This is a genomic window from Streptomyces sp. NPDC005202 (assembly GCF_040608235.1).
Classification (GTDB): domain Bacteria; phylum Actinomycetota; class Actinomycetes; order Streptomycetales; family Streptomycetaceae; genus Streptomyces.
Genome location: NZ_JBEXHW010000021.1, coordinates 55,447 through 112,983, shown reverse-complemented (window position 1 = coordinate 112,983; position 57,537 = coordinate 55,447). Strand labels below are relative to the sequence as shown.

43 protein-coding genes, 2 tRNA genes and 7 pseudogenes (1 of these 52 only partly in view) are annotated in these 57,537 nt (G+C 71.2%); 24 read left to right on the top strand and 28 right to left on the bottom strand.

The features are described 5' to 3' along the window. Positions 1-833: the 3' portion of a phosphomethylpyrimidine synthase ThiC gene (gene thiC, locus ABZV31_RS26065; protein ID WP_355898284.1), read on the top strand. Its footprint begins 970 nt before the window's first position; only the last 833 of its 1,803 coding nucleotides appear in the window; the start codon falls outside the window, past its left edge; its stop codon occupies positions 831-833. Positions 834-1,467: 634 nt separating this feature from the next. Continuing rightward, positions 1,468-1,596 (top strand): annotated as a pseudogene (locus tag ABZV31_RS26060) (thiamine biosynthesis protein ThiC); the annotation flags it as partial. A 329-nt stretch (positions 1,597-1,925) separates the two neighbouring features. Here the strand turns inward: ABZV31_RS26060 and ABZV31_RS26055 are convergent. The 3 genes from ABZV31_RS26055 to ABZV31_RS26045 form a co-directional block, all read right to left on the bottom strand. Continuing rightward, positions 1,926-2,792, bottom strand: a complete 867-nt coding sequence (locus ABZV31_RS26055; protein ID WP_355898281.1) for a hypothetical protein — start codon at positions 2,790-2,792, stop codon at positions 1,926-1,928. 179 nt (positions 2,793-2,971) lie between these two features. Further along, positions 2,972-4,063 (bottom strand): metallophosphoesterase, encoded by a 1,092-nt coding sequence (locus ABZV31_RS26050; protein WP_355898278.1) that lies wholly within the window; start codon positions 4,061-4,063, stop codon positions 2,972-2,974. 185 nt (positions 4,064-4,248) lie between these two features. Continuing rightward, positions 4,249-5,361, bottom strand: coding sequence for a LacI family DNA-binding transcriptional regulator (locus ABZV31_RS26045; RefSeq protein WP_355898275.1), 1,113 nt, complete (start codon positions 5,359-5,361; stop codon positions 4,249-4,251). Between the two features lie 423 nt (positions 5,362-5,784). Between ABZV31_RS26045 and hisC the strand changes: the two genes are divergently transcribed. Beyond that, positions 5,785-6,864, top strand: coding sequence for a histidinol-phosphate transaminase (gene hisC, locus ABZV31_RS26040; RefSeq protein WP_355898272.1), 1,080 nt, complete (start codon positions 5,785-5,787; stop codon positions 6,862-6,864). Positions 6,865-6,913: 49 nt separating this feature from the next. On the opposite strand, the pseudogene ABZV31_RS26035 reads toward hisC, so the two are convergent. After that, positions 6,914-7,322: pseudogene (locus ABZV31_RS26035) on the bottom strand (cyclophilin-like fold protein). A gap of 199 nt (positions 7,323-7,521) precedes the next feature. Between ABZV31_RS26035 and ABZV31_RS26030 the strand changes: the two are divergent. From ABZV31_RS26030 to cydD, 3 genes are read left to right on the top strand one after another with little or no spacing between them, the layout of a single operon-like run. Next, positions 7,522-9,030 carry a cytochrome ubiquinol oxidase subunit I gene (locus tag ABZV31_RS26030; RefSeq protein WP_355898269.1) on the top strand — a complete coding sequence of 503 codons (1,509 nt, stop codon included), beginning with the start codon at positions 7,522-7,524 and terminating at the stop codon, positions 9,028-9,030. A gap of 20 nt (positions 9,031-9,050) precedes the next feature. Beyond that, a complete protein-coding gene (gene cydB, locus ABZV31_RS26025; protein WP_355898267.1) occupies positions 9,051-10,055 on the top strand; it encodes a cytochrome d ubiquinol oxidase subunit II in 1,005 nt (334 codons plus the stop codon). Positions 10,056-10,107: 52 nt separating this feature from the next. Next, on the top strand, positions 10,108-13,701 hold the full coding sequence (cydD, locus tag ABZV31_RS26020; protein WP_355898264.1) for a thiol reductant ABC exporter subunit CydD: 3,594 nt from the start codon (positions 10,108-10,110) through the stop codon (positions 13,699-13,701). A gap of 306 nt (positions 13,702-14,007) precedes the next feature. Here cydD and ABZV31_RS26015 read toward each other — a convergent pair whose 3' ends face one another. The 5 genes and pseudogenes from ABZV31_RS26015 to ABZV31_RS25995 form a co-directional block, all read right to left on the bottom strand. Next, the gene (locus ABZV31_RS26015; protein ID WP_355898261.1) at positions 14,008-14,925 is read right to left on the bottom strand and encodes a Cof-type HAD-IIB family hydrolase; all 918 of its coding nucleotides are present in this window, start codon (positions 14,923-14,925) and stop codon (positions 14,008-14,010) included. A 10-nt stretch (positions 14,926-14,935) separates the two neighbouring features. Continuing rightward, positions 14,936-15,838, bottom strand: coding sequence for an LLM class flavin-dependent oxidoreductase (locus ABZV31_RS26010; protein WP_355898258.1), 903 nt, complete (start codon positions 15,836-15,838; stop codon positions 14,936-14,938). A gap of 159 nt (positions 15,839-15,997) precedes the next feature. Then, entirely contained in the window at positions 15,998-16,546 is a 549-nt protein-coding gene (locus ABZV31_RS26005) for an RNA 2'-phosphotransferase (protein ID WP_355898256.1), read from the bottom strand. A gap of 175 nt (positions 16,547-16,721) precedes the next feature. Next, the gene (locus tag ABZV31_RS26000) at positions 16,722-18,479 is read right to left on the bottom strand and encodes an SDR family oxidoreductase (protein ID WP_355898253.1); all 1,758 of its coding nucleotides are present in this window, start codon (positions 18,477-18,479) and stop codon (positions 16,722-16,724) included. Then, positions 18,476-18,676 (bottom strand): annotated as a pseudogene (locus ABZV31_RS25995) (hypothetical protein); the annotation flags it as partial. The pseudogene ABZV31_RS25995 and the gene ABZV31_RS26000, both read right to left, overlap by 4 nt. A 329-nt stretch (positions 18,677-19,005) precedes the next feature. Between ABZV31_RS25995 and ABZV31_RS25990 the strand changes: the two are divergent. The 6 genes from ABZV31_RS25990 to ABZV31_RS25965 all read left to right on the top strand — a co-directional run bounded on the left by ABZV31_RS25990 (position 19,006) and on the right by ABZV31_RS25965 (position 23,277). Next, positions 19,006-19,980 carry an ABC transporter ATP-binding protein gene (locus tag ABZV31_RS25990; RefSeq protein ID WP_355898308.1) on the top strand — a complete coding sequence of 325 codons (975 nt, stop codon included), beginning with the start codon at positions 19,006-19,008 and terminating at the stop codon, positions 19,978-19,980. Beyond that, positions 19,970-20,878: an ABC transporter permease gene (locus tag ABZV31_RS25985; RefSeq protein ID WP_355898250.1), complete on the top strand. Its 909-nt coding sequence runs from the start codon at positions 19,970-19,972 to the stop codon at positions 20,876-20,878. Before ABZV31_RS25990 ends, ABZV31_RS25985 begins: the two co-directional genes overlap by 11 nt. Positions 20,879-20,927: 49 nt before the next feature. After that, positions 20,928-21,839: an ABC transporter ATP-binding protein gene (locus ABZV31_RS25980; RefSeq protein WP_355898248.1), complete on the top strand. Its 912-nt coding sequence runs from the start codon at positions 20,928-20,930 to the stop codon at positions 21,837-21,839. Positions 21,840-21,849: 10 nt separating this feature from the next. Continuing rightward, a complete protein-coding gene (locus ABZV31_RS25975) occupies positions 21,850-22,569 on the top strand; it encodes an ABC transporter permease (protein WP_355898245.1) in 720 nt (239 codons plus the stop codon). Positions 22,570-22,670: 101 nt separating this feature from the next. Beyond that, positions 22,671-22,913, top strand: coding sequence for a hypothetical protein (locus ABZV31_RS25970; RefSeq protein WP_355898242.1), 243 nt, complete (start codon positions 22,671-22,673; stop codon positions 22,911-22,913). Positions 22,914-23,189: 276 nt separating this feature from the next. Beyond that, a tRNA-Ser gene (locus tag ABZV31_RS25965) sits at positions 23,190-23,277 on the top strand. 197 nt (positions 23,278-23,474) lie between these two features. Here the strand turns inward: ABZV31_RS25965 and ABZV31_RS25960 are convergent. From ABZV31_RS25960 to ABZV31_RS25920, 9 genes are all read right to left on the bottom strand, one after another. Beyond that, positions 23,475-24,287 (bottom strand): HAD family hydrolase, encoded by an 813-nt coding sequence (locus ABZV31_RS25960; RefSeq protein WP_355898239.1) that lies wholly within the window; start codon positions 24,285-24,287, stop codon positions 23,475-23,477. Then, positions 24,284-25,561: a serine--tRNA ligase gene (serS, locus tag ABZV31_RS25955; protein ID WP_355898236.1), complete on the bottom strand. Its 1,278-nt coding sequence runs from the start codon at positions 25,559-25,561 to the stop codon at positions 24,284-24,286. Before serS ends, ABZV31_RS25960 begins: the two co-directional genes overlap by 4 nt. 529 nt (positions 25,562-26,090) lie before the next feature. Continuing rightward, complete coding sequence (pheA, locus tag ABZV31_RS25950; protein ID WP_355898235.1) at positions 26,091-27,023, bottom strand: prephenate dehydratase; 933 nt, start codon at positions 27,021-27,023, stop codon at positions 26,091-26,093. Between the two features lie 78 nt (positions 27,024-27,101). Beyond that, positions 27,102-28,424 (bottom strand): iron uptake transporter deferrochelatase/peroxidase subunit, encoded by a 1,323-nt coding sequence (gene efeB, locus ABZV31_RS25945; protein ID WP_355898232.1) that lies wholly within the window; start codon positions 28,422-28,424, stop codon positions 27,102-27,104. A gap of 8 nt (positions 28,425-28,432) precedes the next feature. Then, positions 28,433-30,421 (bottom strand): copper resistance protein CopC, encoded by a 1,989-nt coding sequence (locus tag ABZV31_RS25940; protein WP_355898229.1) that lies wholly within the window; start codon positions 30,419-30,421, stop codon positions 28,433-28,435. 13 nt (positions 30,422-30,434) lie between these two features. Continuing rightward, positions 30,435-30,869: a copper chaperone PCu(A)C gene (locus ABZV31_RS25935; protein WP_355898305.1), complete on the bottom strand. Its 435-nt coding sequence runs from the start codon at positions 30,867-30,869 to the stop codon at positions 30,435-30,437. A 38-nt stretch (positions 30,870-30,907) separates the two neighbouring features. Beyond that, complete coding sequence (locus tag ABZV31_RS25930) at positions 30,908-31,558, bottom strand: SCO family protein (protein WP_355898226.1); 651 nt, start codon at positions 31,556-31,558, stop codon at positions 30,908-30,910. Positions 31,559-31,650: 92 nt separating this feature from the next. Next, on the bottom strand, positions 31,651-32,391 hold the full coding sequence (locus ABZV31_RS25925) for a YcnI family protein (protein ID WP_355898224.1): 741 nt from the start codon (positions 32,389-32,391) through the stop codon (positions 31,651-31,653). Positions 32,392-32,556: 165 nt separating this feature from the next. After that, positions 32,557-33,432: a hypothetical protein gene (locus tag ABZV31_RS25920; protein ID WP_355898221.1), complete on the bottom strand. Its 876-nt coding sequence runs from the start codon at positions 33,430-33,432 to the stop codon at positions 32,557-32,559. Between the two features lie 222 nt (positions 33,433-33,654). Here ABZV31_RS25920 and ABZV31_RS25915 point away from each other — a divergent pair, with 222 nt between their 5' ends. Then, positions 33,655-34,101 carry an ATP-binding protein gene (locus ABZV31_RS25915; RefSeq protein ID WP_355898218.1) on the top strand — a complete coding sequence of 149 codons (447 nt, stop codon included), beginning with the start codon at positions 33,655-33,657 and terminating at the stop codon, positions 34,099-34,101. A 249-nt stretch (positions 34,102-34,350) separates the two neighbouring features. On the opposite strand, the pseudogene ABZV31_RS25910 reads toward ABZV31_RS25915, so the two are convergent. The 4 genes and pseudogenes from ABZV31_RS25910 to ABZV31_RS25895 form a co-directional block, all read right to left on the bottom strand. Beyond that, positions 34,351-34,611 (bottom strand): annotated as a pseudogene (locus ABZV31_RS25910) (MFS transporter); the annotation flags it as partial. 66 nt (positions 34,612-34,677) lie between these two features. Continuing rightward, positions 34,678-36,045, bottom strand: coding sequence for a PLP-dependent aminotransferase family protein (locus ABZV31_RS25905; RefSeq protein ID WP_355898215.1), 1,368 nt, complete (start codon positions 36,043-36,045; stop codon positions 34,678-34,680). A 181-nt stretch (positions 36,046-36,226) separates the two neighbouring features. Next, positions 36,227-37,690, bottom strand: coding sequence for an aminopeptidase P family protein (locus ABZV31_RS25900; RefSeq protein WP_355898213.1), 1,464 nt, complete (start codon positions 37,688-37,690; stop codon positions 36,227-36,229). 84 nt (positions 37,691-37,774) lie between these two features. Continuing rightward, positions 37,775-39,325 carry a PP2C family protein-serine/threonine phosphatase gene (locus ABZV31_RS25895; protein WP_355898210.1) on the bottom strand — a complete coding sequence of 517 codons (1,551 nt, stop codon included), beginning with the start codon at positions 39,323-39,325 and terminating at the stop codon, positions 37,775-37,777. A gap of 503 nt (positions 39,326-39,828) precedes the next feature. Between ABZV31_RS25895 and ABZV31_RS25890 the strand changes: the two genes are divergently transcribed. Together ABZV31_RS25890 and ABZV31_RS25885 are read left to right on the top strand one after the other, a co-directional pair. Continuing rightward, positions 39,829-40,494, top strand: coding sequence for a bifunctional DNA primase/polymerase (locus ABZV31_RS25890; protein WP_355898208.1), 666 nt, complete (start codon positions 39,829-39,831; stop codon positions 40,492-40,494). 55 nt (positions 40,495-40,549) lie between these two features. Then, complete coding sequence (locus ABZV31_RS25885) at positions 40,550-41,107, top strand: hypothetical protein (protein ID WP_355898205.1); 558 nt, start codon at positions 40,550-40,552, stop codon at positions 41,105-41,107. A 254-nt stretch (positions 41,108-41,361) separates the two neighbouring features. Here ABZV31_RS25885 and ABZV31_RS25880 read toward each other — a convergent pair whose 3' ends face one another. The 3 genes from ABZV31_RS25880 to ABZV31_RS25870 all read right to left on the bottom strand — a co-directional run bounded on the left by ABZV31_RS25880 (position 41,362) and on the right by ABZV31_RS25870 (position 44,440). Then, a complete protein-coding gene (locus ABZV31_RS25880) occupies positions 41,362-42,327 on the bottom strand; it encodes a DUF5926 family protein (RefSeq protein ID WP_355898203.1) in 966 nt (321 codons plus the stop codon). Positions 42,328-42,847: 520 nt separating this feature from the next. Continuing rightward, the gene (locus ABZV31_RS25875; protein WP_355898302.1) at positions 42,848-43,486 is read right to left on the bottom strand and encodes an ATP-binding protein; all 639 of its coding nucleotides are present in this window, start codon (positions 43,484-43,486) and stop codon (positions 42,848-42,850) included. A gap of 126 nt (positions 43,487-43,612) precedes the next feature. Beyond that, positions 43,613-44,440: a glycerophosphodiester phosphodiesterase gene (locus ABZV31_RS25870; RefSeq protein WP_355898200.1), complete on the bottom strand. Its 828-nt coding sequence runs from the start codon at positions 44,438-44,440 to the stop codon at positions 43,613-43,615. Between the two features lie 269 nt (positions 44,441-44,709). On the opposite strand from ABZV31_RS25870, the gene ABZV31_RS25865 reads away from it, so the two are divergent. Both ABZV31_RS25865 and ABZV31_RS25860 read left to right on the top strand, forming a co-directional pair. Then, positions 44,710-46,110 carry a trypsin-like peptidase domain-containing protein gene (locus ABZV31_RS25865; RefSeq protein WP_355898197.1) on the top strand — a complete coding sequence of 467 codons (1,401 nt, stop codon included), beginning with the start codon at positions 44,710-44,712 and terminating at the stop codon, positions 46,108-46,110. Between the two features lie 63 nt (positions 46,111-46,173). Next, positions 46,174-46,260, top strand: a tRNA-Ser gene (locus ABZV31_RS25860). 140 nt (positions 46,261-46,400) lie between these two features. Here ABZV31_RS25860 and ABZV31_RS25855 read toward each other — a convergent pair. Both ABZV31_RS25855 and ABZV31_RS25850 read right to left on the bottom strand, forming a co-directional pair. Then, a pseudogene (locus tag ABZV31_RS25855) lies at positions 46,401-46,833 on the bottom strand (hypothetical protein). Positions 46,834-46,876: 43 nt separating this feature from the next. Beyond that, positions 46,877-47,749, bottom strand: a complete 873-nt coding sequence (locus ABZV31_RS25850; RefSeq protein WP_355898194.1) for a bifunctional DNA primase/polymerase — start codon at positions 47,747-47,749, stop codon at positions 46,877-46,879. 366 nt (positions 47,750-48,115) lie between these two features. Here ABZV31_RS25850 and ABZV31_RS25845 point away from each other — a divergent pair, with 366 nt between their 5' ends. From ABZV31_RS25845 to ABZV31_RS25815, 7 genes and pseudogenes are all read left to right on the top strand, one after another. Then, a complete protein-coding gene (locus ABZV31_RS25845; RefSeq protein WP_355898192.1) occupies positions 48,116-48,427 on the top strand; it encodes a hypothetical protein in 312 nt (103 codons plus the stop codon). 255 nt (positions 48,428-48,682) lie between these two features. Further along, positions 48,683-49,845: pseudogene (locus ABZV31_RS25840) on the top strand (acyl-CoA dehydrogenase family protein). Further along, positions 49,842-50,864 carry a bifunctional MaoC family dehydratase N-terminal/OB-fold nucleic acid binding domain-containing protein gene (locus tag ABZV31_RS25835; RefSeq protein WP_355898190.1) on the top strand — a complete coding sequence of 341 codons (1,023 nt, stop codon included), beginning with the start codon at positions 49,842-49,844 and terminating at the stop codon, positions 50,862-50,864. Before ABZV31_RS25840 ends, ABZV31_RS25835 begins: the two are co-directional and overlap by 4 nt. A gap of 1 nt (position 50,865) precedes the next feature. Then, positions 50,866-51,900, top strand: coding sequence for an acyl-CoA dehydrogenase family protein (locus tag ABZV31_RS25830; protein WP_355898187.1), 1,035 nt, complete (start codon positions 50,866-50,868; stop codon positions 51,898-51,900). 49 nt (positions 51,901-51,949) lie between these two features. Continuing rightward, positions 51,950-52,831, top strand: a pseudogene (locus tag ABZV31_RS25825) (lipid-transfer protein); the annotation flags it as partial. A 148-nt stretch (positions 52,832-52,979) separates the two neighbouring features. Further along, positions 52,980-53,537, top strand: coding sequence for a SigE family RNA polymerase sigma factor (locus tag ABZV31_RS25820; RefSeq protein WP_355898184.1), 558 nt, complete (start codon positions 52,980-52,982; stop codon positions 53,535-53,537). 156 nt (positions 53,538-53,693) lie between these two features. Beyond that, the gene (locus ABZV31_RS25815) at positions 53,694-55,337 is read left to right on the top strand and encodes a long-chain fatty acid--CoA ligase (RefSeq protein ID WP_355898299.1); all 1,644 of its coding nucleotides are present in this window, start codon (positions 53,694-53,696) and stop codon (positions 55,335-55,337) included. 316 nt (positions 55,338-55,653) lie between these two features. On the opposite strand, the gene ABZV31_RS25810 is transcribed toward ABZV31_RS25815, so the two are convergent. Then, positions 55,654-57,537, bottom strand: a 1,884-nt coding sequence (locus tag ABZV31_RS25810) for a response regulator (protein ID WP_355898181.1), incomplete at its 5' end; no start/stop codon positions are given.

Here is a 57,537-nt window from a genome sequence, read left to right as displayed (position 1 = left end):
GGTGCCTCGCGCACCACAAGGAGTCGTTCCTGTACGAGAACTTCGAGGAGCTCTGCGAGATCCTCGCCGCCTACGACGTCACCTACTCGCTGGGCGACGGCCTGCGGCCGGGCTCGATCGCGGACGCCAACGACGAGGCACAGCTCGCGGAGTTGCGTACGCTCGGGGAACTCGGGCGGATCGCCAGGCGTTTCCATGTGCAGACGATGATCGAGGGCCCCGGTCACGTCCCGATGCACAAGATCAAGGAGAACATCGACCTTCAGCAGGAGATCTGTGATGAAGCTCCGTTCTATACGCTCGGCCCGCTGACGACGGACATCGCGCCGGCGTACGACCACATCACCTCCGGCATCGGTGCCGCGATGATCGCCTGGTGGGGCACGGCCATGCTCTGCTACGTCACGCCCAAGGAGCACTTGGGCCTGCCCAACCGTGACGACGTGAAGACCGGCGTCATCACCTACAAGATCGCCGCGCACGCAGCCGACCTCGCCAAGGGGCACCCAGGTGCGCAGGAGTGGGACGACGCGCTGTCCGACGCCCGCTTCGAGTTCCGGTGGGAGGACCAGTTCAATCTCGCCCTCGACCCGGACACGGCACGGGAGTTCCACGACGAGACCCTCCCGGCGGAGCCGGCCAAGACGGCCCACTTCTGCTCGATGTGCGGGCCGAAGTTCTGCTCAATGAAGATTAGCCAAAGCATCACAGAGCGGTTCGGCGGCGACGTGGCTGAGGGGGCCACGGCCGAGGAGATCGCTGAGGGGATGCTGCAGAAGTCGAAGGAGTTCGCGGCGAGCGGGAACCGGGTGTATCTGCCGATCGCGGAGTGACGGCGAACACGTGAAGTGCGCCGGGGCTCTTGAGAAAGGCTCCGGCGCAGTCCCCATCACGGGGGATCACGGCGCTACGGTCCAACGGGTCAGTTGTTCTGCCTCCTCGTCGTACGTGATCCACGTTCCGTCGCCGAGCGGCTGGGCCGGCCCCCGTCACGGGAGCCGGGTAGTCGACCTGCGAGGTTGTCTTCGGCGAGGGCGTGCAGGGGCACACTGTCAGGTGCGGTCATCGTGCTGATCTCCTTCGTGACTTCGACATCTCGAAAGATCAGCCGGTGGCCGTTCTTCTATGCGGGCATCAGCCAGAAGCCGGAGCAAACCCCCGGATCAGGTCGAACCCATACACCACTTCCAGGGACGCGACCGTGCACGAGCAGAGTGCCGCCGTCCAGAACCAACCCAAGGGTGCACTCTGGTCTCCTTTCCAGGGCGCATCCCTTGATGAACGACTCGCCGTGCGGGAAGGCGATGGTGGCGACGGACCGAGCGGTGACGTGCATGGACTGACCTCAGAGGCGGCTGCGGCAGCGGGTGGAGGAACAGTAGCGGTCGGCCAGGGACTGGCGGATGCCCGGTCGTCGCGGCTCGGTGACGCTTGGTCTGCGTCACCGACTCCGGTCTGAAGTCATCCTCAATGAAGATCTCGCAGGACATCCGCGAACACGGCACCACTCAGACGGAGATCGAGGAAGGAATGGCCCAGAAGTCGAAGGAGTTCGCGGCCGCGGGCAACAGGGTGTATCTGCCGATCGCGGACTGACGAGCACCAAGTCGTCATCAGGGCATGGTTCGTCGGCGCTGTTCCGCGAGGTCCGACCCCACGAGGCGGCGCCGACGGGACACCGGCCTTCCGGGGCCGACCGTTCCCCAACTGGCCTCGCTGCCAAGCCTGTTCGGCGGATGATGACCGGGGTGGCGTCCGACCTGTCGCTCTCCAGGGCATACAGGTCGGCGAGGCCTCCGGGGCCGGCCCGTGGGGCGACGCCAGAGCGGGACGCTCGAGGCACGTGGGCGTCACAAGGCCCCCGGCCTGTCGTGCTCGGGGCCGGGTGTCCGGGCGGTGCCCCTGAAGGGGCCGCGGGGCCGGGGTCACTCCGGCTGGTGTTCCGGTCCTCCGAAGTCCGGGCTGGTGAAGTCGGGGCTGCTGAAGCTCGGGCGGGGGCTCGGGGCAGCCCCGTCGTCGGGGCTGCTGAAGCCGGGGCGGTCGTAGCCGAGCTGCGGGATGCGGCCGGTCGGCGCCGACGGGGTCGTACGGTGCAGCGCGGCGGAGCCGGGGTCGGCGAGCGCGTCGCGCAGGAACGGCAGGATGCCCCGCTCCAGCAGCGCCACGCGCCAGGCTTCCCTGGCCCGGACGACCTCTTCGCTGAGCTCACCGTACGGTCCGGCCTCGAGTGAGGGACGGTTGCGCAGGGCGGTGAGCAGCAGCCCGACGGCGGCGACGAGGATCGCGGCCGCGGTCATGGCGCCGAACACCCAGCCGGTGGTGATCATGGTCTTGGCGAACGCCGGCGCGGGGTCGAGCATCTTCAGGATGTAGCCGACGAGCAGGAAAATGGCCGCGGCGGTGCCGGCGAGGACCGGGGCGAGGACGGCGACGACGGCGACGGCGCCCGCGCCGGTGGTATCGGCGACCTCGCCCACGGTCGTGGCGAGTCCCGCCGCGGCTGCGCCCGGCTCGGCGGAGCCGGCCTCGCGGACGGCCGACGAGGTGGACGACGACGGCTGGCGCAGTTCCTCGCGGACCTTCACGTAGTGGTGGTACTCGGTCGCTGCGGCCGCCGTGATGAAAGCGGTGGCGTTGAGCGCCATGGTGCGCAGCTGTTCGGGGTTGAGCCGCTGTCCGACAGCGGCCAGTTCCGGTCGGTGTGGTGCGGAGCGCAGCGCCTCATCGAGGATCCGCTCGTATTCCTGGCGGTCCTCGCTCTGAAGGTGCTGCGGAACGCTGTTCATGTGCATCCCCCGATGCTCCGTAGGGCTTGGGGCTCGCACGTCGGCGAGCCGTCGGGCAGAAACGGAGGGGAGCCTGCTACGGATAAGCCGATGGTAGAGCCGCGACGGCGCGCGGTGACAGGGGGTTTCCACAAATTGGGTGCCCACCTGCACGGACGCCGTCAGGGCACCTGCCCGAGGAACGTTCAGATATCCAGGGGAAGTTGCTGGACCAGTAGCTTTCCGGCCATGGTCACTCCACCGTCCATCGCGATGGCGAGCCCGTCGGCGTAGACGTGCGGTCCCTCCACCAGGGGGCCCGCGCCTTCCTCGCCGTCCTCGGAGCCGACCTCGCCCAGCAGGTAGGGGATGGGGCTGTGGCCGTGAACGATGCGGGTGCCGCCGTACGTATCGAGCAGGGAGCGTACGGCGTCGGCGCCGCCCTCGTCGCGGAAGGAGAAGCGCTTGGTGAACTTGCGGAACAGGTCCCACACTTCGTCCGCGTCGTTGCGCGTGAGCGTCTCGCGGACGTTGTCGTTGACCTCTTCGATCGAGTCGCCGTAGTCGAGATAGGCGGTGGTGTCGGAGTGCACGAGCAGGTAGCCGTCGACCTCCTCGACGGCGTCCAGGCGGGCCATCCACTGCAGGTGGTGGTCCTGGAGGCGGTCCATGTCGGTCTTCTGGCCGCCGTTGAGCAGCCAGGCCGCCTGGAAGGTGGCGGTGCCCGCGCCGGAGTTGACGGGGGTGTCGCCGAACCGCTTGGCGCCGAGCAGCAGCAGCTCGTGGTTGCCCATGAGGGCCTTGCAGTAGCCGCCGGCCGCAGCGGCTTCGGCGGACAGCCGCATCACGAGGTCGATGACGCCGATACCGTCCGGGCCGCGGTCGGTGAAGTCGCCGAGGAACCACAGCCGCGCGGTGCCCGCGCACCAGTGGCCCGCGGAGTCGATGAGCCCCTTCTCCTGCAGGGCGGCGACCAGCTGGTCGAGATAGCCGTGCACGTCCCCGACGACGTACAGGGGACCGGGGCCGGTGGCGGACTGGGGGGCCGGTGCAGGGACCGGGTCGACGGTCACCTGAAGCGTGTCACCCCGGTTGATGACGGGCAGATCGCGCTGTGTGGGCGTGTACGCGTCCGGGTAGCCCCCCTCGACCGGTCGGACGGTCTCGGCGGGCTGCGTGCTGTGGGCGTACGGACCGGTCTCGTTGACGTACGCGGGTACCCGGAAGTCGCGCAGCGTCGCCGTCCGCTCCACCTCGGGTCCCTGACCGGCCCCCTGAGTCATCGACCCCTCCACCATCGCGCCGCATCTGCACCGCTTCGGACTGCCTGGTCGCAGCGGCCCGCGGTGTCGTGGGCCCATCATAGGAATGCGGATCGCGCCATGTGATGACCCAGGGGTGGTGAATCAGAACAGAACTCCGGTTCACCGCGGCTTTCGCCCCGATTGGGCGGGTCTTCGACGGTCCCGCGACCGGCTTCGCCCTACTGCTCCTCCGGTGCCCGTGGCGGGCTGACCGTCGTACGCGGCGGGCGCCGCTGGGACGAGGTGCGCACGATCAGCTCGGTCGGTATGACCTGCTCGACGGGCTGGTCCGACTCGACTCCCTCGATGGCGTCGATGAGGAGCTGGACCACCGCCGTGCCGATGCGGCGCGGCTTGAGGGAGAGCGTGGTGATGGGCGGCTCGGTGTTGGCGTACACCGTGGACTCGCTGCAGCACACCAGCAGCAGGTCGTCCGGGACGCGCAGGCCGTAGCGGCGGGCGGCGGCGAGCAGGTCGGTGCCGTTCGGGTCGAACAGTCCGTAGACGGCATCGGGCCGGTCGGGTCGCGCGAGCAGCCGGTCGGCGGCGACGGCGCCCGCGCACGGGTCGTGGGCCGGATAGGCCTCGTACACCGGGTCCTGGCCGACGCGCTCGCACCAGTGCAGGTAGGCGGTCGTCGACAGGTGGGTGTACGTGTCCGTCGTGGTGCCGGTGAGCAGGCCGATGCGGCGGGCGCCCGCCTCGGCGAGGTGGTCGAGGATGCCGAGGACGGCGGCTTCGTGGTCGTTGTCGACCCACGCCGTGACCGGGAGCGAGCCGGCCGGACGGCCGTCGCTGACGACCGGTAAACCCTGGCGGACCAGTTCGCTGACGACCGGGTCCTGGTCGGAGGGGTCGATGACGACCGTGCCGTCCAGGGCGACGTTCGACCAGACGTCGTGGCGTGAGGTCGCGGGCAGGATGACGAGGGCGTAGCCGCGGGCGAGCGCGGCCGAGGTGGCGGCCCGGGCCATTTCGGCGAAGTACGCGAACTCGGTGAAGGTGAAAGGTTCATCCCCGTACGTCGTCACGGTCAGACCGATGAGGCCCGACTTGCCGGTACGGAGGGTGCGGGCGGCGGCCGAGGGGCGGTACCCCAGCCGGTCGGCGACCTCACGGACATGGCGTCGGGTGGCGTCCGGGAGCCGGCCCTTGCCGTTGAGGGCGTCGGAGACGGTCGTGATGGAGACTCCGGCGGCGGCGGCCACGTCTCTGATGCCCGCCCGGCCCGGCCGACTGCCTCGACGTGAGGTTTCCGCGCGGCTCACCTGGTGCTTCCCTGCTGCTGTCATGGCGAGCCGATAGTAGGGCTCATGCGGTGGGGTAGGGCGGACGCATATGCGCGCGTTGACAGGCACGTTTCTGCATGATCATTGAGGCTCAACTACCTTAGAAAACAAGTCAGTTAAACGAACCAATAGCAGGACGTGGCGTGGTGGCGTGCATGGGCCTGCCGAGCTCCCGATGTCTCGAAGAGGTCTCAACTCACCTTCACGAGGGATGCGCGCCAGGGCGTGAGCTACCGGCGCATAGATATATGTGTGGCGCGCCCCCCACTTCGTACGCCTTCGTACGGCGATGCCCCTGATGCCAGTGGGACGAATGAGGTTTTCGACCGCGCGTGGGTGGTGGCCTCCGACCCATACGCAGCGGCGCCGAATCCTCATAAGGTGAGCAGTATTGGAAAGCCGGTGGTGGTCACGAGGAGGACTGCGGTGAGCGAGACGAGCCCGAAGCTGCGCGCCGAGCTGGAGGGTATCCCCACCTACAAGCCGGGCAAGCCCGCCGCGGCCGGCGGACCGGTGGCGTACAAGCTGTCCTCCAACGAGAACCCCTACCCGCCGCTGCCGGGTGTGATGGAGTCGGTGACGGCGGCCGCCGGCTCCTTCAACCGCTACCCGGACATGGCGTGCACGGCCCTGACGAACGAGCTGGCCGAACGCTTCGGGGTGCCTGCGTCCCACGTGGCGACGGGCACCGGTTCCGTCGGCGTCGCCCAGCAACTGGTCCAGGCCACCAGCGGCCCCGGTGACGAAGTCGTCTACGCCTGGCGGTCCTTCGAGGCGTACCCGATCATCACGCAGATCAGCGGTGCGACCTCGGTACAGGTGCCGCTGACGCCGGGGGATGTGCATGACCTGGACGCCATGGCGAACGCGATCACCGACCGCACCCGCCTGATCTTCGTCTGCAACCCGAACAACCCGACCGGCACGGTGGTGCGGCGCGCCGAGCTGGAACGCTTCCTCGACCGGGTGCCCGGCGATGTGCTGGTGGTGCTGGACGAGGCGTACCGCGAATTCATCCGCGACCCCGAGGTGCCGGACGGCGTGACGCTGTACCGCGAGCGGCCGAACGTCTGCGTCCTGCGCACATTCTCGAAGGCGTACGGCCTCGCCGGGCTGCGTGTCGGCTTCGCGATCGCCCACGAGCCGGTGGCGGCGGCGCTGCGCAAGACGGCGGTGCCGTTCGGGGTGAGCCAGCTGGCGCAGGAGGCGGCGATCGCCTCGCTGCGCGCCGAGGACGAACTGCTCGGCCGGGTCGGCTCGCTGGTCTGTCAGCGCATCCGCATGGTCGACGCGCTGCGCGCGCAGGGCTGGACGGTACCCGAGACCCAGGCCAACTTCGTGTGGTTGCGGCTGGGGGAGCGCACGGTCGCCTTCGCGACGGCGTGCGAGCAGGCGGGCGTGGTCGTCCGGCCGTTCCCGGGTGAGGGTGTGCGGGTGACGGTCGGGGAGGCCGAGGCGAACGACATCTTCCTGAAGGTGGCGGAAGCGTTCCGCAAGGAGGCCTGAGCGGAGGCCTCGGCGTAGGCCTGAGGGGGCGGGGCTCGGTGACGAGCGTCTAGTCCTCCATGAGTTCCACGCGCACCGGGTCGCCGTCGCGGACCGTTGCCAGGAGGCGGGGATCGCCGTCGAGCCGGCCCAGGACGTTGCACGGGCTCGCGAGGCGGCACTCGTCGCCTCGCGAGATCGGGGTGGGGCCATAGGGGAGCGCCAACGCGTCGCCGGCGGTCCAGAAACGCGACCGTGCCGGGGTCGACGACTTGCCGGGCGTCCGTTTCACGTGGAACGGAGACACCCGTGTCGAAGTAGACCTCCTCGCCCCAGGTGCGGGCGGTGGAGGCGAGTGGCAAGGCCTTGGCGAGGGCCTGGGTGGTCGGGGTGTCGTCGAGGGTCGCGGTGAGGTGCCCCGCGGTCCAGGAGATCCGTATCCGTATCCGTGCCTGTGTCCGGTTGCCCTGCGTCTGCATGCCGGATTCAACAAGCTGTTGAAGTTGTTGCCAAGGGGTTGACGTAAGAGGGGACCCCCTGCCGATGTCGAAAATCGATGCGCCATAATTGCTTGTGAATGTGAACGCGTTCACAAGCGTGGTCCGGTTGCTGCTGTTTGTGTGGGACATAAGGGGCATACTGCCGCTGTGACCACGGCGACGTAAGGAGAGTGACGACGTGGACCTGGCTTTGGCGCCGGAGACACTGGCGCGCTGGCAGTTCGGCATCACCACCGTCTACCATTTCCTGTTCGTCCCCCTGACGATCTCGCTGGCCGCCCTGACGGCCGTGCTACAGACGGCCTGGGTGCGCACGGAGAAGGAGAAGTACCTCAGGGCGACCAAGTTCTGGGGCAAGCTCTTCCTCATCAATATCGCGATGGGTGTGGTCACCGGCATCGTGCAGGAGTTCCAGTTCGGCATGAACTGGTCGGACTACTCCCGCTTCGTCGGTGACATCTTCGGCGCCCCGCTCGCCTTCGAGGCCCTGATCGCGTTCTTCTTCGAGTCCACGTTCATCGGTCTGTGGATCTTCGGCTGGGACAGGCTGCCCAAGAAGATCCACCTGGCCTGTATCTGGATGGTGTCGATCGGCACGATCCTGTCGGCGTTCTTCATCCTCGCGGCCAACTCCTGGATGCAGCACCCGGTCGGCTACCGGATCAACCAGCAGAAGGGGCGCGCCGAGCTCACCGACTTCTGGGCGGTGCTGACCCAGAACACCGCGCTCAGCCAGGTTTTCCACACCCTCTCCGCAGCCTTCCTGACCGGCGGGGCCTTTATGGTCGGCATCGCCGCCTACCATCTCGCCCGCAAGAAGCACGTGCGTGAGATGAAGACCTCGCTGCGGCTCGGCCTGGTCACGGTCGTCATCGCCGGCCTGCTCACCGCGGTCAGCGGCGATGTCCTCGGCAAGGTCATGTTCAAGCAGCAGCCGATGAAGATGGCGGCCGCCGAGGCGCTGTGGGACGGCCAGCAGCCGGCGCCGTTCTCGATCTTCGCCTACGGCGATGTGGAGAAGGGCCACAACACCGTCGCCATAGAGATACCGGGCCTGCTGTCCTTCCTCGCCAACGACGACTTCACGTCGTACGTGCCCGGCATCAACGACGTCAACAAGGCCGAGCAGCAGAAGTTCGGGCCCGGTGACTACCGGCCCAACATCCCCGTCGCCTACTGGGGCTTCCGCTGGATGATCGGCTTCGGCATGGCGTTCTTCGCCATCGGCCTGGCCGGACTGTGGCTGACCCGTAAGAAGTTCCTGCTGCCGAAGCATCTGCGGGTCGGTGAGGACGAGGTGCCGCATCTCGTCCTGCTCCCGAACAAGGCACTCGGCCCGAAGCTCACCACGTGGTACTGGCGCATCGCGGTATGGACCCTGGCCTTTCCGTTGATCGCCAACTCCTGGGGCTGGATCTTCACCGAGATGGGCCGCCAGCCGTGGGTCGTCTTCGGCGTGCTGCAGACCCGGCACGCGGTCTCCCCCGGCGTCTCCCAGGGCGAGGTCCTCACCTCGATGACCATCTTCACGCTGCTCTACGCCGTCCTCGCCGTCGTCGAGGTCAAGCTGCTCGCGAAGTATGTCAAGGCAGGCCCGCCCGAGCTCACCGAGGCCGATCTCAACCCGCCCACGAAGATCGGCGGCGACACCCGTGACGCCGACAAGCCGATGGCCTTCTCGTACTAGGCCGAGGGAGCTGCACAGTCATGGAACTGCACGACGTCTGGTTCGTCCTCATCGCCGTCCTGTGGACCGGCTACTTCTTCCTGGAGGGCTTCGACTTCGGAGTCGGCATCCTCACCAAGCTGCTGGCCCGCGAGCGGCCCGAGCGGCGGGTGCTGATCAACACCATCGGCCCCGTCTGGGACGGCAACGAGGTCTGGCTGCTCACCGCGGGCGGTGCGACCTTCGCCGCCTTCCCCGAGTGGTACGCCACGCTCTTCTCCGGCTTCTACCTGCCGCTGCTGATCATCCTGGTCTGCCTGATCGTGCGGGGCGTCGCCTTCGAGTACCGGGCCAAGCGGCCCGAGGAGAGCTGGCAGCGCAACTGGGAGACCGCGATCTTCTGGAGCTCGCTCGTCCCCGCGTTCCTGTGGGGCGTGGCCTTCGGCAACATCGTGCGGGGCGTGAAGATCGACCGGAACCTCGAGTACGTCGGGAACTTCTGGGACCTGCTCAACCCGTACGCGCTCCTCGGTGGGCTGGTGACTCTGACGCTGTTCACCTTCCACGGCGCGGTGTTCACGGCACTCAAGACCGTCGGCGACATCCGGGAGCGGGCACGGAAGCTGGCGTTGCGCGTGGGTCTGCTGACGGCCGCGCTGGCGCTGGTCTTCCTGCTGTGGACGCAGGTCGACACGGGCAACGGCAGGAGCCTGGTGGCGCTGGTCGTTGCGGTTGCCGCGCTGCTCGCTGCGCTCGCGGCGAACCAGGCGGGACGCGAGGGATGGTCGTTCGCGCTGTCCGGCGTCACCGTTGTGGCCGCCGTCGCGATGCTGTTCCTGTCGCTGTTCCCGAACGTCATGCCCTCCACGCTCAATCAGGACTGGAGCCTCACGGTCACCAACGCCTCATCGAGCCCCTACACCCTGAAGATCATGACCTGGTGCGCGGGGATCGCCACGCCGATCGTCCTGCTCTACCAGGGGTGGACCTACTGGGTGTTCCGCAAGCGGATCGGTACCCAGCACCTCTCCGAAGCCGCGCATTGAGTCCGACAGCGAGGTGTGTTTCACGTGAAATGTACCTCGCGGACCGAAGGGCATGTTTCACGTGAAACCGATCGATCCGCGTCTCCTCCGGTACGCCCGCGCGACCAGGCTCTTCCTGATGGCGGTCGTCGGCCTGGGCGCCATCGGTGCGGGGCTGGTCATCGCGCAGGCGATGCTCATCGCCGAGGTGGTGGTGGGCGCCTTCCAGCACGGCATGCCGGTCGCCGAACTCCACGCTCCCCTGCTGCTGTTGGTGGCCGTCGCCTGTGGTCGTGCGCTGGTCTCCTGGCTCACCGAGCTCGCCGCGCACCGGGCGAGCGCGGCGGTGAAGTCGGAGCTGCGCGGGCGGTTGCTGGAGCGTTCCGCGGCGCTCGGTCCCGGATGGCTCAGCGGGCAGCGGACCGGTTCGCTGGTCGCCCTCGCCACGCGGGGCGTCGACGCCCTTGACGACTACTTCTCGCGCTATTTGCCGCAGTTGGGGCTCGCGGTGGTCGTCCCGGTCGCGGTCCTGGCGCGGATCGTCACCGAGGACTGGGTTTCGGCGGCCATCATCGTCGGCACCCTGCCGCTCATCCCTGTCTTCATGATGCTGATCGGCTGGGCCACACAGTCCCGGATGGACCGTCAGTGGCGGCTGCTGTCCCGGCTGTCCGGGCACTTCCTGGACGTGGTCGCGGGGCTGCCGACCCTGAAGGTGTTCGGCCGGGCCAAGGCGCAGGCGGAGTCGATCCGGCGCATCACCGGCGAGTACCGGCGGGCGACCATGCGGACCCTGCGGATCGCCTTCCTCTCCTCCTTCGCACTGGAGCTGCTGGCCACGCTGTCCGTGGCCCTCGTCGCCGTGACGATCGGGATGCGGCTCGTGAACGGCGACATGGACCTGTACATCGGGCTGGTCATCCTCGTGCTTGCGCCTGAGGCGTACCTGCCGCTGCGTCAGGTGGGGGCGCAGTACCACGCGGCGGCGGAGGGGCTGGCGGCGGCCGAGGAGATCTTCGCCGTGCTGGAGACGCCGGTGCCGGAGTCGGGCACCGGGGCAGTCCCGTCCGGGGCGCTGACCTTCGAGAGCGTGACCGTCCGGTACCCGGGGCGGTCAGCGGACGCCGTGACGGACGTCTCCTTCGCGGTCGAGCCCGGGGAGACGGTCGCGCTCGTCGGGCCGAGCGGTGCGGGCAAGTCGACGCTGCTGCACGTGCTGCTGGGGTTCGTCCGGCCCACCGAGGGCCGGGTGCGGGTCGGAGGAGCCGCCCTCGCCGACGTCGACCTGGAGCAGTGGCGGTCGCGCATCGCGTGGGTCCCGCAGCGGCCGCACCTGTACGCCGGGACGATCGCCGAGAACGTACGGCTCGCGCGGCCCGACGCGGAGGCCGCCGCCGTACGACGGGCACTGGCCGACGCCGGGGCGCTGGAGTTCGTCGACGCGTTGCCCGAGGGAATGGACACCGTACTCGGCGAGGACGGCGCCGGGCTGTCCGCCGGTCAGCGGCAACGGCTCGCGCTCGCCCGGGCCTTCCTCGCGGACCGGCCCGTCCTGCTGCTCGACGAGCCGACGGCCGCGCTGGACGGGGCGACCGAGGCCGAGGTCGTGGAGGCGGTGCGGCGGCTGGCCGCCGGGCGGACGGTGCTGCTCGTGGTGCACCGGCCGGCGCTGCTGGAAGTGGCGGACCGGGTGGTGCGGCTGGAGCCGACCTCGACCGCCCACCCGGCCGCACCGAGGGACCCCGGCATCTCGGTGAGCGGAGAACCACGAGGCGCCGACGGTGAAGGATTCCCGGCCGGCGGCTCGGCCGCGGACAGTGGGGAAGGGGGCGTGCGGAGCCGGGCAACTGGAGAGGGTGGGGAAGGCGTGCGGAGCCGGGCAGCCGGAGACGCGTCTGCTGCGGCCGTCCGGCCGGCGCAGGACGTGCTCGCCCGGGTCCGTGCGATGTCCGGCCCCCGGCGCGGCCGCCTCGCCCTCGCGCTGCTGCTCGGCAGCCTCGCGCTCGGAAGTGCCGTAGGGCTGATGGCCACCTCCGGGTGGCTCATCTCGCGGGCTTCGCAGCAGCCGCCGGTGCTGTATCTGATGGTGGCCGTGACGGCGACGCGGGCCTTCGGGATCGGGCGGGCCGTCTTCCGATACACGGAGCGGCTGGTGTCGCACGACGCGGTGCTGCGCATGCTGGCCGACACCCGGGTGGCCGTCTACCGACGGCTGGAGCGGCTGGCGCCCGCCGGGCTGCGCAGGGCGCGCCGGGGTGACCTGCTGACGCGGCTCGTAGCGGACGTCGATGCGCTGCAGGACTACTGGCTGCGCTGGCTGCTGCCCGCCGGCGTGGCGCTGGCCGTGTCCGCCGCCTCCGTGGCCTTCACGGCCTGGCTGCTGCCCGAGGCCGGGGCGGTGCTCGCCGTCGGGCTGCTCGTGGCCGGGGTCGGCGTCCCGCTGGTCACCGGTGCCGTGGCGCGGCGCGCCGAGCACCGGCTCGCCCCCGCACGCGGGGTGCTCGCGACGCGCGTGACCGACGTGCTCACCGGGACCGCCGAGCTGACGGTCGCCGGCGCCGTGCCCGCCCGGACCGCCGAGGCGCGCCGGGCCGACACGGTGCTCACCCGGATCGCCTCGCGCGCCTCCGCCGCCACCGCGCTCGGCGCCGGGCTCACCGCGCTGGCCACGGGGCTGACCGTCGCGGCGGCGGCCCTCGTCGGTGCCCAGGCGGTCGCCGACGGGCGCCTGGACGGCGTCGCCCTGGCCGTCGTCGTCCTCACCCCGCTGGCCGCCTTCGAGGCCGTCCTGGGCATGCCCCTCGCCGTGCAGTACCGGCAGCGGGTGCGACGGAGCGCGGAACGCGTGTACGAGGTCCTGGACGCGCCGGAGCCCGTCCGCGAGCCGGAGCGGCCGCGGCAGGCACCCGCCTCGCCCTTCCCGCTCCTCGTCAGTGGCCTGACGGCCCGGTACGACGGGCAGCACCGGGATGCGCTCGCCGGGCTCGACCTGACGCTTCGGCAGGGCCGCCGGATCGCCGTGGTCGGGCCGTCCGGCTCCGGCAAGACGACGCTCGCGCAAGTGCTGCTGCGGTTCCTCGACGCGGAGTCCGGCTCGTACACGCTGGGCGGAGTCGACGCCTACGCCCTGGACGGCGACGACGTACGGCGGCTCGTCGGGCTGTGCGCCCAGGACGCGCACCTCTTCGACAGCTCCGTGCGGGAGAACCTGCTCCTTGCGAAGAAGGACGCGACCGAGGCCGAGCTGCGGGACGCGCTCGCGCGTGCCCGGCTGCTCGACTGGTCCGACACTCTGCCCGACGGGCTCGACACGCTCGTCGGCGAGCACGGAGCGTGGCTGTCCGGCGGGCAGCGGCAGCGGCTGGCGCTGGCCCGTGCGCTCCTGGCCGACTTCCCGGTCCTCGTGCTCGACGAGCCCGCCGAACACCTCGACCTGCCCACCGCCGACGCGCTCACCGCCGATCTGCTGGCCGCCACCGAGGGCCGTACGACGCTGCTCATCACGCACCGGCTTGCCGGGCTGGAGGCCGTCGACGAGGTGATCGTGCTGGACGAGGGGCGTGTGGTGCAGCGGGGGCCGTATGCGGAGCTGGCCTCCGTGCCCGGGCCGCTGCGGGGGATGGTCGAGCGTGAGGCGGCGGCGGAACTGCTCGTGGGGACGCGGTAGCCGCCCGCACCGCGGCCGATTCGGGCATGTGGGGGGATGAGGACCCATCGGCTCGGGGCCTGTCCGCGGTGCTGAGCCGTCCGGGGCGACCGATCCCCCGGCTGTATGTACGACGCGAAGATTCCCGGCAGTATGTAGGACGCGAATGGGACCGCCGCCCGGGAGGCGGGCCACGATCGCTGACATACGCTCACTGCGCCGTCGTCCGCTGCCGGCTGCCGCGCTGCAGTGAGCCTCACTGGTGAGGGGCGGCGTCCAACCGGAGCCGGGGTCGCCGGTAAGGGACGGAATCCTGGGAAACGCCTGTTACAGCCGCTCCGCCAGCATCCGCTCGATCACGATTGCGACGCCGTCCTCGTTGTTGGCGACCGTACGGCCGGAGGCGGCTGCGATGACGTCGGGATGGGCGTTGCCCATCGCGTACGACTGGCCGGCCCAGCTGAGCATCTCGACGTCGTTCGGCATGTCGCCGAAGGCGACCACCTCCTCGGGGGAGATGCCGCGCTCGGCGCAGCACAGGGCGAGGGTGCTGGCCTTGGAGACGCCCGGGCCGCTGATCTCGAGCAGGGCGCTGGGGCTGGAGCGGGTGATCGTGGCGCGGTCGCCGACGGCGAGGCGGGCGACGGTGAGGAAGGCGTCGGGGTCCAGCGTGGGGTGGTAGGCGAGGATCTTCAGGACCGGCTCGTCGGCGGCGGCGCCGCCCGGGGCGAGCAGGTCCTCGGCGGGCGCCAGGTTGTCGGGTATCTCCATGTGCAGCTTCGGATACGCCGGCTCCTGGTGGAAGCCGTATGTCTGCTCGACCGCGTACACCGTGCCCGGCGCCGCCTCGCGCACGAGCCGTACGGCGTCCAGCGCGTTGTCCCGTGCCAGTTCGCGCACCTTCACGAAGCGGTGGGCGCCGGGGCCGCCGTGCAGGTCGACCACGGCGGCGCCGTTGCCGCAGATCGCCAGGCCGTGGCCGTGCACGTGGTCGCTGACGACGTCCATCCAGCGGGCCGGGCGGCCGGTGACGAAGAAGACCTCGATGCCCGCCTCCTCGGCGGCGGCGAGGGCGGCGACCGTGCGGGGGGACACCGACTTGTCGTCGCGCAGCAGAGTGCCGTCGAGATCGGTGGCGATCAGCCGCGGCGGAACGGCGGCGGCCGGGGTCTCGGGCTGTCGAGTCGCTGAGGTCACCGCGTCATTGTCGCGCATATGCCCGCACGGTCGTGCGGGACTCCGCATCTGTGAGGGCTCACCTCAACTGGGCAGGTGCCTCCATGGCGATCTGCTCGAAGACCTTCTCGTCCGCCGCGAAGTCCGAGTCGGGGATCGGCCAGTGGATCACGATCTCGGTGAAGCCCAGCTCCTGGTGCTGGCCCGCGAAGTCCACGAACGCGTCGAGGGACTGAAGCGGACGCCCACGGTCCGGGGTGAAGCCGGTGAGCAGGATCCTGTCGAGCCCGGAGGCGTCCCTGCCGATCGCGGCACACGCGTCGGCCAGCTTCTCTGCCTGTCCGCGCAGGGCGTGGACCGACTGCTCGGGGGTGCCGTTTTCGTACAGTTTCGGGTCACCGGTGGTCACCCATGCCTGCCCGTACCGCGCGGCGAGCCTGAGCCCGCGCGGCCCGGTGGCGGCCACCGCGAACGGCAGCCGGGGCCGCTGCACACAGCCGGGGATGTTGCGCGCCTCGTGCGCGGAGTAGAAGTTGCCCTCGTACGACACCGCGTCCTCGGTCAGCAGCCGGTCGAGCAGCGGAACGAACTCGGCGAACCGGTCGGCCCGCTCGCGCGGGGCCCAGGGGTCCTGCCCGAGCGCGGTGGCGTCGAACCCGGTGCCGCCCGCGCCGATGCCGAGCGTGATTCGTCCGCCGGAGATGTCGTCGAGGGAGATCAGTTCCTTGGCGAGGGTGACCGGGTGCCGGAAGTTCGGCGAGGTCACCAGCGTGCCCAGGCGCAGCCGCTCGGTCACGGCCGCGGCGGCGGTCAGCGTGGGAACGGCACCGAACCACGGGCCGTCCCGGAAACTGCGCCAGGACAGGTGGTCGTAGGTGTAGGCGGTGTGGAAGCCGAGCTGCTCGGCACGCATCCATGCCGAACGGCCGCCCTCGTGCCAGCGGCGGTACGGGAGGATCACAGTGCTCAGACGCAGACTCATGGCCCCGAGCCTAAGCGTCCGCCCGCGTTTCACGTGAAACGGTCACCGTACGCGGCTGATCAACCACGACGTGAGGCGGCGGAAAGCGGCGCCTCGTGACGCGCCGGGCCGCCGAAAGCCTTGTGCGGGAGCCATCCCGCCGATCAGGCCGGACCGGCGTCAGTGCGTTTCGGGGAACCTCAGGTACTGCGGCGGTACGGCCTTCGTCAGCCACACCCCGTTCGCGCTGACGCGGAAGACGTGGCCGTCGCGGTGCATGGCGCCGGCGTCCACGGAGAGCACGACGGGGCGGCCGCGGCGGGCGCCGACGCGGGTCGCGGTCTCGCGGTCGGGTGAGAGGTGCACGTCGTGCCGGTTCATGGGCCGCAGCCCCTCGGCGCGGATCGCCTCCAGGTTGCGGACCACGGTCCCGTGGTAGAGGTACGGCGGCGGGGTCGCCGGCGGCAGTCCGAGGTCGACCTCGATGCTGTGGCCCTGGCTGGCGCGGATCCGGGTGCCCTCTGTCGCGAAGCGCTGCTTGTCGTTGGCGGCGACCACGTGGTCAAGTTCCTCGCGGGTGAACCGGAAGCCGTGGGCGGCCGCCGCCGCGATCAGCGTGTCGATCTCGACCCAGCCGCCCTCGTCCGGCGTCAGCCCGATCCGCTCGGGCTGGTGGCGGAGGTGTTTGGAGAGGTACTTCGACACCTTCACGGTGCGTCTTTCGTCCATTCCACCAGCGTGCCGAGAGAGACGCGGATCACGCACTTGCTTTTGTTCCCGGAGGTTTGATCCACAACCAAGTGCGGTTATCCACAAGCGAATTGATGAAACTGTGGACAACTGGCCGCCGTTTCAGGGCCTTTGGCCGAGGTCGACGGGCCCGCCCTGCCCGCTGCCCGCTCGCTCACAACCGCGGCTCCACCCGCGCGAGCCTCCGCAACGCCCGCGGGGTGAAGCGGGACATCGCGTGGAAGACGCGGGCCTCCGGCGTCACCGGCACCACCGCCTCGTTGCGGACGACCGCGCGCAGGATCGCGTCGGCGACCTTCTCCGGCGGATAGTTGCGCAGCCTGTACAGCCGGGCGGTGCGTTTCTGGCGTCGCTTCCCCTCCTCGGCGTCGACACCGGCGAAGTGCGCGGTCGAGGTGATGCTGGTGTTGACGAAGCCGGGACAGATCGCCGTGACGCCGATCCCCTGCCCGGCCAGCTCCGCGCGCAGGCACTCGCTGAGCATCAGCACCGCAGCCTTGGAGGTGCTGTAGGCGGGCAGCGCCCTCGAGGGCTGGTACGCCGCCGCGGACGCGGTGTTGACGATGTGGCCGCCCTGCCCGCGCTGCGCCATCTGCTTCCCGAAGAGGCGGCAGCCGTGGATGACGCCCCACAGGTTGACGTCGAGGACCTTCTTCCAGTCTTCCGGGGTCGTGTCGAAGAAGGACCCCGACATGCCGATGCCGGCGTTGTTCACCAGCACGTCCACCACGCCGTACTCGGTGGCGACCCTCTCGGCGAGCTTCTCCATGGCCTGCTCGTCGGAGACGTCGACCGTCTCGGCCCACGCGGCCGGAGCGCCGACCAACCGGGACAGCTCGGCGGTGCGGGCCGCGGCCTCCGCGTCCCGGTCGACGGCCACCACGCGTGCGCCGGCCTCGGCGAAGGCGAACGCCGTGGCCCGCCCGATGCCGCTGCCCGCCCCGGTGATCAGCACGAGCTGTCCGCCGAAGCGGTCGGCGTACTTCCCGGTCGCACCCGGCGCCGGCCGCCCGCCCTCGGTGGCCGTCACGAACTCCGTGATCCAGGACGCCAACTGGTCGGGGCGGGTGCGTGGGATCCAGTGCTGGGCGGGGAGCGTACGGCGCACCAACTGCGGAGCCCACTGCTCCAGGTCGTCGTACAGCCGCTCCGAGAGGAACGCGTCTTCCAGGGGCGTGATGAGCTGCACGGGCGCGTGGGCGTAGGCATCCGTGCGCGGCCTGCGCAGCCGGGCCCGCACGTTGTCCCGGTACAGCCAGGCCCCGCGCGCCGCGTCCTGGGGCAGCGACGAGGTCGGGTAGTCGCCGCCGGGCACCTTCTCGACCCGCTGGAGGATCCTCGGCCAGCGCTTGCCGAGCGGGCCGCGCCAGGCCAGTTCGGGCAGCACGGGCGTGTGCAGCAGGTAGACGTACCAGGACTTGGCGCCCTGGCCGAGGAGCTGGCCGACCCGGCGGGGCGTGGGGCGCTTCACGCGCTTGTTGATCCAGTGTCCGAAGTGGTCGAGCGACGGTCCGGACATCGACGTGAAGGAGGCGATCCGGCCCTCGGTGCGCGGGACGGTGACGAACTCCCAGGACTGCACGGAGCCCCAGTCGTGCCCCACCAGGTGCACCGGCCGGTCGGGGCTGACCGCGTCCACGACCGCCAGGAAGTCGTCCGTGAGCTTCTCCAGGGTGAAGCCGCCGCGCAGCGGCTGCGGTGCCGTGGAGCGGCCGTGGCCCCGGACGTCGTACAGCACGACGTGGAAGCGGCCGGCGAGTCGTTCGGCCACTTCCGACCAGACCTCCTTGCTGTCCGGGTAGCCGTGCACCAGGACGACCGTCGGCTGCGCCGGATCCCCCAGCTCGGCCACGCACAGCTCGACCCCGCCGGTGTGCACCCAGCGCTCCCGCGCGCCCTTCAACGTCGTCACTTGTCCTCCGCCCAGCGCCGCAGTCCCCCACGCTCGCATGCGCTTACGCGCGGGGACCCCCATGGCGGACCGCCGTCCAGCCAGAAGGCACTCTCCTGGGGGTCCCCGGAGTCGGTCACCAACAGGATCTCCTCGAACTTCGCGTCCGTCCCCCTGCGGCCCAGGTGCGGTCCGACCGCCCGCAGGCCCGGCTGCGGCTGGGCGGCCACGGCCTGCGCGCACTCGTACGCCGGCCGCTGCACCGTCCTGAACCTCCGCAGCTGTGCGGGGAGTTCGCGCGTCACCGCCCTCGTCATGCCACCGCCCACCGTCCACGTCGGCTGCACTACGTGCCCGTAACCTGACCTGGCGACTGTGGCAGTTGTTAGACCGAGCGTCAATAGTGCTTTGCCGGGTCCCGGAGAGCCCGGACGCGTGAGACCTCAGGGTGACCCTTAAGGACCCGTACGACTGGAGTCTGACGCCAAGAGGGCTCTGCGGTCTGACGACTGGCGTAGCCCGCGTCACTACGATCGAAGGCGTGACTGTGATCGCGACCGAAAGCCTGAGCAAGCGGTTCCCCCGGGTGACCGCGCTTGACCGGCTCTCCGTGGACGTGGGACCCGGTGTGACGGGACTCGTCGGAGCCAACGGAGCCGGCAAGTCCACACTGATCAAGATCCTGCTGGGTCTGTCCCCCGCCACCGAGGGCCGCGCCGAGGTGCTCGGCCTCGATGTCGCCACCAAGGGCGCCGCCATCCGCGAGCGCGTCGGCTACATGCCGGAGCACGACTGCCTGCCGCCCGACGTCTCGGCCACCGAGTTCGTCGTCCACATGGCGCGCATGTCCGGCCTGCCCCCGACCGCCGCGCGCGAGCGCACCGCGGACACGCTGCGCCACGTCGGCCTGTACGAGGAGCGCTACCGCCCCATCGGCGGCTACTCGACGGGCATGAAGCAGCGCGTGAAGCTCGCCCAGGCGCTGGTGCACGACCCGCAACTGGTCTTCCTCGACGAGCCGACCAACGGCCTCGACCCGGTTGGCCGCGACGAGATGCTCGGCCTGATCCGCCGCATCCACACCGACTTCGGCATCTCGGTCCTGGTCACCTCGCACCTGCTGGGCGAGCTGGAGCGCACCTGCGACCACGTCGTCGTCATCGACGGCGGCAAGCTGCTGCGCTCCAGCTCCACCACCGACTTCACCCAGACCACCACCACGCTCGCGATCGAGGTCACCGACAGCGACGAGCACCCGGACGGCACCCGCGCGGTCCGCGACGCGCTCCACGCGCGCGGGGTGCAGACCCAGCACGGCTCCGGCCTGCCGGGTGCGGGCCACGTGCTGCTGCTCACCGCGCAGGGCGAGGAGACGTACGACCTGGTGCGGGACGTCATCGCGGACCTCGGCCTCGGCCTGGTGCGCATGGAGCAGCGCCGGCACCGCATCTCGGAGGTCTTCCGGGACGACGACCAACAGCGCGACGCACAGCGGAAGGAGGCGGTCGGCCATGGCAGTTGAGCACCCCGTAGCACCGCCGTCGGGTGACCAGGCCCGCATCCACAACATCGGCTACCGAAACTATGACGGCCCCCGCCTCGGCCGCGCCTACGCCCGCCGCTCGCTGTACTCGCAGTCCCTGCGCGGCGCCTACGGCCTCGGCCGCTCGGTGAAGTCCAAGGTGCTGCCGATGTTGCTGTTCGTGGTCATGTGCGTGCCCGCGGCCATCATGGTCGCCGTCGCGGTCGCCACCAAGATGAAGGACCTGCCCGTCGACTACACGCGCTACGCCCTCATCATGCAGGGCGTCATCAGCCTGTACGTCGCCTCGCAGGCACCCCAGTCCGTCTCGCGCGACCTGCGTTTCAAGACCGTGCCGCTGTACTTCTCGCGGCCCATCGAGACCGCCGACTACGTCCGCGCCAAGTACGCGGCGCTGGCCTCGGCAATGTTCATCCTGACCGCGGCCCCGCTGCTCGTGCTCTACGTCGGCGCGCTGCTGGCCAAGCTCGACTTCGCCGACCAGACCAAGGGATTCGCACAGGGACTTGTCTCCGTGGCACTGCTCTCACTGCTCTTCGTCGGCATCGGCCTGGTCATCGCCGCCGTGACCCCGCGCCGCGGGTTCGGCATCGCCGCCGTCATCGCCGTCCTGATCATCTCCTTCGGCGCGGTCTCCACGCTCCAGGCCATCGCGGACGCGCAGGGCAGCACCGGCGCCATCCCCTGGATCGGTCTCTTCTCACCGATCACGCTCATCGACGGTGTGCAGACGGCCTTCCTCGGCGCGACATCCTCCGCCCCCGGTGGTGTCGGTCCCGGCAGCGCAGAGGGCGTCGTCTACGTCCTCGCAGTCCTGGGCCTCATCGCCGCCTGCTACGGCCTCCTGCTGCGCCGCTACCGGAAGGTGGGACTGTGACCGCCCACCCGTCGCCCGCCACCACCCTTCCAAGGAATGGGCTGCGCCCATGAGCATTCTTTCCATCGACCACGTCTCCCGCTGGTTCGGCAACGTGGTCGCCGTCAACGACATCACCATGACGATCGGCCCCGGCGTCACCGGCCTGCTCGGCCCCAACGGCGCCGGCAAGTCAACCCTGATCAACATGATGGGCGGCTTCCTCGCCCCCTCCACGGGCTCCGTCACGCTCGACGGGCAGCCGGTGTGGCGCAACGAACGGATCTACAAGCACATCGGCATCGTCCCCGAGCGCGAGGCGATGTACGACTTCCTCACCGGCCGCGAATTCGTCGTCGCCAACGCCGAGTTGCACGGCCTGGGCGCCAAGGCCGCGCAACGGGCGCTGGCCACGGTCGAGATGGAGTACGCGCAGGACCGGAAGATCTCCACCTACTCCAAGGGCATGCGGCAGCGCGTGAAGATGGCCTCCGCGCTCGTCCACGACCCCTCCCTGCTCCTGCTCGACGAGCCGTTCAACGGCATGGACCCGCGACAGCGCATGCAGCTGATGGACCTGCTGCGGCGCATGGGCGACGAGGGCCGCACGGTGCTGTTCTCCTCCCACATTCTCGAGGAGGTCGAGCAACTCGCCCGGCACATCGAGGTCGTCGTCGCCGGACGGCACGCGGCCAGCGGAGACTTCCGCAAGATCCGCCGTCTGATGACCGATCGCCCGCACCGCTACCTGGTGCGCTCCAGCGACGACCGCGCCCTTGCCGCCGCGCTGATCGCCGACCCGTCGACGTCCGGCATCGAGGTCGACCTCGCCGAGGGCGCACTGCGCATCCAGGCCGTCGACTTCGGCCGGTTCACGGTCCTGCTGCCGAGGGTGGCGAGGGACCACGGCATCCGGCTGCACACGGTCTCGCCGTCCGACGAGTCCCTCGAGTCCGTCTTCTCGTATCTGGTCGCGGCGTAGGAGGCCGAAGATGTACGACCCCACAGTCGCCCGGCTCACCTACCGGGCCCTGCTCGGCCGCCGCCGGGCCCTCATCCTCGGCGCGCTGCCGCTGCTGCTCATCGTGATCGCCGTGGCCGTGCGAGCCCTTGCCGGTGCCGACGACCAGACGGCGGTGAACGTCCTGGGCGGGTTCGCCCTCGCCACGATGGTGCCGATCATCGGCGTCATCGCGGGCACCGGCGCGATCGGACCGGAGATCGACGACGGCTCGGTGGTGTATCTGCTGTCCAAGCCGCTGAAGCGGCCGGCGATCATCTTCACCAAGCTGATCGTGGCGATCGCGGTGACGATGGTGTTCTCGGCGGTGCCCACACTCGTCGCCGGGCTGATCCTCAACGGCAACGGGCAGCAGATCGCGGTGGCCTACACGGTGGCCGCGCTGGTCGCCTCCATCGCCTACGCGGCCCTCTTCCTCCTCCTGGGCACGGTGTCCCGGCACGCGGTGGTCTTCGGGCTCGTCTACGCGCTGGTCTGGGAGGCGCTGTTCGGCTCCCTCGTGCCCGGGGCGCGCACACTGAGCGTCCAGCAGTGGTCGCTGGCTGTCGCCCACAAGGTCGCCGGCGGGGACCTCGTGACCTCCGACGTGGGGCTGCCGACGGCGACGGTGCTGCTGGTCGCGGTGACCGTGCTGGCCACCTGGTACGCCGGGCAGAAGCTGCGGTCGCTGACGCTGGCCGGCGAGGAGTGACGGTTCGTCCTCCAGCGGGCGGGCTCGCCCGATCTTGACGGAGGCTTCATCTCTCCCCGGGCACACTGGGCAAAGAGGGCGGATGGTGGAGAGGAACGGGGATGGCAGGCGAGGCGCCTCAGCATGACGGTCGCGGACGGTCGGGGGACGACGTGTGGGACGGCGTCGTCCTCGACGACGACTTCATACGGGCCGCCGAGACGTCCGAACCGTCGGCACGGGCGCGGATGCTGGCCGCGCGCTGGCGCCGCGAGGAGCCCGAGCCGCAGCCGTGGCGCTCCGACGAGCCGCCCGCGGGGTGGTTCTTCAGCAAGGTGCGTCGGCGCAGGTGGCGGCGGCGGTAGGGGGACGTCCGGCCGCCCTTTAATCAGTGGCATGCCATCCGGCGCGCGGGCACAGTAGTGGTGTTCACGACGCCGGACCGAAACCGGCGCCACGTTCTGGGAGAGGAGCCGGGCGATGTCGATGCACGACAGTTCGCCCAGCTCCCGGCAGGGCAGCCCGCGGCGGGCTCCGGAGTAACCACCCGCTCCGTCGAGCCCGCCCCACACGGGGAGCTGCCCGGGGCGGCCGCTTCGAGCACGCGATCCGCGATCCGCTGTCGCGTGGGCCGCCCACCCGGAGGATTGGCCGAGTGGAAAGGCACCGGCTTGCTAAGCCGTGGTCGGGCCTGGAAAGCCCGCGCGCGTTCGATCCGCGCATCCTCCGCAAGACGCTGTCGCTCCGACCTGGCCGGCTTCTCGGCCTGGGCACGGGGGAAGGGAGCAACGGCACCGCATGACCAGGACCGCGCGGGAGCTCCGCAGACCGCCGTGGTTCCGGCCCCTCTGAACGGCTCGCTCGGCAGAGTCGAGTCGACACCTTCCGCCGTACACCACCCATCGGTAGCCCATGGCGGCAAGCCGTCAGGCCAGCAACCGCTCCAGCACCACCGCGATGCCGTCCTCCTCGTTCGAGGACGTCACCTCGTTCGCGACCGCCTTCAGTTCCTCGTGGGCGTTGGCCATCGCCACTCCACGCGCCGACCAGGCGAACATCGGGATGTCGTTGGGCATGTCGCCGAAGGCAAGGGTGTCGACCGCTTTCAGGCCCAGGCGGCGGGCCGCCAGGGACAGGCCCGTGGCCTTGGAGAGGCCGAGGGGGAGGAGTTCGACGATGCCCTCGCCGGCCATGGTGACCGTGACGAAGCCGCCGGCGGCCTGGTGGGCCACCTCGGTCAGTTCGTCGTCCGTCAACGTCGGGTGCTGGATGTAGATCTTGTTCAGCGGGGCGGTCCAGAGGTCCGACGCGTCCGTGAACGGGGTGGCCGGAAGGGCGCCCGTGACCGCGTACCCGGGGCCCACCAGCACCTCGCCGTCCAGGCCGTCGCGGCTCGCCGCCAGGTACAGCGGGCCGACCTCCGCCTCGATCTTGGCCAGGGCCACACCGGCCAGCTGCCGGTCCAGGGTCACCGACGTCAGCAGGCGGTGCTCCCCTGCGTCGTACACCTGCGCGCCCTGGCCGCAGACCGCGAGGCCCTGGTAGCCGAGGTCGTCGAGGATGTGCCGGGTCCAAGGGACCGCTCGGCCCGTGACGACGATGTGTGCGGCACCCGCCGCGGTGGCCGCGGCGAGCGCCTCACGTGTGCGCTGCGAGACCGACTCGTCGGAGCGCAGGAGCGTTCCGTCGAGGTCGGTCGCTATCAGCCGGTACGGGAACGCGGGAACGGGTGCCCTCACTTGGTCACCGGTTCCAGGACCTCCCGGCCGCCGAGGTAGGGACGCAGCACCTCCGGCACGCGCACGGAGCCGTCGGCCTGCTGGTGGTTCTCCAGGATCGCGACGATGGTGCGCGGTACGGCGCACAGCGTGCCGTTGAGCGTGGCCAGCGGGCGCACCTGCTTGCCGTCGCGGACGCGGATCTGCAGGCGGCGCGACTGGAACTCGGTGCAGTCCGAGGTCGAGGTCAGCTCGCGGTACTTGCCCTGGGTCGGGATCCAGGCCTCGCAGTCGAACTTGCGCGAGGCCGAGGCGCCGAGGTCACCCGAGGCGACGTCGATGACCCGGAACGGCAGCTCCAGCGACGTCAGCCACTGCTTCTCCCACTCCAGCAGCCGCCGGTGCTCCTCCTGCGACTCCTCCGGATTGACGTAGGAGAACATCTCGACCTTGTCGAACTGGTGCACGCGGAAGATGCCGCGCGTGTCCTTGCCGTGCGAGCCGGCCTCGCGGCGGAAGCACGGGGAGAAGCCCGCGTAGCGCAGCGGCAGCCGGTCCGCGTCGATGATCTCGTCCATGTGGTAGGCGGCCAGCGGCACCTCGGACGTGCCGACCAGGTAGAGGTCGTCCTTTTCGAGGTGGTAGACATCCTGGGCCGCCTGGCCGAGGAAGCCCGTGCCGGCCATCGACTGCGGGCGGACCAGCGCCGGGGTCAGCATCGGCGTGAAGCCGGCCGCGGTGGCCTGGGCCATGGCCGCGTTCACGAGCGCCAGATCGAGGAGCGCGCCGACACCCGTCAGGAAGTAGAAGCGCGAGCCGGAGACCTTCGCGCCGCGCTCCACGTCGATCGCGCCGAGGAGCTGGCCGAGCTCCAGGTGGTCCTTGGGCTCGAAGCCCTCGGCGGCGAAGTCGCGGACCGTGCCGTGCGTCTCCAGCGTGACGAAGTCCTCCTCGCCGCCGACCGGGACGTCGGGGTGCACGAGGTTGCCGAGCTGGAGCACGAGCTCCTGGGTCTCGGCGTCGGCCGCGTCGCGCTCGGCGTCGGCCGCCTTGACGTCGGCGGCGAGCTGGCTCGCCTTCTTCAGCAGCTCGGCCTTCTCGTCCCCGGTGGCCTTGGGGATGAGCTTGCCGAGCGCCTTCTGCTCGGCGCGCAGCTCGTCGAAGCGGACGCCGGACGACCTGCGCCGCTCGTCGGCAGACAGGAGAGCGTCGACGAGCGCGACGTCCTCTCCACGGGCGCGCTGCGACGCGCGCACACGATCGGGGTCCTCACGGAGCAGGCGAAGGTCAATCACGCGGTCAAGGCTACCGGTGCAGGGTTCCGGCTCACGACTCAGTATTGCGAACTGCGGCTTACGTGCAGTTATGGACGAATTGCGCACCTTGTCAATAAACGGCGTCTCACTCCCTGGAACCGGGCGGGCGGCAGGCGTCGGGTTGACTCGATTTCCTTGTGGGAAACGGGACTTGGGGCCGCGGTTGTCCACAGGGATCCACACCCACCGGAGAGTTATCCACAGGCTGTGCGAAGATCTGTGGACGCCGAAATTGATCACTCCGGAAGTGCTGAGCGGACGCAAGAATTCCCGGCTCAAACCAGCCCGACACCCACTTTCGGGTGGAAAAAGGTCGCTCCAAAAGATGAACCAAAGGAAACGAGTGGACGAAGGGTGACTTGTGTGACGGTGGCCGCGCAGAGGGGTCGTAGGGCGATTTGTCGACTGAGTAGCGCTTCACTGTCGACTTGTCCCCAGGTAGAGAATGCCGCCTGTGGATAACCTCTGTGGATAACGAAGATCTGCAGGTAGGACTGGCTGGAAGCGGCTAGAAACGGCCGTCCTGGCAGCGCGCCACCCAGTCCGCCGCCGCCACGAACTCCTCGTCCGAGGTACCTGCGAGCGGCGGCCGTACGTCGTCCGGTTTGACGTCCGCGCGCGGGTACGAGCCGAGAAAGCGCACCTGCAGGCAGATCCGCTTGAGCCCCATCAGGGCCTCGGCCATCCGGCGGTCGGTGATGTGCCCCTCGGCATCGATGCAGAAGCAGTAGTTGCCGATGCCGGCGCCTGTCGGGCGGGACTGCAGCAGCATCAGGTTGATGCCGCGGGTGGCGAACTCGCCCAGCAGGTCGCGCAGCCCGCCCGGATGGTCGTCCCGCTGCCACAGCACCACGGATGTCTTGTCCGCGCCGGTCGGGGCCGCCGGCCGGGCGGGCCGGCCGACCAGGACGAACCGCGTCTGCGCGTTCTCCGCGTCGTGGATCCCGGTCTCCAGGGCCTGAAGGCCGTACCGGGCGGCCGCGAACTCGCCCGCGAAGGCGGCGTCGTATCGGCCCTCCTGCACCAGGCGGGCGCCGTCCGCGTTCGAGGCGGCCGATTCCCAGGTGGCGTCCGGGAGGTTCGCCTTCAGCCAGTTGCGCACCTGCGGCTGGGCGGCCGGGTGGGCGGTGACCGTCTTGATGTCGGACAGCTTGGTGCCCGGCCTGACCAGCAGCGCGAAGGTGATCGACAGCAGCACCTCGCGGTAGATCATCAGTGGCTCGCCCGCGACCAGCTCGTCGAGCGTGGTGGTGATGCCGCCCTCGACGGAGTTCTCGATCGGCACGAACGCGGCCTCGGCCTCACCGCCGCGCACCGCGTCCAGCGCGGACTGTACGGAGACGTACGGGATCAGCTCCCGGGTGGCCGCCTCCGGAAGCGTGCGCAGGGCGACTTCGGTGAAGGTGCCCTCGGGGCCGAGATACGCATAGCTCGCTGGCATGACCTCACCCTAATGGGCCTACAGAAACGCGGCTCACGTGTCTCACGAGAGTCCCTCCCGTGAGTGAACCAGGGGCCCTCAGCCCTCCAGCAACCGTTGCCCCACATACTCCCCCTTTTTCGCCCCACCCGGCACCGCGAACAGGCCGCTCGCCTCGTGCCGTATGTACTTCGACAGGGCGTCGCCGCGGTCCAGCTTGCGCTGCACCGGCACGAAGCCGCGCAGCGGGTCGGCCTGCCAGCAGATGAAGAGCAGGCCGGCGTCGGGGGTGCCGTCCGCGTCGAAGCCGTCGTGGTAGGAGAACGGACGGCGGAGCATCGCCGCGCCCCCGTTCTGGTCGGGGCGGGTGATGCGGGCGTGCGCGTTGATGGGGATGACCGGGTTGCCCTGGGAGTCCGTCTTTTCCAGGTCCATCGCGGTCGTCTCGGTGCCTCCGGACAGCGGCGCCCCGTCGGCCTTGCGGCGCCCGATGACCTCCTCCTGCTGGGCGAGCGACAGCTTCTCCCAGTCGTCCAGGAGCATCCGGATCCGGCGTACGACGGCGTAGGAACCGTTCGCCATCCATGCCGGTTCGCCGTTGGCGGGGACGAAGATGCGCTGGTCGAAGTCGGCGTCGGTCGGTTTCGGATTGCGCGTGCCGTCGATCTGGCCCATCAGGTTGCGGGCCGTCATGGGGTGCGCGGTGGCGCCGGGGGAGCGGTTGAAGCCGTTCATCTGCCAGCGGATGCGGGCGGCGCTACCCGCATCCTTCTGGATCGCGCGCAGGGCGTGGAAGGCGACCAGCGCGTCGTTGGCGCCGATCTGCACCCACAGGTCGCCGTTGCTGCGTGCCTTGTCGAGCTGGTCGGAGGAGAAGTCGGGCAGCGGGTCGAGGGCGACCGGCCGCTGCTTCTGCAGGCCCGTCCGGTCGAAGAAGCTGTGGCCGAAGCCGAAGGTGATCGTCAGCGACGACGGGCCGGCGTCCCGGGCGACGTCGGTGTCGTCGTGCGCGGCGGCCTCGCCCGCCATCAGCCGCTCGGCCGTCGCCGACCAGCGGCGCAGCAGGGCGGCCGCCTCCTTGCGGCCCGCGCCCGCCGCCAGGTCGAAGGCGATGAGGTGACCGCGGGCCTGGAGGGCGTCGGTGATGCCGGGCTGATGTTTCCCGTGAAACATCGCCCGGTCGGAGCCCAGCGAGGTGAGCGGCGTGGCCCCGGTCGGCGCGGCCGCGTACCCCACGGCCCCGCCCGCCGCGCCGAGCACGAGCCCGGTGGCACCGGCGGTGCCGAGCAGCCGCCGCCGTGACAGGCCCTCCTTGGGGGCGCTTGCTTTCGGCGAGGCCTTGTGGGAGGCCTGCGGGGAGGCCTTCTGGGAGTCCTGGGCGGAGTTCTGGGGAGCGGCCTCCGGAGTGGACTGGTCAGCCATGGTGGGGTTCAGCCGATCTGCGCGTTCTTGGTGACGGTCACTTGGTCGATGTCGGAGGTCCGCACGGTCACGGCGATCTTCCAGTCGCCCGCCATGGGGATCTGCACTCCGCTGGCCGCCCAGTGCCCGGTGGCGATGTGGTCGGGGGCCACCGGAAGCGGCCCGATCTTCTTCGCGGTCAGGGTGAAGGCGACCTTCACCTCGGGGATGTCGAAGGCCCGGCCGTTGGGCCGCTGCACGTAGACGTGCATCTCGTTGCCGCCCACCCGCGCGGGGTCGAGGTCGAGCCGTACGACGCCCTTGCCGTCCTGGCCGCCGGTGTCGAACGGCATGTCCAGCGTCACCGCCCCCGTCGACGAGGAGGACGACGAGGAGGACGACGAGGACGCCGAGGACGACGTGGCGGCCTTGGCCTCCTCCTCCGTGCGCCCCGGCTCGGTCTGCGTCAGCACGGTGGTGACGGCGAGCAGCACCAGGGCGACACCGGCTTCCGCGAGCACGGAGCGGCGCAGCCCGAACCGGTTGGGGTCGGCGTCCCGCAGCCGCTTCTGCCGCGCGGCATCCACGGCGGCCCGCTGCCGGGCGAGCTGAGCGGCCCGTCGGGAGTCACCGCCGGCCGAGGTCTTCCCGCTCGCGGCGGCACCCTTTCGTACGGCCGCGGGCTCCTTCTCGTTCTCCTTCGTACGAGGCTTCGCCGCCGCCTTCGCGACAACTGTCTCCGCCAGTCGCCGCGTCCACCGCCGGGAGATCCACGCGATGCCGACCAGCAGCACCACCAGGCCGATCTTGACGAGGAGCAGCTGTCCGTACCGCGTGCCGGTGAGCGCCGACCAGGAGCCGACCTGGCGCCAGGCCTGGTAGGTCCCGGTGGCGACCAGCGCGAGGACGGACCCGAAGGCGACGCGGGAGAAGCGGCGTACGGCCGAGGTCTCGAGCGGGGTCTCCGCGGGCGCCCGGTACAGCGCGACGAGGAGGGCGACGAGCCCGCCGAGCCAAGCGGCGACCGCCAGCAGGTGGACGACGTCAACCGGCATCGCGATCCCCGGCTGGAGGCCGGTCGAGGCGTGCTCGGCCATCGCCCAGCTCGCCGCGAGCCCGGCGGCGACGACGACACCGCCGATCGCGAGTCCGAAGGTCAGGTCCCGCTTCTCCGCGTCGTCCCTCGCGTCGGGCAGCCGGCCCGCAGCGCCGTCATCCGGGGTGATGGTGGGCGATGGGCGGGCGTACGCCCCGAAGAGCACCGCGATGAACAGCGCCGCCGCGGCGAGCAGCAGCAGCCGGGAGACGAGGGCCGCGCCCGTCTTGGTCTGGAGCACCTGCCCGAGGAGGTTCAGGTCGAAGACGTCCCCGACCCTTCCGGACGTGGTGTAGGAGCCGCGCAGGAGCAGCAGCGCGAGCGTGGCCGTGGTGAGCGCGACCCAGCCGGAGACGACCAGCCGCTGTACGGCCCGCACGCCCGCGCCCCGCTGCCAGCAGGCCAGCACGAAGGCAGCGCCGCCGACGAGGACGACGAAGCCGGCGTACGACACGTACCGTCCGAGCCCGTACAGCCAGCCGACGACCCCGCCGCCCACATCCTGTCCGCCGAGCGCGACGGAGGTCTTGGAGGGGGCGCCGACGGAGAAGGTGTAGGCGCCGCCGACGGGGTGGCTGTCTGCCGACACCACCTGGTAGGTGACGGTGTAGGTGCCGTTGTGCAGCCCGTTGTGCAGTTGCACGGCGTACGTCGTGCCGCTGACGTTCGCCGGTTTGCCGGCGTCGACGCGCTTGCCCTGGGGGTCGAGGACGCGCAGCGAGTCGTCGTTCATGGCGACCTTCTCGGAGAAGGTCAGCGACACCTGGGTGGGCGCCTTGTCGACCACCACCCCCTGCTGGGGGTCGCTGCCGGTCAGCGCGGCGTGCGCGGAGGCCGGCCCGACCCCGGCGAGGAGCACGCCGGTGACGGCCAGGAGCAGCAGCACCAGGGTCCGGACGCGGGGGGTGATGGTCTGCGTCAAGGTGGTCCCTCCCTCAGTGTCCGGTCGCGGGGTTGTACGTGGCGGACTTCACCGGCATCTCAACCTTGAGGTCTCCGGACTTGGCGAAGTGCAGTTCGACCAGGATCGTCTGGCCCTGTTTCGGCCTGCGCTTCAGCTTGTCGAACATCAGGTGGTTGCCGCCGCTCTTGAACACGAGTTGACCGTGGGCCGGGACGGCGAGGTGGTCGACCTCCTGCATCGCCCCTCCGACGGTCTGGTGCACGGTGACGTCGCCCGCGGCGTCGCTCGTGACCGAGGTCAGCTGGTCCTGCGTACCACCCTTGTTGGTGATCGTCAGGAATCCGGCCGCCATGGAGTCCGAGACGGGCTGCGGCATGTAGGCGGAGCCGACGGAGAGCTCGGGCTTCCCCCCGTCGGAGCCGGAGGCCGAGCCGCCGCAGCCCGCAAGCGCCATGACCCCGGCCATGACCCCGGCTGTCAGCGCGGCTGCTGGTGCGAGACGCTTCACGGGTTCTCCCCCTTGATGATCTTGGGGAGGTCCTTGGTGTAGTCGTCGACGGTGGCCTGGTCGTCGTAGAGGACGTACCCGCCGTCGGTCTTGGGCGAGAAGGCGATGACCTGGGTGCCGTGCTCCGAGACGATCTTGCCGTTCTTGTCCTTCTTCGTCGGCTCGATGGAGATGCCGAGGGTGCGGGCGCCGGCCTGGATCGTGGGGAAGTCGCCGGTCAGGCCGATGAACTGGGGGTCGATGCCCTTGAGCCACTTGCCCAGCTCGGCGGGGGTGTCGCGCCCCGGATCGGTGGTGACGAACACCACGCGCAGCTTGTCCTGCTCGGCCTTGGGCAGCGACTTCTTGGCGACCGCGATGTTGTTCATCGTCAGCGGGCAGATGTCGGGGCAGTGGGTGTAGCCGAAGTAGATCAGCGTCGGACGGCCCGCGGTCTCCTTGCGGAAGTCGTACTTCTTGCCGTGCGTGTCGGTGAGCACCAGATCCGGCTTCCCGAACGGCTTGTCGAGGATGGTCGCGGCCTTCTTCGAGGTGTCCTCGGAGACGACGGCGACGGGGTTCTTGCTGTTGTCGCCGCTGCCGCAGGCGGAGAGGGTCATCGTGGCGGCGGCGAGCAGCGCGGCCGCGGCGAACGTCTTCTTGCGCATAGAAAAATGTCCCAGATGTGAGAACTCCGGCGCGCACCGGGGTCGTACGCAAGGGGCGCACGACCCCCTGTGCGCGTCGCGGACGAGCGTGATCAGGCGGTGGTCCGCCGGCGGCCGGCGAGCACGCCGTACGCCACGCCGGCCACGCCGACGACGATGCCCACGACACCGAGGACGCGGGCCGTGGTGTCGCTGCCGCCGTTCTCGGCGGAGGTGTCGGCGGCGGTGTTCTGGGCGGCGGCCTTGGAGTCGCTGGAGGCGTCCTTGGCGCCCGAGCCGTGGTGGTCGTCCGTGGAGGAGGCGGTGGCCAGCTCCAGGACCGGCGCCGGGTTCTCGGGCTCGGCCTGGCCGTCCTTCTGCAGCTCGATCCAGCGGACGACCTCGTTGTTGGAGTACGTCTGGAGGGCCTTGAAGACGAGCTGGTCGGTGTCCTCGGGCAGCGCGCCGATCGACACCGGGAACTTCTGGAAGTAGCCGGGCTGAATGCCCTTGCCGTCGGCGGTCCAGGTGACCTTGGTCACGGCCTCGGAGATCTTCTCGCCGTGCATCTCGAGCGGCTTGGCCAGCTTGGACTTGGTGACCTCGATCTTCCAGCCCTGGATCGGCTCCGGCATCACGGAGGCCAGCGGGTGGTCGGTCGGGAAGTTGACCTCGAGCTTGGTGGTGGAGGCGTTGTCGCGCTCGTTGGGGACCTTGAAGTCGACAACGGTGTAGCCGCCCTTGGCGGGCGTGCTCTCCGGCTGCACGGTGACGTGCGCGAACGCGGGGGCGGACAGGACGAGGACGGCCGAGCCCGCGACGGCACCGGCGGCGGCGAGACGAGAAGCCTTCATGGCAGTGAGCACTCCGATTCGAGTGAGTTCCGGTGGTGAGGAGGGATACGCGTGCGCAGGGGCGACCGGCGGTGCGGACTCCCGGGAAACGGGCACGCGCGCGTGCCGCACGACGGCGGCCGCTCCCTCCGGCGGAACTCCGCGCGGGGGTGGGGTCGCGTCGCGTCAGGCAGCGAGGGCGAGTGCGGCAGCGGCCGGCGGGCCGCGTCGAATCACCGTGTGCTGGAGTGCGGTGGTGGAGGGCGCAAGGGGCGCGCAGTGTGCGGTGCGCCAGAAGTGCCGGCCCGCCTCGGGCGCGGCCGGCAGCCCGGCGCGCAGGGCGCGCACCAGCGCGAGCGCCCCGCGCAGCGACCGTACGAGCGCCCCTTCGGCGACTCGGTGCGCCGAAAGCTCGATCAGCCGCAGCAGGGCCAGGTCTCCGCGGCGCAGCAGCCAGCCCGCGGCGATCGCGGCGAGGACGTGCCCGAGCAGCATGGGCAGGGACGGCAGCAGCGAGGCCGTGGAGCCGGCGGTGGACAGGGCGTCCGCCGGGTGGTGCATGGCGCTCATGTCCATGCCGGTGCTGTCGTAGATGCGGGCGTCGACGAGGATCTTGTGGGCCTGGGCGGGGCTGATCGCCGCCGCGGTGGTTCCGCACACGAGCCGCGCGGCCCGCTCGACCAGCGTGGCGTCGGACATCGCCGGCATGGAGCTCATGGAGCCCGTCGAGGCCATGGAGCCCGTCGAGCCCATGGGCATGGCACCGGACGCCATGCCCCCGGTACCGCGCTGTGCCAGCCCGAACAGCGTATGCAGCACGGTCTGGCCGACCGCGAGCAGCGCCGCGATCCCCGGCAGCGACCGCTCGCGCCCGGCGAGCGGCGCCACGAGGACGAGCGCCCCCAGGAATCCCGCGCCCAGCGACCACAGCGGAACCGTGGCGCAGGAGGCCAGCGTGTGACCGGCCGCGGCCAGCACGACGCAGACCGCGGCGAACACCGCGGCCCGCAGGATCCGGAGATCGCTTCCGGAGCGCGCCGTGCACGGGTGGGGGGCAGTCATGGCGGGCTCATCATCCCACTGGGCCGACGCGCGCCCTACGGCAGGTCCACAAAATGCCCTACGACCGGAAGGTCACCGTCTGCTACCGGCAGCCCCCACATACACCGATTCCGCCCCTGCCGCATCCGCCGATCGGGCGGTGCCGCGTCAACTCCGTGCTTACGGTCGAGCACGCGGGGCAATACGTAACGGTATGTCGAGCCGCAGCCAGGAGGCTGGAGCATGAGCATCTGGTGGTCACTCCATCTGCGGCGCGAAGCTGCGAGCGTTCCGCTCGCCCGGCGACTGTTTCTCGGCACGATGGAGACCGCGGGCGTCGACCCCGACATCTCGTACGACCTGTCCGTCGCCCTGAGCGAGGCCTGCGCGAACGCCGTCGAGCACGGCGGGGACGACGACTCCTCGGAGGCGTACCGCGTCACCGCCTACCTCGACGGTGAGAAGTGCCGCATCGAGGTGGCCGACTCGGGCCCCGGTTTCCCGTCCGGTGGGCGCCGTACCCCGGTCCGCGCTGCGCACGCCGAGGCCGAGCACGGCCGCGGTCTGTGCCTCATCCAGGAGCTCGCCGACCATGTCCACATCGGCAACAAGCCGGGCCGGAGCGGGGCGGTGGTGAGCTTCGACAAGATCCTCAAGTGGCGGAAGGACGCGTCGCTGGTGGCCGTGTAGGCCCGACCCGGTCAGCTCACGAGCGCGGGCGGCCCGGCCCCTTCGCCCGCCCGGCCGGCCTCCCCGCCTGTACGGCCCGCCTCCCGCGCGGCCGACCTCCCCGCCTGTACGGCCCGCCTTCCCGCCCGCGCGGCCGGCCGCCTGCCGCGCCGCCGGTCCCATCGCGTACGACGCCGCCAGCGTCGCGCCGGCCAGCAGCAGCCAGCCGGGCGTGCCCCACACTCCACCGCCAGCGCTGTCGCCAGCGCCTAGCAGCACGGCCGTACCGCGCGGCCCGCGCCGGTCCGCGAGCCGCCCCAGAGGCACGCCCATCAGCGACCCCACCGCCCAGGCGACCGTCAGCCCGAGCGCCACGCGCGCGGGGGCGAGGCCGACGACGCGGGTGACGTACAGGGCCGAGGTGACGTAGTAGGCGCCGTCTCCCACGGAGTTGGTCAGCTGGGCCAGCGCCAGGACGCGCCGCGGGCCGACGGGCGGGACGAGGGAGTAGAAGTGCGGCGGACCCCTCAACAGGCCCAATGGCAGGGGTGTTTCCTGGTCCAATCCAGGGACTTCCCGCCCCGTCGGCGGAACGTTTCACGCCCCGTCCAGGACTTTCCCCAACACGTCCAGCGCCTCCGGATACACCCGCTGCCGGGGCGTCCCGTATCCGACGACCAGCCCCTGCGGCCGCCCCTCGCCCGGTGTGTGCCAATGGTCGCCCAGGTGGCCGACCGCGAGGCCCTCCGCCTCCGCCCTGGCCAGCACCTCGGCCTCGTCGGCGACCTCCACCAGCGCGTGCAGCCCGGCCGCGATCCCGCGCACGCGCCGACGCGAGCCCAGCCGGTCCAGGAGCTGGTCGCGGCGCCGCCGGTAGCGCAGTCGGCACGCGCGTACGTGCCGGCCGTAGGCGTGGCTGTCGATGAGCTCCGCGAGCGCCAACTGGCCGATGGTCTCGGTGTGGTGGTCGCTGTGCAGTTTGGCGTCGGCCACCGCGTCGACCAGGTGGGGCGGCAGCACCATCCAGCCGAGCCGCAGGGCGGGCCCGAGGGTCTTGGAGGCGGTGCCCAGGTACACCACCTGCCCCGGCGCCATGCCCTGGAGCGCGCCGACGGGCTGGCGGTCGTAGCGGAACTCCCCGTCGTAGTCGTCCTCGACGATCAGACCGCCACGCGCGCGTGCCCAGTCGGTGAGCGCCCGCCGCCGCTCGGGATGCAGGGTCACGCCGGTCGGGTACTGGTGCGCGGGTGTGACGACCGCGGCTCTTTCGTCGCCCAGGTCCTGCGCGCAGGCTCCTCGTTCGTCGACCGGTACCGACGTCACGCTTCCGCCGTTGCGCCGCACCACCTCGCGGTGGAAGGGCAGTCCGGGGTCCTCCATGGCGACCGTGCCGCCGTCCAGCACGCGCGTGAGGAGCGCCAGCCCCTGCACGTACCCGGAGGTGATCACGATCCGCTCCGGCGGCGCGATCACCCCGCGCGCCCGCCCCAGGTAGCCCGACAGCGCCGTGCGCAGCTCGATCCGGCCGCGCGGGTCGCCGTAGTCGTACGCCAGTGAGGGCGCCGTCGCGATGGCGCGGCGCAGCGCCCGCAGCCAGGCCGCCGCCGGGAACGCCCCGACGTCCGGGCTGCCGGGCCGCAGATCGAAACGGGGCGCACGCGCGCGTGCCACCGCACCCGGCTCCTCTGCGTCGACCGCGGGCAGCGCGGCGACCTGGGTGCCCGAGCCCTGCCGTGCCGTCAGATACCCCTCGGCGACCAGCTGGTCGTACGCCGCTTTCGCGGTGCCCCGCGAGATGCCGAGCTCGGCCGCGAGCCGCCGGGTCGCCGGCAGCCGCGTCCCGGGCGCCAGCCGCCCGTCCCGTACGGCGTCCCTGAGCGCCTTCTCGAGCCCCGCCCGGCGGCCCGCCGCAGCGTCCGGCTCCAGATGCAGGTCCACCCCGACACCGGACCAGAAGTCGTCCACGAAAACCGTCCCCCTAGGCATCCCCTTGGCACGTGAATCCAAGCACGTGTATCCAGGCACGTGATCCCTCGCGTGCATGCACGTGAATGGCCGGGCACCTCACAGGTACCCGGCCATCAGTGTCGTATCAGCCCTTGATCGGCACCATAGGGCCGTCGAACGGCACCTCGGCAAAGGCGATTCAGCCCTTCAGGGACGCCATCCAGGCCTCGACCTCGTCGGAACGGCGCGGCAGCGCGGCCGACAGGTTCCGGTTGCCGTCCTCGGTGACGAGGATGTCGTCCTCGATGCGGACGCCGATGCCGCGGTACTCCTCCGGGACCGTCAGGTCGTCGGCCTGGAAGTACAGGCCGGGCTCGACGGTGAGGACCATGCCGGGCTCCAGCGTCCCGTCGACGTACGTCTCCGTCCGAGCGGCCGCGCAGTCGTGGACGTCCATGCCGAGCATGTGGCCGGTGCCGTGCAGCGTCCAGCGGCGCTGCAGGCCGAGCTCCAGGACCCGCTCGACCGGGCCCTCGACCAGGCCCCATTCGACGAGCTTCTCGGCGAGCACGCGCTGCGCGGCGTCGTGGAAGTCGCGGTACTTGGCACCCGGCTTGACCGCCGCGATACCGGCCTCCTGCGCCTCGTACACGGCGTCGTAGATCTTCCTCTGGATCTCGCTGTAGGTGCCGTTGATCGGCAGCGTGCGCGTGACGTCGGCGGTGTACAGGGTGTGCGTCTCGACGCCCGCGTCCAGCAGGAGCAGGTCGCCGGAGCGGACCGGGCCGTCGTTGCGCACCCAGTGCAGCGTGCAGGCGTGCGGGCCGGCCGCGCAGATGGAGCCGTAGCCGACGTCGTTGCCCTCCACGCGCGCGCGGAGGAAGAACGTGCCCTCGATGTAGCGCTCACTCGTCGCCTCGGCCTTGTCGAGGACCTTCACCACGTCCTCGAAGCCGCGCACGGTCGAGTCGACGGCCTTCTGCAGCTCACCGATCTCGAACTCGTCCTTGATCAGGCGGGCCTCGGAGAGGAAGACGCGCAGCTCCTCGTCGCGCTCGGCGGTGACCTTGTCGGTCAAAGCCGCCTCGATGCCGGCGTCGTAGCCGCGCACCACGCGGACCGGGCCGGTGGCCTCGCGCAGCTCGTCGGGCAGCTCGCGCACGTCGGAGGCGGGGATGCCGTACAGCTGCTCGGCCTCGGCGAGGGAGTGGCGGCGGCCGACCCACAGCTCGCCCTGGCCGGAGAGCCAGAACTCGCCGTTCTCGCGGTCGGAGCGGGGCAGGAGGTAGATCGTCGCCCGGTGGCCGTCGGCAGTGGGCTCCAGGACCAGGACGCCGTCCTCGGTCTGGTTGCCGGTGAGGTACGCGTACTCGACCGACGCCCGGAAGGGGTACTCCGTGTCGTTCGAGCGGGTCTTCAGGTTGCCGGCGGGGATGACCAGGCGCTCACCGGGGAAGCGGGCGGACAGCGCGGCGCGGCGGGCGGCGGTCCGCTCGGCCTGGGGGATCGGCTCCAGGTCGCGCAGCTCCGTGTCGGCCCAGCCGGACTTCATGTTCTCGGCCAGCTCGTCGGACACGCCCGGGTACAGGCCGTTCTTGCGCTGCTTGATCGGCTCCTCTTCGGCAGTCTCCGGGGTCTCCGGGAGCTCTTCCGCCACGGTCATCCTCCTAGGTGCGGCACTGAACCACCCCCCATCGTACGTTCGTACCGAAGGGAGCCCAGGGTCGAAGGACGGGTGTCCGGAGCGCTATTCGAACCGCGCCGCCAGCAGCACCACGTCCTCCGCGCCGTCCGCCGCGTCCAGCCCGTCCGGCAGCACCGTCCGCAGGACGTGGTCGGCGACGGCCCCGGGGTCGCGGCGCAGGGCGCGGGGAACGCTCGCGGCGGCCGCGTGCAGCCGGGCGAAGGCGCGGTCCACGGGGTCGCCGGTGCGGTGCAGCAGCCCGTCGGTGTAGAGCAGCAGCGTCTCGCCCGCCCCCGCCTGGAACTCCAGGCTCGGCGCCTCCCAGCAGGCGAGCATCCCCAGCGGCGCGGACACGGAGGTCTCCACGAACTCCGTGCGCCGCTCGCCGACCAGCAGCGGCGGGCTGTGCCCGGCGCCGGCCAGCGTGATCTTGCGCAGCGTGGGCTCGCAGTAGACGAACAGGGCGGTGGCGGAGCGGGCGGGCTCGGTCAGGCGCAGGAGCAGTTCGAGGTCGGACAGGACGGCGACGGGGTCCTCGCCCTCCATCACGGCGTACGCCCTGAGCGACGCGCGCAGCCGCCCCATCGCGGCGACCGCGCTGGGCCCCGACCCGGTGACCGAGCCGACCGCGAGGCCGAGCGCGGCGTCGGGCAGCGGCAGTGCGTCGTACCAGTCGCCGCCGCCGCGCGGGCCGGTGCGGTGCCGGGCCGCGAGCTGGACGCCGGGTACCCGGGGCAGCCGGGAGGGCAGCAGCCCCTCGGACATCGTCGCCATGCACGCGCGCGTGCGCTCGATTTCGAGGAGCCGGGCCAGGTGTTCGGTGGCGTGGCGGACGTAGAGGCCGGCGAGGTGGCGCCGGCGCTCGGACGGCTCGGCCGGCTCGTCGTAGAACCACACGGCGGCGCCGAGCCGGCCGGCGGCCTCGGTGGACAGGGGCAGTGCGTAGCTGGCGGCGTAGCCGAGGCGGGCGGCCACCTCGCGGTGGCGGGGGTGGAGGCCGTCCTCGGCGAACAGGTCGGGCCGCACGATCTCGCCGTGGCCGCTCGGCAGTCCGGCGGCGGTGTCGAGGAGCATCCCGTACGGCATCGCGCTGCGCGGCACGGTCTCGATGTGACCGAGATCGGCCCGGGCGAGACCCAGGCCGGTGGTGGTGTCGGGGCCGAGTCCGTCGTCCGGTTCCAGCACGACGAGACCGCGCCGGGCGCCCACGAGGGCGGCACCGGCGCGCAGCAGTTCCTTCAGGGCGGCGTCGAGCCTGTCCGTACGGGCCAGCCGCTCGGTGAGTTCGTGGAGGGTCGTGAGGTCGGAGACCCAGCCCGCGAGCCGGTCCTGGAGCAGCAGGACCCCCGGCGCGTACGGGGTGTGCGGGGGATTCGGGCTGTTCGGGGAGCCGGCCGAAGAGGTACCCGGGGCGGAAGGCGCGGGCGGGACAGTGTGTGCCGGTGCCGGAACCGTTGAATCGATTCCAGCCACTTTCGGAGGGTGAGGGGCGTTCATGGCGTCCGGCTTTCCGACCGGTGCGTATTGCTCAAAAGCATCGCGAACCCCCATGTCATTCTGCGCCGCTAGCAGTATCTCCACATGTACACGCACTCGTGAGGAGATGTCCAGCATTGTCCTGTTGGGATTCCTGGTGTCAGAGGGTCTCTTGGGGTCTTTCTCCGGCCCTCTTGCGGAATGGCAAAGTTGGCTTGAAACTGCCTCAGGGAACGGCTTGTTGCGGTCGACTGGGTTTGCTCCACGGAGCGTCACAGCGGTCGTGATGGGTACGTACTCGGAGAAGGCCAGGGGTGGTTGGGGGCCACCCGGAACCTGGCGACGGACCCGGGCGTCTTAGCCACCGACGACCGTGCCCCATCCTCCGTGGTGGAGGCGGAGAGCAAAACGCGCGACGGCAAAACGCCATGCTCCGCCACCCCGCGCCACGCCCATGCTTTTGGTAGACGCAGTATGGACGGGGCTGCCGCGGATGCGGCCAATGCTCGGCCCATAGGGGTTCCCCGTGCCTGCAGGCAGGGGTGTGATGCGCCAACAGGTACGCACAGTGAAGTGATCGACACATGGTGTGATGTGGTCCTCGGTGTTGCCAGCGGTGCAACGGAAAGGAACGAGCGCTCATGCGCGAGATCCTCGGAAGGCGACGCAGGCTCCTGTCCCAGCGCAGCGACGGGGGACCTGAGTTGATCAGCGCGGCCCTGACCTTCGCGACGGAATGGCAGTGGCCCGTACTCCCGGGCGTGGCGACGGATCCGCAGGGGCGCGGCCGCTGCGGCTGCCCCGACCCGGAGTGCACGGTGCCCGGCGCGCATCCCTTCGACCCCGGCCTCCTCGCGGCCACCACCGACGCCCGCATGGTGCGCTGGTGGTGGACCAATCGGCCCACCGCGCCGATCGTCCTGGCCACCGGAGGCAAGGCACCCTGCGCCGTCAGCCTGCCGGCCCTCGCGGCCGCCCGCGCCCTCGACGCGCTCGACCGCGTCGGCATGCGGCTCGGCCCGGTCGTCGCCTCGCCCTCGCGCTGGGCGCTGCTGGTCAAGCCGTACTCCATGGAGCAGTTGGGCGAACTGCTCTACGCCAAGGACTTCGTGCCCGGCTCCCTCCGCTTCCACGGCGGGGGTGGCTATCTCGCCCTGCCCCCGTCCGAAACCGGCGCGGGCCCGATCCGCTGGGAGCGCGCCCCGCTGCCCGGCTCCGCCTCGCCCTGGGTGCCCGACGTGGAGGCCGTGGTGGACGCCGTGGTGGAGGCCCTCACTCGTACGGGTGTGAGCGCACCCGAGTTGTAGGGGTTTCGGGCGTGCGCCGGGCGGGACGCCCGCCCTTCGTCGTTATCGTCCCTTTATGAACCTTCGTCTGTTCGCCCTCGCGGGCGTCGTGACGTGCGCCGTCGTGCTGCCGTTGGCCGTGGCGTCCGCGGGCTCCGTGGGCGACGAGGGCCGTGCCGCCGCACGGTCCGCCGTACGGTCCGCCGTACGCTCCCTGCCGCGCGGCGACGACAAGGTGCCGTCCGCCGAGCCCACCCGCTCCCCGCTGCTGCTCGGCCTGGGCCTGGCCACCGCCGCCCGCTGCGGCCCCGAGGTCACCTCGCCCGACGGCATCGAGGCGCAGACCTGCGTGCTGACGCAGGGCGAGGACACCTGGGCGCGCACCTACTACCGCAACGCGACCGGCGAGCCCCTGGACGCCGCCCTGAGCCTCATGGGCCCCGGTGACCGCACCGTGCAGATGCACTGCGCGCTGGACGGGGGCGACGAGCCGGAGACGTGCGAGACGCCCCGCGAGCACACCCGGGGCGCGCCGACGGCCTACACGGCCGTCGCCGAGTTCGCCGGGCGCGGCGGGCAAGGGCCGCTGCTGCTGCGCTCCGGGAGCAACTTCCCAACGAAGACGGGCAGTTGATGCGCGGCTGCGTTCGGTGAGGGCCGACGCACATGGAAAGACCCGGTTGCTGGCGACGGGGGATGCACCAGCAACCGGGCTACTGGAACGGTAACAAGAGATCGGCGGTTCGCAAATTCGATCTCGGCTTTCCAGTCACCGATTGGGTTGCTTTTCCGGACACCGACTCGCCTGCGCCGAATAGGAGTTGTGACCGGAGTCACCCCCTCCGCGCGACCCGTTCGGCTGACCGGTCGGTCGGCCGAACCCGTGGATCAGCTGAGCGTGACCTGCCGGTTGGTCAGGCCGCCGCGGGCCCGGCGCTCGTCCGCGGTGAGCGGTGCGTCCGTGGCCAGGGCGCCGGCGAGGCGCTCGGCGAACTCGGCGGCCGGCTTCTCCACGTCCTCCGCGCCGACCCCGCTCGGCAGGTCCCAGACGGGCACCGTCAGGCCGTGAGCGCGGAAGGAGCCCACCAGACGGGTGCCCTCCCCGAGGTTCGAGCGGCCCGCCGCGTGCAGCCGCGCGAAAGCGTCCAGAAGCTGCTCCTCCGGGTGCGGCATCACCCAGCGCAGGTGGTTCTTCTCCGGCGTCTGGCACCAGTACGCGGCGTCCACGCCCTGCAGGCGCACGGTCGGGATGGCCGCGGCGTTGGCCCGCTCCAGGGAGGCGGTCACCTCCGGCGTCGCGTGCTCCGCGTCCGGCACCCAGAACTCGAAGCCCGCGTGCACCACCGGCTCGAAGGGGGCCTTCGGGTCGAGCAGGTCCTGCAGCCGCGGACCGTCCGCCGGGGCGCGGCGGCCCTGCACCGGCGTGCCGGGCTCGGTCTGAAGCGCGCGCAGGAGGGTGTCGGCGAGGTCGCGGCTGATGTCGCCGGACGCCGTGTCGTTCTGCAGGCCGAGCAGCACCGAGCCGTCGTCGCGGCGCAGTGCGGGCCAGGCCATCGGCAGCACCGTGGCGAGCGTGACCGACGGGACGTCCTCGGGCAGGCCCTCCTTCAGGGTCAGCTCGACCGTGGCGGCGGGCACGAGCTCGCGCAGCGCCACCCAGTCGCACTCGCCGGGCAGTCCCTCGAACGGGCGCTGCACCAGTTCGGTCACCGCGTGCGCGGCGGCCCGGCCGTGGCAGGCCTTGTACCGGCGGCCGCTGCCACAGGGGCACGGCTCGCGGGCGCCGACAACCGGGATCTCTCCGTCTGTGAGCTGCGGGCGCTTGGCCTTCGTCTGGGGTCGCTTCTTGGCCATCTGGGTGTCTCCCGGTTACGGCTCGTCTCGTACGGGCGGGAGCCTAGCCGTTCAGGCGACCAGCGCCGGGACCCTGTGGACAACGCACCGGTTGTGGACAACGTGGCGATCGGTGGCGGCGGTGCGCACGAGGTCGGGGTGGCGCGTACGGCGTCGCGGTGGCGCACACGACATGCGGAGTACGAGTCGAGGCTTGGGCGGTGCGCCGCGAGGCGGGGCAGCGGGTCGAGGCGCGGCAGGGGGTCGAGGCGGGGCAGCGGGTCGAGGCGCGGCAGCGGGTCGAGGCGCGGCAGGGGGCCGATGCGCGGCAGGGGCTGAGTGCGGTGAACCGACGCGGTGGTCGGCGTACCCGTCTCCGGGTTGTGGCTCCTGGGTTTCGTGCCGGTGCTGAGACAGCCCTCCGAGGTGTGTACCCAGGGCGCCGCACCGGGCGCGCCGCCCGGAAAGCCTGGTCGGATGCTCGGCGCACGCGTACCTGGACCCGCCCCGTACTCGTATCCGTACCGGTACCCGTACCCGCTCAGTCCAGGTCGTCGAATGCGTCCGCGAAGTCCAGCTTCGGTATCGAGGAAACCGAGGGAGCCGTGACGCGCATAGCGAAGTCGTCGCGACGGTGCCCGACGTCGGGGTCGTGCACATCGCCGTGGACGACGACCCACACGGTGACCTCGCCTCGGGCGTCGTCCCGTACGCCCCAGTCGTCGGCCAGCGCGGTGATGATGTTCAGGCCGCGGCCGCCGTGCGCGGTGACCGAGGGAGTGGCAGGGGCCGGGCGGGTCGGGCCGCCCCCGTCCGTCACCTCGACGACCAGTCGGCCGCCCGTGTCCACGCGCCACGCGGCCCGGACGTCGCCGTCGCCGGCCAAGGCGCCGCCCAGGGGCCGGCCATGCTTGCAGGCGTTGCTCAAGAGTTCGGAAAGGATCAGTACGGCATCGTCGATGACCGATTCCGCCACGCCACCCCTGCGCAACTGATCACGCATCCGGTGTCTTGCTTCCCCCACGCCTGCAGGACCATGGGGTACGGCCATGCTCGACGACGTGGGCACCTCCTGTGCCACCACCAACGCCACCCCCGAGACCTCCTTTGCCCCACGCCACGGTGTGGATGCCCCACTGGCCTGTACCGGAAACCGGCCAATCCCTGTGCGGCGACGCATTCGCAACGATCGAACACGTACCGAACGCGCCGGAGCACTCCCTGTCATCGTGTGGCTGGATTTCTTCGGTGTGGCCGAAACCGGAGGATCCTTCAGGCGGGCGCCCGGGGCAAGGGCTCCGGCAGATCAGCGGCCGAGCTGATGCAGGACTGCGCGCGGGCGGTTGGTGATGATGGCGTCGATGCCCAGGTCGACGCAGAGGTCGACGTCCTCGGGCTCGTTCACGGTCCACACGTGCACCTGGTGCCCGGCCCGCTTCAACCGCTCGACGTACGCCGGATGGTTGCGCACGATCCGGATCGAAGGGCCTGCGATCCGGACGCCCGCCGGCAGCCGCCCGTCCCGCAGCCGGGGCGAGACGAACTGCATCAAGTAGACCGTCGGCAGTGTCGGTGAAGCGGCCCGCACCCGGTGCAGCGAGCGCGCCGAGAAGCTCATGACGCGCACCGGCGACTCGGCGGCCGAGGCCGGGGCGTCCAGGCCGAAGCGCTTGAGGAGCATCAGCAGCCGCTCCTCGACCTGGCCCGCCCAGCGCGTGGGGTGCTTGGTCTCGATGGCCAGCTCCACCCGGCGCCCCGCGTCGGAGACGAGCTCGAGCAGCCGCTCCAGAGTGAGGACGGAGGTGTCCTCGGGATCCTCGGGACGGAACTCCCAGTCGGGCTCCTCGTCGCGGCCCCGCCAGGAGGCGCGCGTCTTCGAGGAGCCGAAGTCCAGGGCGGCCAGGTCGGCGAGCTCCAGCGCCGACACCGCTCCGCGGCCGTTGGACGTACGGTTGACGCGGCGGTCGTGGACGCAGACGAGATGGCCGTCCGCGGTCAGGCGTACGTCGCACTCGAGGGCGTCCGCGCCGTCCTCGATCGCCTTCTTGTAGGCGGCCAGCGTGTGCTCGGGGGCCTCCTCCGAGGCTCCACGGTGGGCGACGACTTGGATGTGGTGCTGCCGTGCGTGGGTCACCGCGTCATGGTGCCACCGCGACGGGGTACGCGTGACGGCGGACAGGCGTCGATAATGTGTCCGTTTCATGGCACATGACCCAATATAAAGGATGCCCTCGGACCCACAGCCACCGCTTATGGTGCTCTAACGGCCCATGGGAAAAGCTGATGGCATACAAAAGCACATGCACCACATGCACAGCTGGAGCGCGCCGGGTCGTCGGCAAGCCTGAACGAGCGTGACCGAGTGCGACCGACAACAACAGCCGTGGATCGAGGAGAAGAGCTGTGAGCACCGAGAACGAGGGCACCGCGGTACCCCCGGCCCCGTCTGCACCCCCCGTGCCGGTGGAATCTCCCGCTGCTTCCCCGCAGGAGGCCGCCGCCCGGGGCGGCGCCCCTCGGCCGCACGGCGGAGTCGACGCGCCCGGACCGCAGGGCCCCGGCTCGCCCGCCGAGGGCTCCTGGCCGCCCCCGCCCCCCGCCACGCCCTCCTACGCGGACGGCGGCGTCGGCTCGGGCGCCGGCTGGGGCTCCCTGTACCAGCAGCCCGCGCCGAAGCCCGGCGGCCGGCGCGGCGGGCTGGCCGCGGTCCTGGTGGCCGCGCTGGTCGCCGGCGGCCTGGGCGGCGGCCTCGGCTACACGCTGGCCAAGAACAACGACAACACCAGCTCCACCACGGTCTCCGTCTCCGACACCGGCGGCTCGCAGATCAAGCGCGACCCGAACTCGATCGCGGGCGTGGCCGCCAAGGCGCTGCCGAGCACGGTCACCATCGAGGCGGAGAGCACCAACGGCCAGGGCGGCACCGGCACCGGCTTCGTGTTCGACACTCAGGGCCACATCGTCACCAACAACCACGTGGTGGCCGACGCCGTCGACGGCGGCAAGCTCACCGCGACCTTCCCCAGCGGCAAGAAGTACGACGCCGAGATCGTCGGCCACGCCCAGGGCTACGACGTCGCGGTGATCAAGCTCAAGAACGCCCCGTCCGATCTCAAGCCGCTCCCCCTCGGGAACTCCGACAAGGTGGCCGTCGGTGACGAGACGATCGCCATCGGCGCGCCCTTCGGCCTGTCGAACACGGTCACGACCGGCATCATCAGCGCCAAGAACCGCCCCGTCGCGTCCAGCGACGGCAGCTCCGACAGCAAGGCGTCCTACATGAGCGCCCTGCAGACGGACGCCTCCATCAACCCGGGCAACTCCGGCGGCCCGCTCCTCGATGCGCGCGGCGCGGTCATCGGCATCAACTCCGCGATCCAGTCCACGGGCAGCGGTGGCCTGGGCGGCGTCGGCCAGTCCGGCTCGATCGGCCTGGGCTTCGCCATCCCGATCAACCAGGCCAAGTACGTCGCCCAACAGCTGATCAAGACCGGCAAGCCGGTCTACGCGAAGATCGGCGCGTCCGTCTCCCTGGAGGACACCACGGACGGCGCGAAGATCACCGACCAGGGCCTCAGCGGCTCCGCCGCGGTCGAGCCGGGCGGCCCCGCCGACAAGGCCGGCCTCAAGCCCGGCGACGTCATCACCAAGCTCGACGACATGGTGATCGACTCCGGCCCCACCCTCATCGGCGAGATCTGGACCCACAAGCCCGGCGACAAGGTCGCGATCACCTACAAGCGCGGTGGCAAGGAGCACACGGTCGACCTCACCCTCGGCTCCCGGATCGGCGACAGCAGCTGACCCCCACACCCCCGCACCAACCCGTTACTCTTGACCCCGCGCCGCCGATCACGGGCGGTGCGGGGAGGTGTGCCCGAGCGGCCTAAGGGAACGGTCTTGAAAACCGTCGTGGCAGCGATGTCACCGTGGGTTCAAATCCCACCGCCTCCGCAATCGGCAAGGCCGTAAAGGAGAGTGGCTGCTTGCACGTCTGGCAGCCACTCTCCGCCTGCCTCTGTCCCAGGCCTGCGCCGGCGAGCCTTCGCGTCACTGAACCCGCCGTTGATCTCGCCTCCCGGACCGAGGCTGCCTCAGAGCTCGTAGTCCCGAGCCGGTTCCTCCCACGGCAGTGCTCGCAGGGTCGTGTCCGCGTCGCAGCCCGCGGGGACGTGGGGGTTGGACTGGAACCAGATGACGGTGAGGGCGGAGCGGTACAGGACCGGGTCGTGGTCCGGAACGAGGGCCGTGGAGCGGAAGGCGCCGATGCAGGCCACGGGTGGGAGGACCTCCACGGGGCCGAAGGCGCCGGCGTACTGGTCGGGGTACTCGCGCGGGGGCGGGACGAGGTGCACCGGTGCGGTGGGGAAGGCGCGTTCGGCGGTACGGAGCTGGGCGTTGATCTTCATGTCGTTGACGAGCTTGCACGGGTAGCCCTCCAGCATCCCGCCGTACGTCGAGGACAGGGTGCAGCTCCGCCAGGTCGAGTGAGCGGCCGGAGGACAGGACTACCCGGGTCAGCGACATGCCCCACACCCTAGGGCGGCGTTCCATCGTGCTCCCCGGGTTTTCACGGCCGGTGGCCCGTCATGCGTGCCGCCGACGCGATGGTCGCGCGGGCCTCGCGTTCGGTCAGGCCGGTGTCGAGGGCCGCGTCCATCAGCGGGTCGACGAGGGCCGGCCCGATGCCGTCCTCGTACGCGCGGCAGGCCGCCCAGAACAGGCGGGTGTTGCGCTGCCCCTCGTGTGCCCCGAGGACGAACTGCACCAGGCCCTGGCCGTGCCGGCCCGCCGACGGCGCGGGGTGGTGCGTCGGGCGGGGCGGCGGGAGAAGGAGACGCAGGAGGGCCTGCGGACAGGGCGCGGGGGCGAGGTGCGCGGTGCCGGGGGCCGTGGCGTACACGCCGTGTTCGGTGCGGGAGCCGGGGCCGACGAGGTAGCCGCCCGCGCCGCGGATGTCGATGCCGGGGGCCAGGCGACCGGCCGAGTTGGGGACGACGCCGTCCGGCGGCCCGCTCAGCCACAGGTGGCGGCCGCCGCTGGGGGTCAGCACGACCACGGTCTCGGGGATGGTGAACAGGTGGCGCAGGGCGAGTTCACGCAGGGCCGCCGAGGAGTCCGTGCCGGACTTGGTGTCGAGGTCGATGCCGATCAGGTGGTACGGAGGCAGCCCGCAGGCGATGCCGTAGCCGGTGGCCCGGGGCGCGGCGGCGAACAGTTCGCGGATGCGCGCCGGGTCGGTGGAGGCGTCGTACACGCCGTGGCCGAAGCGGCCGCACTCGCCGTGGCAGGCCGGCCCCACCTGACCGGGGTCGTCGCGGTGCGGGGAGCGCAGGGCCGGGAGCTTCGTCCGGGACAGGGGGATGACGGCCAGTCCGCGTTCGGCGGCTGACAGGGCGTGTGCGAGGGCCAGCGTCGTGGCCTGCCGGTCGATGGTGACCATGCCCCTATTTTCGTACGAGTGTTCGAAAAAGGGAAGGGGGGAGGTGGCGACGCGCCGGGAGGCGGAGATTGGCTGGAAATGCGCCGGAACGCTTCACCCCTTGCGGCGACCGGGATCGAGGTGCCCGTACTGTCCCGAGCTGCCACAGCCGAGGGGCGAAAGTGGCGAAAGGGGTTTATCGACTTGTCCTCACGCTTGCGTGCGAATCGCGGCTTCCGGGGTGGTTCGCCGGGGGTTCGGTGGGCAACCCTGATCTCGCGACGTCGTGAGAAACCGCCGGGGCAGTCGGCCAACTTCCCTGGCAGCAGCCGTACTTCACGCGCTTCCGGCAAGAAGCCGGCGCGTACCTCGTCCTGGAGGAGCAACATGGCAAGCATTCGTACCGCCCGCGTCATCGCCGCCGTCACAGCTCTCCCCCTCGCGGCCGTCCTCTTCACCGGCATCGCGACCGCGGACAACGGCGCCTTCGCGGGCGACGGATCGAACGCAGGCGTTGCGAGCGTCGTCGGCAGCGGGGTCGGCCACGACAACTACGGCAACTCGTCCACCACGCAGCAGCAGGCGGTCGGTTCCGGCGCCTCGAACCAGAGCAACACCGCACAGGTCAACGGCTCCGCGTTCACGGCCGTCCAGCAGGGCAACGAGAACGTCGCCATCAACTTCACCCGCATCTGGTGAGCCGGGGAGGGCCGGCGCGGATTCTGGGGACCTGCCGGCCCTGAACTCCTTGTGGGTGTGCTCAATGGGGATGCAACACGTCTGCGCGGCGGTGCTTCGGCGCCGCCGCGCAGGCGTTTTCCGGTGCGGTGCAACGGCCGGTTCGGGACGGTCTGCGGCCGGTTCGGGGCGGCCTTCGGTGACCTTGACAGGCGACTCTATCTGACGGACAGTCAGAAATCGCCGTCTCCGTACGAGGCCGGGAGGGCCGCCGCCGTGCACCTCGCCCCCACCGAGCGCCAGCAGCGGCTGCGCGCCGAACTGCGGACGTACTTCCGTTCCCTGATGCCGCAGGGCCCGCCCGGCGAGGACGATCCGCAGGCGCGCCGCGCGCTGCTGCGCCGGATCGGCGCCGACGGCCGGCTCGGGCTCGGCTGGCCGGTGGAGTACGGCGGCCAGGGGCGCGGTGCCGACGAGCAGTTCGTCTTCTTCGACGAGGCATGCCGGGCCGGCGCGCCGGTGTCGATGGTCACGCTGAACACGGTCGGCCCGACCCTGATGACGTACGGCAGCGAGGCGCAGAAGTCCTTCTTCCTGCCGCGCATCCTGCGCGGGGAGGTCGTCTTCGCGATCGGGTACACCGAGCCGTCTGCCGGCACCGACCTGGCCTCGCTGCGGACCCGCGCCGCACGCGAGGCCGGCGGCTGGCGGATCGACGGCCAGAAGATCTTCACCTCGGGCGCCCAGCACGCCGACTGGATCTGGTTCGCCTGCCGCACCGACCCCGAGGCGTTCCGGCACCGGGGCATCTCGATCCTCCTCGTCCCCACCGTCGCTCCCGGCTTCTCCTGGACGCCGATCGAGACGGTGGGCGGGCAGACCCCCACGGCCACGTACTACAACGGGGTCAGAGTCCCGGCCGGCAACCTCGTCGGCGCGGAGACGAGGGCTGGTCGCTGATCACCAACCAGCTCAACCACGAACGGGTCGCCCTCGCCGCGACCGGCATGCAGGCCGAGGACTTCCTCGCGGCCGCGCTGACCGCCGCCCGTACCTCCGATCCGGTGACCGGGCGGCGCCGGGTTGACGAGCCGTGGGTGCGTTTGCGACTGGCCGAAGCGCATGCCCGGCTTGCGGCATCACGCCTGCTCAGCTGGCGTTTGGTGGGGGATGTGGGGGCAGGCCGACTGGCCCCCGGCGACGCGAGCGGGGTGAAGTTCGCGGGAACGGAATCGGCTGTCGCGACGTATCGCATGTGTCAGGAAATCGTCGGCGAGACGGCACTGGTCCGCTACGGCTCCCCGGGGGCGTTCGGGGCCGGCGAGCTGGAGCGGCTGAACAGGGCGGCGCAGATCAACACGTTCGGGGGCGGGGTGAGCGAGGTGCAGCGGGAGATCGTCGCGACGATGCGGCTCGGGATGACACGGGGGCGGCGGTGAACGAGCAGGTGGACGAGCTGGGGCTGCGGCTCAAGGCGTACGAGGGGCGCGCGGCCGCCGTCGCCGGGGTGGGCAGGGACCCGGTGAACGCGCCGATGATCCGGCACTGGTGCGAGGCGATGGGCGACACCAACCCGGCCTACACGGGGCCCGACGCGGTCGCCCCGCCCACCATGCTCCAGGTGTGGACCATGGGCGGCCTCTCCAGGCACGCGGGGCGCACAGAGGCCTACGAAGAGCTGCTCGCCCTCCTCGACGCGGCGGGCTGCACCTCGGTCGTCGCCACCGACTGCGAACAGGAGTACCTGCGGCCCCTGCGGCCGGGCGACGAGGTCACCTTCGACGCGGTGATCGAATCGGTCTCGGACCGGAAGACCACCAAGCTCGGCACGGGGTACTTCGTCACGACCCGCATGGACGTACGGGCGGGCGTGGAGCTCGCGGGCACGCACCGCTTCCGCATCCTCAAGTACGCCCCGGCCCCGCGGAAGCCCCCCAAGGAACCCCGAGCGCACCGCCCCCGCCCGGTGATCAACCGGGACAACGCCGGCTTCTGGGAGGGCGTCGCACAGCACCGGCTGCTGATCCAGCGCTGCACCGGCTGCGGCACCCTGCGTCATCCCTGGCTGCCGGGCTGCAACGCCTGCGGCTGCCTGGAGTGGGAGACGGTAGAGACGAGCGGCGAGGGCACCGTCTACTCGTACGTCGTGATGCACCACCCGCCCTTCCCGGCCTTCGACCCTCCGTACGCCGTCGGCCTGATCGAGCTGGCGGAGGGCGTGCGCATGGTGAGCAACGTGGTGGGGGTGCCGTACGACAAGGTCCGCATCGGATTACCGGTCAGGGTGGAGTTCCGGCGCTACGAAGACGAAGGCGAGGACGCCGAGGACGCCGAGGACGCCGAGGACGCCGAGGACGCCGAGGACGCCGAGGACGCCGAGGACGCCGAGGACGCCGAGGATGCCGGAAATGGCCCGCTGGTTCTGCCGGTCTTCCGGGTCACCGAGGGCGAGGTCTGACATGGACTTCACCCCCACGGAGGAACAGGCCGAGGCCCGCGACCTGGCCGGCCGGATCTTCGCCGACCTCGCCCCGCACGAGCGACTGGCGGCCGCGGACACGGGCAGCGATCCGGAGCTGTGGAAGGCCCTGTGCGGGGCCGGACTGGTGAGCGCGGTGGAGGAGCTGGGCCTGCTGGGGCTCGTCCTGCTCCTGGGGGAACAGGGACGAACGACGGCGCAAATGCCGTTCGCGGCGAGCTGTGTGTACGGGGTGCTGGCGGTGAGCGCCCACGGCACGCCGGAGCAACGGGAGCGGTTACTGCCGGGGATCGGGGACGGCTCGGTGGTGGTGACCGGCGCGCTTTCTGCCACCGTAGCGCCCACCCTGCCCGGCGCCCACGCGCACGGAGAGCTGACCGGCATGGTCCCCGTGGTCCCCTGGCTCCGGGACGCCACCCACGTCCTGATCGCGGACGCGAGCTGCAGGCTGTGGCTGACGCCCCTCACGGAGGCCACCCGCACCGACCCCGTCGAGCTCACCGCCCCCTGGTCGGCCGGCCGCCTCACCCTGGACCGCGCCCCGGCACAACCGCTGGGCGGTCAGGACGCATACGCCGATGTCGTGGCCACCGCCCGCACCGCCTTCGCCGGCCTCCAGGCCGGAGTCTGTGCGGGATCGCTCGCGCGGGCGGTGGCGCACACCAACGCGCGGGAGCAGTTCGGCCGCCCGCTAGCCACCCGGCAGGGCGTCCAACTCCGGGCAGCCGACGCCTACATGGACACGGAGGCGATACGCGTGACGGCGTACGAGGCAGCGTGGCGACGCGACGCGGGCCTGCCGTACGCCACACACGCCCTGACCGCCGCCTGGTGGGCGGCGGAGGGGGGACAGCGGGTCGTCCACGCCGGCCAGCATCTGCACGGCGGCGCGGGAGCCGACCCGGACCATCCGGTCCACCGGCACTTCCTGTGGGGGCGGCAGCTGGACGCGTATCTGGGATGCGGCAGTGAAGTGCTGCAGGAACTGGGGGAGTTGATCGCAGGTGGGGAGTGAGGCATGACGGTGGTGGACGTTATGACGGTGGTGAAGGCCGGCGGACCGGCAGCAGGCGGCGCTCGCGGTGGCGGCCGGGGTCGCGGAGGTGGTGGTCTGCTACCGGGCCTTCAACGAGCGGTCGGGCCGGAGGTTCGGCTCGGGGGTGCAGCACCGGGAGCCGTCGGCGGAGGGCGTGGCGCTCGGCTGGTCGCTGCCGTTCGGGCTGCTCACTCCGGCCTCCTGGGTGGCGATGGCGGCGCAGCGCTATCTGCACACGTACGGGCTGACGCCGGAGGCATTCGGGCACGTGGCCGTCGTCGACCGCACGTACGCGGCGACCAACCCGGCGGCGTACTTCCACGGCCGCCCGATCACGCTCGCCGACCACGCGGCCTCGCGCTGGATCGTCGAGCCGCTCAGGCTGCTGGACTGCTGCCAGGAGACGGACGGCGGTCAGGCGCTCGTCGTCACCTCCGTCGAGCGGGCCCGCGACCTGCGGCATCCGCTCGCCGTCATAGCGGCCGCGGCCCAGGGCGCGGGCCGCGCCCAGGAGCAGATGACCAGCTTCTACCGCGACGACCTGACGGGCCTGCCCGAAATGGGCGTGGTGGCACGCCAGTTGTGGCGGACGTCGGGGCTGGCCCCGGCCGACATCGACGTGGGGATCCTGTACGACCACTTCACGCCGTTCGTGCTGATGCAGCTGGAGGAGTTCGGGTTCTGCGGAAAGGGGGAGGCGGCGGACTTCGTGGCCGAGGAGCGGCTGCCGCTGAACACGCACGGGGGACAGCTCGGGGAGGCCTACCTGCACGGGATGAACGGCATCGCGGAGGCGGTACGACAGCTGCGCGGCACGGCCGTGAACCAGATACCGGGGGCGGGCCGCACCCTGGTGACGGCCGGGACGGGGGTGCCGACGTCGGGCCTGGTCCTTAGGGCGGACGGCTGAGTCACCCAGGGGTGAACCCGCAGTACGCGACGCCTGCTCGTCCACCTTCAGGAGGTGCGGTCAACCCCATCCCTACAACCTGAGGCGGACCCCGCTTCGGGACCTGGGGCCGATCCGCCGGGGCGGGCGCCGCTCATAGCGTGGAGCCATGACCACACCCGTCTGCACCAGCGCGTCGACTGCCGCTTCACCGGCGACACAGACCCTGGCGTACCCGTCGTTCTCGTCGTATGTGAGGGCCCGCCAGCCGGTGCTGCTGCGCACCGCCCGCTCGCTGACCGCGAACCCGAGCGACGCGGAGGACCTGCTGCAGACCGCACTCACGAAGACGTACGTCGCGTGGGAGCGGATCGAGGACCACCGGGCGCTCGACGGCTATGTGCGCCGAGCGCTGCTGAACACGCGCACGTCGCAGTGGCGCAAGCGCAAGGTCGACGAGTTCACGTGCGACGAACTGCCCGAGCCGGAGCCCGTGCACGGCGAGGCCGACCCGGCCGAGCAGCAGGCGCTGCACGACGCCATGTGGCGGGCGATCATGAAGCTGCCCGCCCGGCAGCGGGCGATGGTCGTCCTCAGGTACTACGAGGACCTCTCCGAGACGCAGACGGCCGAGGTGCTCGGGGTGTCGGTGGGCACGGTGAAGTCGGCGGTGTCGCGGGCCCTCGGCAAGCTGCGTGAGGATCCCGAGTTGGGGCTCGTGCGCTAGGGCGGACAGTGCTGTAGGCCGCGGCTGGAACGTGCAGCAGGTCACGTGATCGATCGCCCGCCCCTAGTGACATACCGCGTGGTATGTGCGCAGAATCAGCGCGACCCCTACTACCGCGCAGGCAATGTCGCCCGGGAGGACGCCGTGCTGAGCACCATGCAGGACGTACCGCTGCTGATCTCGAGGATCCTGACCCACGGGTCGACGATCCACGGCGCATCGCAGGTGACCACCTGGACCGGTAAAGGCGAGCCGCACCGCCGTTCGTTCGCCGAGGTCGGCGCCCGCGCGGCCCAGCTGGCGCACGCCCTGCGCGAGGACCTCGGGGTCGCGGACGACGACCGCGTGGCCACGCTCATGTGGAACAACGCCGAACATGTCGAGGCCTACTTCGCGATCCCCTCCATGGGCGCGGTCCTGCACACGCTCAACCTCCGCCTGCCCGCCGAGCAGCTGGCCTGGATCGTCAACCACGCGGCCGACCGCGTCGTGATCGCCAACGGTTCGCTGCTGCCGCTGCTCGCCCCGCTGCTCCCGCACCTGAAGACGGTCGAGCACGTCGTCGTGTCGGGCCCGGGAGACCGCTCGCTGCTCGCGGACGCCCCCGCCCAGGTGCACGAGTACGAGGACCTCATCGCCGGGAAGCCGACCGCGTACGACTGGCCGGAGCTGGACGAACGCCAGGCCGCGTCCATGTGCTACACCTCCGGCACCACCGGCGACCCCAAGGGCGTGGTGTACAGCCACCGTTCGGTCTACCTGCACTCCATGCAGGTCAACATGACCCAGTCCATGGGGCTGACCGACCAGGACACCTCGCTCGTGGTGGTCCCCCAGTTCCATGTCAACGCCTGGGGTCTGCCGCACGCGACCTTCATGACCGGCGTGAACCTGCTGATGCCGGACCGCTTCCTGCAGCCCGCCCCGCTCGCCGAGATGATCGAGCGCGAGAAGCCCACGCACGCCGCCGCCGTCCCCACCATCTGGCAGGGCCTGCTCGCCGAGCTGACCGCCACGCCTCGTGATGTCTCCTCCCTCACCCAGGTCACCATCGGCGGCTCGGCCTGCCCGCCCTCCCTCATGGAGGCCTTCGACAAGCTCGGTATGCGCGTCTGCCACGCCTGGGGCATGACGGAGACCTCCCCGCTGGGCACGGTGGCCCGCCCGCCGGCCCACGCGGTCGGTACCGAGGAGGAGTTCGCCTACCGCCTCACCCAGGGCCGCTTCCCGGCCGGTGTCGAGGCCCGCCTCACCGGCCCCGGCGGCACACGCCTCCCCTGGGACGGCGAGTCCGCCGGCGAGCTGGAGGTCCGCGGCCCGTGGATCGCCGGCGCGTACTACAACGGCCCCGACGCCGAACCGCTGCGCCCCGCCGACAAGTTCAGCGAGGACGGCTGGCTGAAGACCGGCGACGTCGGCACCATCAGCCCCGACGGCTTCCTCACCCTCACCGACCGTGCCAAGGACGTCATCAAGTCCGGCGGCGAGTGGATCTCCTCCGTCGAGCTGGAGAACGCCCTCATGTCCCACCCGGCCGTCGCCGAGGCCGCCGTCGTCGCCGTCCCCGACGACAAGTGGGGCGAGCGCCCGTTGGCCACCGTCGTCCTGAAGGAGGGCGCCACCGCCGACTTCGAGACCCTGCGCACCTTCCTCCTGGAGGAGGGCAGGATCGCCAAGTGGCAGCTCCCGGAGCGCTGGACGGTGATCGAGGCGGTGCCGAAGACGAGCGTCGGCAAGTTCGACAAAAAGGTGCTGCGCCGCCAGTACGCCGCCGGGGAGCTGGACGTCACCAAGCTCTGACCGGCGCCGACACGAACACGCCGGGTGCGGAGCCCCACGGCTCCCCACCCGGCGTCACGGTTGCCCGCCCGGGCCCGACGGCTCTGCACCTGGTGTCCCGGTTGCCCGCCCCGGCCTCACGGCTCCCCACCCGGCCCCACGGGCTCCCACCCGGCCCCACGGGCTCCCACCCGGCGTCCGCCCACGTCGTCGTGGCACGGCCATCAGGCACGGCACTCACCGCCGTACGGAGACGGGTGTCGTCGCCCACCCCAACGCCGGCCACACCCCGCCACAGCCAGATCAGTTGTTCCCTGTCAGCTGGTGTCAGTTGGTGTCAGTTGGTCCCGATCCGGGCCAGCAGGTCGACGATCCGCGTCTGCACCTCGGAGCTGGTGGACCGCTCCGCGAGGAACAGCACCGTCTCGCCGGAGGCCAGCCGCGGCAGGTCGGCCTGGTCGACGGCGGCCGTGTAGACGACGAGCGGGGTGCGGTTGAGCTGCCCGTTCGCGCGCAGCCAGTCGACGATCCCGGCCCGGCGCCGGTGCACCTGCATCAGGTCCATCACGACCAGGTTGGGCCGGAACTGCCCGGCCAGCGCCACCGCGTCGGCGTCGCTCGCCGCCCGAGCCACCTGCATCCCGCGCCGCTCCAGCGTCGCCGTCAGCGCGAGCGCGATCTCCGCGTGCTCCTCGATGAGCAGCACGCGCGGCGGGTGCTGCTCGCTGTCGCGCGGAGCGAGCGCCTTCAGCAGAACGGCCGGATCGGCGCCGTACGCCGCCTCGCGCGTCGCCTGCCCGAGCCCCGCCGTGACGAGGACCGGCACCTCGGCCGCGACCGCGGCCTGCCGCAGCGACTGCAGCGCGGTGCGCGTGATCGGCCCGGTCAGCGGGTCGACGAACAGCGCGGCCGGGAACGCGGCGATCTGCGCGTCCACCTCCTCGCGCGAGTGCACGATCACCGGCCGGTAGCCGCGATCGCTCAGCGCCTGCTGGGTGGTGACGTCCGGCGCGGGCCACACCAGCAGCCGCCGCGGGTTGTCCAGCGGCTCCGGCGGCAGCTCGTCGTCCAGCGGCTGCGGCCGCGGGGTCTCAGAAATCTCGACGGCACCGCCCGGACCGTCCAGCGGCTCGGGTCCCTCGGCGGCGTTCTCGTCCGGGGCCCCTATGGCGTACGACCGTCCGGCGCCCTCGGTGGCCTGCGCGAGCCGGGCCTGCCCGGCCAGGGACGGCTGCGCCGGGGATCCGGCCAACGACGGCTGCGGGGGCGGCTGCTCGGCCGGCGGATGCGGACGGGCCGACTGCTCCGGGTGTGCGGCGGCCGGCGGTTCCGGCCGCGTGCCCAGCTTGCGGCGGCGGCCGGAACCGCCGGCCGCGTGCGGGGGCGGCGTGGCCGACGGCGGCTGCGGCGCCTGCACCTGCGCGGCCTGCCGGCTGAACGGCACGCCCTGCCCCAGCGTCCGCACACTGATCGCCCGCCCCTGCGTCGAGTTCGGATCGACCGGCGCGGCGGCCTCGGCGGGCAGCGGCTGAGCCGCCCGGGGGACGGCACCACCGGCGACGGTCTGCCCGGCGGGCCGCGCGGGGGGCTGTCCGGTGGTCTGCCCGGCGGGCTGCTCGGGCGGGAGCGGGGTGCCGGGGACCGGGGTGCCCTGGGGCGGCGTGCCGGGGCCGGGGGGAGGGGCGAGTGCGGCCTGCTGGGGGGTGGTCGGGGTCGGGGGTACCGGGCCGCCCGCTGCGTTCGGGGGTACGGGACCGCCCTGTGCGTTCGGGGGTACGGGGGCGCCGGCTGCGTTCGGCGGTACGGCGGTTGCGGCGCCGTTGAGCGGTACGGCAGTGCCCGTGCCGGGGGCGTCGTCGGGGTCGGGCCACGGCTGCGGGGCCGGGATGCCCGCGGCGGGGGCCGGCTGTGCGGCGGGGGCGCCCTGGGCCGGGATGCCCTGGGCAGGGGTGCCCTGCGTCGGGATGCCCTGGCCGGGGACGGCCTCCGTCGGGAGCGGTTGATCGGCGCCGCCCTGGGCGGGCAGAGCCGCCTGCCCGAACGCGTTCTGTGCGGAAAGCCCCTGGCCGGGCACGGGCTGCTGCCCCGGAGCCTGCTGTGCCACCACCGGCTGTCCAGGTGCGGCCTGTGCCACCACCGGCTGTCCGGGAACCGCCTGTGCCACCACCGGCTGTCCGGGAACCGCCTGTGCCACCACCGGCTGTCCGGGAACCGCCTGTGC

Excerpts from the sequence above, each read along its gene's own strand:
- ABZV31_RS25890 (WP_355898208.1), top strand. The coding sequence starts at position 39,829 with ATGCGCGAGATCCTCGGAAGGCGACGCAGGCTCCTGTCCCAGCGCAGC.
- ABZV31_RS25850 (WP_355898194.1), bottom strand. The coding sequence starts at position 47,749 with ATGGTCACCATCGACCGGCAGGCCACGACGCTGGCCCTCGCACACGCC.
- ABZV31_RS25820 (WP_355898184.1), top strand. The coding sequence starts at position 52,980 with ATGACCACACCCGTCTGCACCAGCGCGTCGACTGCCGCTTCACCGGCG.
- pheA (WP_355898235.1), bottom strand. The coding sequence starts at position 27,023 with ATGCCAGCGAGCTATGCGTATCTCGGCCCCGAGGGCACCTTCACCGAA.
- ABZV31_RS26005 (WP_355898256.1), bottom strand. The coding sequence starts at position 16,546 with ATGGACGAAAGACGCACCGTGAAGGTGTCGAAGTACCTCTCCAAACAC.
- ABZV31_RS25815 (WP_355898299.1), top strand. The coding sequence starts at position 53,694 with ATGCAGGACGTACCGCTGCTGATCTCGAGGATCCTGACCCACGGGTCG.
- ABZV31_RS25970 (WP_355898242.1), top strand. The coding sequence starts at position 22,671 with ATGGCAGGCGAGGCGCCTCAGCATGACGGTCGCGGACGGTCGGGGGAC.
- efeB (WP_355898232.1), bottom strand. The coding sequence starts at position 28,424 with ATGGCTGACCAGTCCACTCCGGAGGCCGCTCCCCAGAACTCCGCCCAG.
- ABZV31_RS25895 (WP_355898210.1), bottom strand. The coding sequence starts at position 39,325 with ATGCTGGACATCTCCTCACGAGTGCGTGTACATGTGGAGATACTGCTA.
- ABZV31_RS26010 (WP_355898258.1), bottom strand. The coding sequence starts at position 15,838 with ATGAGTCTGCGTCTGAGCACTGTGATCCTCCCGTACCGCCGCTGGCAC.
- ABZV31_RS26015 (WP_355898261.1), bottom strand. The coding sequence starts at position 14,925 with ATGCGGAGTCCCGCACGACCGTGCGGGCATATGCGCGACAATGACGCG.
- cydD (WP_355898264.1), top strand. The coding sequence starts at position 10,108 with ATGTTTCACGTGAAACCGATCGATCCGCGTCTCCTCCGGTACGCCCGC.
- ABZV31_RS25980 (WP_355898248.1), top strand. The coding sequence starts at position 20,928 with ATGAGCATTCTTTCCATCGACCACGTCTCCCGCTGGTTCGGCAACGTG.
- ABZV31_RS25880 (WP_355898203.1), bottom strand. The coding sequence starts at position 42,327 with ATGGCCAAGAAGCGACCCCAGACGAAGGCCAAGCGCCCGCAGCTCACA.
- ABZV31_RS25920 (WP_355898221.1), bottom strand. The coding sequence starts at position 33,432 with ATGACTGCCCCCCACCCGTGCACGGCGCGCTCCGGAAGCGATCTCCGG.
- ABZV31_RS25985 (WP_355898250.1), top strand. The coding sequence starts at position 19,970 with ATGGCAGTTGAGCACCCCGTAGCACCGCCGTCGGGTGACCAGGCCCGC.
- ABZV31_RS25830 (WP_355898187.1), top strand. The coding sequence starts at position 50,866 with ATGGACTTCACCCCCACGGAGGAACAGGCCGAGGCCCGCGACCTGGCC.
- ABZV31_RS25975 (WP_355898245.1), top strand. The coding sequence starts at position 21,850 with ATGTACGACCCCACAGTCGCCCGGCTCACCTACCGGGCCCTGCTCGGC.
- ABZV31_RS25925 (WP_355898224.1), bottom strand. The coding sequence starts at position 32,391 with ATGAAGGCTTCTCGTCTCGCCGCCGCCGGTGCCGTCGCGGGCTCGGCC.
- ABZV31_RS25935 (WP_355898305.1), bottom strand. The coding sequence starts at position 30,869 with ATGGCCGGGGTCATGGCGCTTGCGGGCTGCGGCGGCTCGGCCTCCGGC.
- ABZV31_RS26055 (WP_355898281.1), bottom strand. The coding sequence starts at position 2,792 with ATGCACATGAACAGCGTTCCGCAGCACCTTCAGAGCGAGGACCGCCAG.
- ABZV31_RS25845 (WP_355898192.1), top strand. The coding sequence starts at position 48,116 with ATGGCAAGCATTCGTACCGCCCGCGTCATCGCCGCCGTCACAGCTCTC.
- ABZV31_RS26050 (WP_355898278.1), bottom strand. The coding sequence starts at position 4,063 with ATGGTGGAGGGGTCGATGACTCAGGGGGCCGGTCAGGGACCCGAGGTG.
- ABZV31_RS25875 (WP_355898302.1), bottom strand. The coding sequence starts at position 43,486 with ATGCGTCGCCGCACAGGGATTGGCCGGTTTCCGGTACAGGCCAGTGGG.
- ABZV31_RS25930 (WP_355898226.1), bottom strand. The coding sequence starts at position 31,558 with ATGCGCAAGAAGACGTTCGCCGCGGCCGCGCTGCTCGCCGCCGCCACG.
- ABZV31_RS25915 (WP_355898218.1), top strand. The coding sequence starts at position 33,655 with ATGAGCATCTGGTGGTCACTCCATCTGCGGCGCGAAGCTGCGAGCGTT.
- ABZV31_RS25900 (WP_355898213.1), bottom strand. The coding sequence starts at position 37,690 with ATGACCGTGGCGGAAGAGCTCCCGGAGACCCCGGAGACTGCCGAAGAG.
- cydB (WP_355898267.1), top strand. The coding sequence starts at position 9,051 with ATGGAACTGCACGACGTCTGGTTCGTCCTCATCGCCGTCCTGTGGACC.
- ABZV31_RS26045 (WP_355898275.1), bottom strand. The coding sequence starts at position 5,361 with ATGACAGCAGCAGGGAAGCACCAGGTGAGCCGCGCGGAAACCTCACGT.
- ABZV31_RS25885 (WP_355898205.1), top strand. The coding sequence starts at position 40,550 with ATGAACCTTCGTCTGTTCGCCCTCGCGGGCGTCGTGACGTGCGCCGTC.